Annotated in this window: 52 protein-coding genes (2 of these 52 cut by a window edge); 26 read left to right on the top strand and 26 right to left on the bottom strand. The window is 48.2% G+C overall.

Going from position 1 to position 57,671, the window contains the following annotated elements; all coding sequences use genetic code 11:
* The 3 genes in view from B160_RS0123115 to B160_RS30865 are tightly spaced (at most 27 nt apart) and all read right to left on the bottom strand, a layout consistent with a single transcriptional unit that may run on beyond the window.
* Nucleotides 1-361, bottom strand: partial view of a hypothetical protein gene (locus B160_RS0123115; protein ID WP_018630327.1) — the 5' end (the start) only. Its footprint begins 656 nt before the window's first position; 361 of the gene's 1,017 nt are visible here — the first part of the coding sequence; the start codon lies at nt 359-361; its stop codon lies beyond the left edge, outside the window.
* Nucleotides 362-388: 27 nt separating this feature from the next.
* Nucleotides 389-1,498 carry a hypothetical protein gene (locus B160_RS0123120; protein ID WP_018630328.1) on the bottom strand — a complete coding sequence of 370 codons (1,110 nt, stop codon included), beginning with the start codon at nt 1,496-1,498 and terminating at the stop codon, nt 389-391.
* 9 nt (nt 1,499-1,507) lie between these two features.
* On the bottom strand, nt 1,508-2,215 hold the full coding sequence (locus B160_RS30865) for a hypothetical protein (protein ID WP_018630329.1): 708 nt from the start codon (nt 2,213-2,215) through the stop codon (nt 1,508-1,510).
* 213 nt (nt 2,216-2,428) lie between these two features.
* Here B160_RS30865 and B160_RS0123130 point away from each other — a divergent pair, with 213 nt between their 5' ends.
* The 4 genes from B160_RS0123130 (at nt 2,429) to B160_RS0123145 (ending at nt 7,625) form a co-directional block, all read left to right on the top strand.
* A complete protein-coding gene (locus B160_RS0123130) occupies nt 2,429-2,947 on the top strand; it encodes a DUF2975 domain-containing protein (RefSeq protein ID WP_018630330.1) in 519 nt (172 codons plus the stop codon).
* Nucleotides 2,948-2,977: 30 nt separating this feature from the next.
* Complete coding sequence (locus tag B160_RS0123135; protein ID WP_245562268.1) at nt 2,978-3,163, top strand: helix-turn-helix domain-containing protein; 186 nt, start codon at nt 2,978-2,980, stop codon at nt 3,161-3,163.
* A gap of 80 nt (nt 3,164-3,243) precedes the next feature.
* Nucleotides 3,244-4,125: an ABC transporter ATP-binding protein gene (locus tag B160_RS0123140; RefSeq protein ID WP_018630332.1), complete on the top strand. Its 882-nt coding sequence runs from the start codon at nt 3,244-3,246 to the stop codon at nt 4,123-4,125.
* A complete protein-coding gene (locus tag B160_RS0123145; RefSeq protein WP_018630333.1) occupies nt 4,110-7,625 on the top strand; it encodes an ABC transporter permease/M1 family aminopeptidase in 3,516 nt (1,171 codons plus the stop codon). The genes B160_RS0123140 and B160_RS0123145 overlap by 16 nt, the downstream gene beginning before the upstream one ends.
* A 125-nt stretch (nt 7,626-7,750) precedes the next feature.
* Here B160_RS0123145 and tsf read toward each other — a convergent pair whose 3' ends face one another.
* From tsf to B160_RS0123175, 5 genes are all read right to left on the bottom strand, one after another.
* On the bottom strand, nt 7,751-8,587 hold the full coding sequence (gene tsf, locus B160_RS0123150) for a translation elongation factor Ts (RefSeq protein WP_018630334.1): 837 nt from the start codon (nt 8,585-8,587) through the stop codon (nt 7,751-7,753).
* A 232-nt stretch (nt 8,588-8,819) separates the two neighbouring features.
* Nucleotides 8,820-9,629, bottom strand: a complete 810-nt coding sequence (gene rpsB / locus B160_RS0123155) for a 30S ribosomal protein S2 (protein ID WP_245562269.1) — start codon at nt 9,627-9,629, stop codon at nt 8,820-8,822.
* A 135-nt stretch (nt 9,630-9,764) separates the two neighbouring features.
* The gene (gene rpsI / locus B160_RS0123160; protein ID WP_018630336.1) at nt 9,765-10,154 is read right to left on the bottom strand and encodes a 30S ribosomal protein S9; all 390 of its coding nucleotides are present in this window, start codon (nt 10,152-10,154) and stop codon (nt 9,765-9,767) included.
* A 72-nt stretch (nt 10,155-10,226) separates the two neighbouring features.
* Entirely contained in the window at nt 10,227-10,670 is a 444-nt protein-coding gene (gene rplM / locus B160_RS0123165) for a 50S ribosomal protein L13 (RefSeq protein WP_026309967.1), read from the bottom strand.
* A 288-nt stretch (nt 10,671-10,958) separates the two neighbouring features.
* Entirely contained in the window at nt 10,959-11,744 is a 786-nt protein-coding gene (locus B160_RS0123175; protein WP_026309968.1) for a DUF3575 domain-containing protein, read from the bottom strand.
* A 1,023-nt stretch (nt 11,745-12,767) separates the two neighbouring features.
* Here B160_RS0123175 and B160_RS32430 point away from each other — a divergent pair.
* Nucleotides 12,768-12,893 carry a hypothetical protein gene (locus B160_RS32430; RefSeq protein ID WP_281163384.1) on the top strand — a complete coding sequence of 42 codons (126 nt, stop codon included), beginning with the start codon at nt 12,768-12,770 and terminating at the stop codon, nt 12,891-12,893.
* 141 nt (nt 12,894-13,034) lie between these two features.
* On the opposite strand, the gene B160_RS0123185 is transcribed toward B160_RS32430, so the two are convergent.
* The 5 genes from B160_RS0123185 to B160_RS0123215 all read right to left on the bottom strand — a co-directional run bounded on the left by B160_RS0123185 (nt 13,035) and on the right by B160_RS0123215 (nt 17,148).
* Nucleotides 13,035-13,337, bottom strand: coding sequence for a protease inhibitor I42 family protein (locus B160_RS0123185; RefSeq protein ID WP_018630341.1), 303 nt, complete (start codon nt 13,335-13,337; stop codon nt 13,035-13,037).
* Nucleotides 13,338-13,639: 302 nt separating this feature from the next.
* Nucleotides 13,640-14,008 carry a hypothetical protein gene (locus tag B160_RS0123200; protein WP_018630344.1) on the bottom strand — a complete coding sequence of 123 codons (369 nt, stop codon included), beginning with the start codon at nt 14,006-14,008 and terminating at the stop codon, nt 13,640-13,642.
* Between the two features lie 27 nt (nt 14,009-14,035).
* On the bottom strand, nt 14,036-15,151 hold the full coding sequence (locus tag B160_RS0123205) for a C1 family peptidase (RefSeq protein ID WP_018630345.1): 1,116 nt from the start codon (nt 15,149-15,151) through the stop codon (nt 14,036-14,038).
* A gap of 145 nt (nt 15,152-15,296) precedes the next feature.
* Complete coding sequence (locus B160_RS0123210; protein WP_018630346.1) at nt 15,297-16,076, bottom strand: C1 family peptidase; 780 nt, start codon at nt 16,074-16,076, stop codon at nt 15,297-15,299.
* A 109-nt stretch (nt 16,077-16,185) separates the two neighbouring features.
* Nucleotides 16,186-17,148, bottom strand: coding sequence for an AraC family transcriptional regulator (locus B160_RS0123215; protein WP_040680358.1), 963 nt, complete (start codon nt 17,146-17,148; stop codon nt 16,186-16,188).
* A gap of 14 nt (nt 17,149-17,162) precedes the next feature.
* Between B160_RS0123215 and B160_RS0123220 the strand changes: the two genes are divergently transcribed.
* On the top strand, nt 17,163-17,993 hold the full coding sequence (locus tag B160_RS0123220) for a phytanoyl-CoA dioxygenase family protein (protein WP_018630349.1): 831 nt from the start codon (nt 17,163-17,165) through the stop codon (nt 17,991-17,993).
* Nucleotides 17,994-18,184: 191 nt separating this feature from the next.
* On the opposite strand, the gene B160_RS0123230 is transcribed toward B160_RS0123220, so the two are convergent.
* The 4 genes from B160_RS0123230 to B160_RS0123245 all read right to left on the bottom strand — a co-directional run bounded on the left by B160_RS0123230 (nt 18,185) and on the right by B160_RS0123245 (nt 24,449).
* Nucleotides 18,185-18,988, bottom strand: a complete 804-nt coding sequence (locus B160_RS0123230) for a SusE domain-containing protein (RefSeq protein WP_083927749.1) — start codon at nt 18,986-18,988, stop codon at nt 18,185-18,187.
* 17 nt (nt 18,989-19,005) lie between these two features.
* The gene (locus B160_RS0123235; protein WP_018630353.1) at nt 19,006-20,589 is read right to left on the bottom strand and encodes a RagB/SusD family nutrient uptake outer membrane protein; all 1,584 of its coding nucleotides are present in this window, start codon (nt 20,587-20,589) and stop codon (nt 19,006-19,008) included.
* A gap of 40 nt (nt 20,590-20,629) precedes the next feature.
* A complete protein-coding gene (locus B160_RS0123240; protein WP_245562270.1) occupies nt 20,630-23,617 on the bottom strand; it encodes a SusC/RagA family TonB-linked outer membrane protein in 2,988 nt (995 codons plus the stop codon).
* Nucleotides 23,618-23,744: 127 nt separating this feature from the next.
* Nucleotides 23,745-24,449, bottom strand: a complete 705-nt coding sequence (locus B160_RS0123245) for an NUDIX hydrolase (RefSeq protein WP_018630355.1) — start codon at nt 24,447-24,449, stop codon at nt 23,745-23,747.
* A gap of 189 nt (nt 24,450-24,638) precedes the next feature.
* Between B160_RS0123245 and B160_RS0123250 the strand changes: the two genes are divergently transcribed.
* From B160_RS0123250 to B160_RS0123300, 11 genes are all read left to right on the top strand, one after another.
* On the top strand, nt 24,639-25,889 hold the full coding sequence (locus B160_RS0123250; protein WP_018630356.1) for a 6-bladed beta-propeller: 1,251 nt from the start codon (nt 24,639-24,641) through the stop codon (nt 25,887-25,889).
* Nucleotides 25,886-28,759 (top strand): outer membrane beta-barrel protein, encoded by a 2,874-nt coding sequence (locus B160_RS29970; protein WP_018630357.1) that lies wholly within the window; start codon nt 25,886-25,888, stop codon nt 28,757-28,759. Before B160_RS0123250 ends, B160_RS29970 begins: the two co-directional genes overlap by 4 nt.
* A gap of 224 nt (nt 28,760-28,983) precedes the next feature.
* Nucleotides 28,984-31,080, top strand: coding sequence for an NAD-dependent DNA ligase LigA (ligA, locus tag B160_RS0123260; RefSeq protein WP_018630358.1), 2,097 nt, complete (start codon nt 28,984-28,986; stop codon nt 31,078-31,080).
* A gap of 512 nt (nt 31,081-31,592) precedes the next feature.
* Complete coding sequence (locus B160_RS29975; protein WP_211218105.1) at nt 31,593-31,892, top strand: transposase; 300 nt, start codon at nt 31,593-31,595, stop codon at nt 31,890-31,892.
* Entirely contained in the window at nt 31,843-32,037 is a 195-nt protein-coding gene (locus tag B160_RS32155; RefSeq protein ID WP_211218106.1) for a hypothetical protein, read from the top strand. The genes B160_RS29975 and B160_RS32155 overlap by 50 nt, the downstream gene beginning before the upstream one ends.
* 185 nt (nt 32,038-32,222) lie before the next feature.
* A complete protein-coding gene (locus tag B160_RS0123275; protein WP_018630360.1) occupies nt 32,223-33,068 on the top strand; it encodes an ABC transporter ATP-binding protein in 846 nt (281 codons plus the stop codon).
* On the top strand, nt 33,065-33,859 hold the full coding sequence (locus B160_RS0123280) for a hypothetical protein (protein ID WP_018630361.1): 795 nt from the start codon (nt 33,065-33,067) through the stop codon (nt 33,857-33,859). The genes B160_RS0123275 and B160_RS0123280 overlap by 4 nt, the downstream gene beginning before the upstream one ends.
* 5 nt (nt 33,860-33,864) lie before the next feature.
* The gene (locus tag B160_RS0123285) at nt 33,865-34,242 is read left to right on the top strand and encodes a GntR family transcriptional regulator (protein ID WP_018630362.1); all 378 of its coding nucleotides are present in this window, start codon (nt 33,865-33,867) and stop codon (nt 34,240-34,242) included.
* On the top strand, nt 34,232-34,405 hold the full coding sequence (locus tag B160_RS31845; protein WP_018630363.1) for a hypothetical protein: 174 nt from the start codon (nt 34,232-34,234) through the stop codon (nt 34,403-34,405). The genes B160_RS0123285 and B160_RS31845 overlap by 11 nt, the downstream gene beginning before the upstream one ends.
* 57 nt (nt 34,406-34,462) lie before the next feature.
* Nucleotides 34,463-35,131 carry a DUF2461 domain-containing protein gene (locus B160_RS0123295; RefSeq protein WP_018630364.1) on the top strand — a complete coding sequence of 223 codons (669 nt, stop codon included), beginning with the start codon at nt 34,463-34,465 and terminating at the stop codon, nt 35,129-35,131.
* 268 nt (nt 35,132-35,399) lie between these two features.
* A complete protein-coding gene (locus B160_RS0123300) occupies nt 35,400-37,247 on the top strand; it encodes an amidophosphoribosyltransferase (RefSeq protein ID WP_018630365.1) in 1,848 nt (615 codons plus the stop codon).
* A 501-nt stretch (nt 37,248-37,748) separates the two neighbouring features.
* Here B160_RS0123300 and B160_RS0123305 read toward each other — a convergent pair.
* From B160_RS0123305 to B160_RS0123315, 3 genes are all read right to left on the bottom strand, one after another.
* On the bottom strand, nt 37,749-38,690 hold the full coding sequence (locus B160_RS0123305; protein WP_245562271.1) for a hypothetical protein: 942 nt from the start codon (nt 38,688-38,690) through the stop codon (nt 37,749-37,751).
* Between the two features lie 383 nt (nt 38,691-39,073).
* Entirely contained in the window at nt 39,074-40,801 is a 1,728-nt protein-coding gene (locus B160_RS0123310; RefSeq protein WP_026309973.1) for a RagB/SusD family nutrient uptake outer membrane protein, read from the bottom strand.
* A 25-nt stretch (nt 40,802-40,826) separates the two neighbouring features.
* Nucleotides 40,827-44,042, bottom strand: coding sequence for a SusC/RagA family TonB-linked outer membrane protein (locus B160_RS0123315; RefSeq protein ID WP_040680362.1), 3,216 nt, complete (start codon nt 44,040-44,042; stop codon nt 40,827-40,829).
* Nucleotides 44,043-44,342: 300 nt separating this feature from the next.
* On the opposite strand from B160_RS0123315, the gene B160_RS29980 reads away from it, so the two are divergent.
* On the top strand, nt 44,343-44,843 hold the full coding sequence (locus tag B160_RS29980; protein ID WP_018630370.1) for a SixA phosphatase family protein: 501 nt from the start codon (nt 44,343-44,345) through the stop codon (nt 44,841-44,843).
* Here the strand turns inward: B160_RS29980 and B160_RS0123330 are convergent.
* Nucleotides 44,840-45,877, bottom strand: coding sequence for a glycosyltransferase (locus B160_RS0123330; protein WP_245562272.1), 1,038 nt, complete (start codon nt 45,875-45,877; stop codon nt 44,840-44,842). The genes B160_RS29980 and B160_RS0123330 overlap by 4 nt on opposite strands.
* 207 nt (nt 45,878-46,084) lie before the next feature.
* Here B160_RS0123330 and B160_RS0123340 point away from each other — a divergent pair, with 207 nt between their 5' ends.
* Complete coding sequence (locus tag B160_RS0123340; RefSeq protein ID WP_018630373.1) at nt 46,085-46,327, top strand: hypothetical protein; 243 nt, start codon at nt 46,085-46,087, stop codon at nt 46,325-46,327.
* Nucleotides 46,328-46,397: 70 nt separating this feature from the next.
* Nucleotides 46,398-46,907 (top strand): YqgE/AlgH family protein, encoded by a 510-nt coding sequence (locus B160_RS29985; RefSeq protein ID WP_018630374.1) that lies wholly within the window; start codon nt 46,398-46,400, stop codon nt 46,905-46,907.
* Nucleotides 46,908-46,978: 71 nt separating this feature from the next.
* Here B160_RS29985 and B160_RS0123350 read toward each other — a convergent pair whose 3' ends face one another.
* The 3 genes from B160_RS0123350 to B160_RS0123360 form a co-directional block, all read right to left on the bottom strand.
* Nucleotides 46,979-48,532 (bottom strand): Rne/Rng family ribonuclease, encoded by a 1,554-nt coding sequence (locus B160_RS0123350; RefSeq protein WP_018630375.1) that lies wholly within the window; start codon nt 48,530-48,532, stop codon nt 46,979-46,981.
* Nucleotides 48,533-48,875: 343 nt separating this feature from the next.
* The gene (locus B160_RS0123355; protein WP_245562273.1) at nt 48,876-49,745 is read right to left on the bottom strand and encodes a tetratricopeptide repeat protein; all 870 of its coding nucleotides are present in this window, start codon (nt 49,743-49,745) and stop codon (nt 48,876-48,878) included.
* 65 nt (nt 49,746-49,810) lie between these two features.
* Complete coding sequence (locus tag B160_RS0123360) at nt 49,811-50,152, bottom strand: HU family DNA-binding protein (RefSeq protein ID WP_483814910.1); 342 nt, start codon at nt 50,150-50,152, stop codon at nt 49,811-49,813.
* Nucleotides 50,153-50,312: 160 nt separating this feature from the next.
* On the opposite strand from B160_RS0123360, the gene mutY reads away from it, so the two are divergent.
* The 6 genes from mutY to B160_RS0123395 all read left to right on the top strand — a co-directional run bounded on the left by mutY (nt 50,313) and on the right by B160_RS0123395 (nt 55,404).
* Complete coding sequence (mutY, locus tag B160_RS29990; RefSeq protein ID WP_018630378.1) at nt 50,313-51,362, top strand: A/G-specific adenine glycosylase; 1,050 nt, start codon at nt 50,313-50,315, stop codon at nt 51,360-51,362.
* 407 nt (nt 51,363-51,769) lie between these two features.
* Nucleotides 51,770-52,174, top strand: a complete 405-nt coding sequence (locus tag B160_RS0123375; protein ID WP_018630380.1) for a single-stranded DNA-binding protein — start codon at nt 51,770-51,772, stop codon at nt 52,172-52,174.
* 60 nt (nt 52,175-52,234) lie between these two features.
* A complete protein-coding gene (gene gldE, locus B160_RS0123380) occupies nt 52,235-53,590 on the top strand; it encodes a gliding motility-associated protein GldE (RefSeq protein ID WP_018630381.1) in 1,356 nt (451 codons plus the stop codon).
* Nucleotides 53,591-53,655: 65 nt separating this feature from the next.
* Nucleotides 53,656-54,252 (top strand): DUF3109 family protein, encoded by a 597-nt coding sequence (locus B160_RS0123385; protein WP_018630382.1) that lies wholly within the window; start codon nt 53,656-53,658, stop codon nt 54,250-54,252.
* 11 nt (nt 54,253-54,263) lie between these two features.
* Nucleotides 54,264-55,013: an ABC transporter ATP-binding protein gene (locus B160_RS0123390; RefSeq protein ID WP_018630383.1), complete on the top strand. Its 750-nt coding sequence runs from the start codon at nt 54,264-54,266 to the stop codon at nt 55,011-55,013.
* A 163-nt stretch (nt 55,014-55,176) separates the two neighbouring features.
* Nucleotides 55,177-55,404, top strand: coding sequence for a YtxH domain-containing protein (locus tag B160_RS0123395; protein ID WP_018630384.1), 228 nt, complete (start codon nt 55,177-55,179; stop codon nt 55,402-55,404).
* A 167-nt stretch (nt 55,405-55,571) separates the two neighbouring features.
* Here the strand turns inward: B160_RS0123395 and B160_RS0123400 are convergent, their stop codons facing one another.
* Both B160_RS0123400 and B160_RS0123405 read right to left on the bottom strand, forming a co-directional pair.
* Nucleotides 55,572-56,825, bottom strand: coding sequence for a DUF1501 domain-containing protein (locus B160_RS0123400; RefSeq protein WP_018630385.1), 1,254 nt, complete (start codon nt 56,823-56,825; stop codon nt 55,572-55,574).
* Nucleotides 56,826-56,835: 10 nt separating this feature from the next.
* Nucleotides 56,836-57,671 carry the 3' portion of a DUF1800 domain-containing protein gene (locus tag B160_RS0123405; RefSeq protein WP_018630386.1) on the bottom strand. Its footprint extends 637 nt past the window's final position, so only the last 836 of its 1,473 coding nucleotides appear in the window; its start codon lies beyond the right edge, outside the window — the gene reads right to left on this strand; the stop codon is at nt 56,836-56,838.

Genomic DNA, 57,671 nt, shown 5'->3' on the forward strand with positions numbered 1-57,671 from the left:
CAAAGGACTGGCCAAAATCTTTCGATACGATCTCCCAGCGTTTTTCAGCATCCATATTTATGATGAAAGAATTAAAGCCGGAAGCTCCTACCTCTACCACACCCTTCAGTTCGCCATTCACTGGCTTTTCCGGCTCATAGTTAAACGTTCGCCCGGAGGCAGAAGACGTTGTTGATTCCGAGGGACGAACATCCTCACCGCCTTCCCCGGCTGTAGTGGCAGTTGTTTGGGCCGCTGCGTCATCGTGGCTGTTAAATACCCCGCTTTTATACCCCCAATAGCCGATCAGGAAAATGGGAATGGCAATAATAAACGCTTTAATAGGCCAGCGCAAACGCGACCAGGTTGATCTTTGTTCCATAGTATGTGTCTGTGTTTTGTTGTTTGATTAATCCAGCAGCGAAAAGCCTCTGTCCACCTTTTCTTCGGACTTCAGCTCGTAACCGGCATCGGCCATTTCCGTCACGTTCAGCACTTTCAGATTGCGTTCATCTACTTTTTTGATAAACGCTTCCAGCTCGCTTTGGGAAGGCGTTCCGCCTACGGTAATGTTGTTGTTCTGATCCAGGAAATCCAGGTTGGACCGGATGGAAGCAATGTTCTGGCTAATGGCTCCCGTAGCCGCGTTCATAGCTTCCTGGAAGGCCCATCCGTCTTTAATGTTAAACACATCCGCAAGTCCTTCGGTGGCACTTTTCATTTTCTGGGTAGCTTCCAGCTTCTTTGCTATGATGGAGATACTGCTGTTCAACGTGCTGACGTAGATCCGGGCGGCACTCTCGTTGTCCTTTAACACTTCCAGCACTTTGCTGAACTGGTTGGCATATTGGGCATAGCTGCGGGCATTTTGCTCCTCGGACTCGCCCTCTTTACCCAGCAGGAACGCTTTGGTCCGGGTTTCTTTCGCATCCCGGTTCAACGCGTTGGCTTTTTCGTTGCTGCCGCCGGCCGCTGCCTGTTTTGCTTTCTCTTCAAGGTCAGCGGCTTCTGCAGTAAAACGTCTTGCATACTGATACTTTTCTTCCGCCGTTTTTTGCGCATTCTCACCGCTGGCGATCATGTCGATGCGCACACCATCCACATTGGCAATTTTGTTCTTTACCCTTTTCAGTGTGTCTTTTGCATCACGCTCCAGCAATTGAAGCGTTTCGATCGGGTTCTTCCGTATAATTTCCTTCTCCCCCTTAAACAGCAATACGGTTCCCAGCCGGTGCAACAGGGAAACGATCTTTGGTGCCAGCAACAACAGGGTGATCAGCAGGATACCAAAGATCACCAGCAATACGCTTTTCTGCGCATAGTCCAGCAATACCGGCAGGTACTTGAAAAATGCAAACGCACCGCCGATCACCAGTGCCCAGAAAAAAATGGAGGAGATCGTCTTCTTTCCTTCGGGTGTCATTACCTGGGCCGGTAATTTATCGCCCAGCACCTGAAAAATAGGCAGCTGACTTTTGATCTCTGCCGGGATGTTTATTACCTGTGCTTTTTCTGCCATATGTCAATTTTAGTTTATGTTCTGTTCAATAATCGCGATCGCTTTTTGAATATCATTGACCACTTCATGCACGGCGGCCCTACCAACGGATATTTTCTGATCGATATCCTGCAACTGATCTTCATATTTTCCATCCAGTTTTTTGTAGGACTGTTGTTTTGAGGATAATTGGGTCTGCAATTCCCTGATCTTTGCTTCCAACCCGCCCATTTCTTTTTCAAGCAGCTGTTTTTCGCTCACCAGGCTATTCTGAACCGTTTGTTTCTGATATTGTTTTTGCGTCACATCCTGGTCAATAACCTCCTGTATTTTCACAGCATAGTTCCGTGCACTGCTTAACAGTTTCTCTTTGGTGAGTGATTTGTCCACATATTTCAGCGAAGTAAATGCGGCCTTGATCGAAACGGCATCTATCGCTCCCATAGCTGCAGCCGCATTCCAGACCTCGAAAAAATCCAACCCTTCTTCATTTAATTTTTCAAGCAGGTCCAGCACCTTTCCCTTCATTTCCTTAAGATCGGAACCAGGGACCGACGATGCAGTAACCGGTTTTGTATAAACGGGAACGGGGGTTACCGCCGCAGACTCCGGTGTTTTTTCGGGTGCGGCCGGTGGCGTGGGAGCGGGTTCCGGAGTTCCGGGGTGCTCATCTTCAAAAATCAGTCTTTTAATATTCCGGAGGATTCCGAAGCTACTCTTGCCAGGCTTTGTATCCATATTCAATAAATCTAAGCTAAAATACAAAAACTACACAGAAAAAGCGGTACCCCGGCGGCGAATGGAATGCCGTCGCCGGTAAGTTGCTAAAAAGAGGGCGCCGGCTCCGGGATCCGGCCGGTTTTAACAGGTGTAAGGTAAAAAATTAAATAAAATAGAAACTAATTATTGTTTTGCGATAATTAATTATATCTTTACAGAAATAATTAGTCAATGCAAAAAGTTCGTATCCTTGCCACGGGCCTGCTATACTTATCAAGACTGCTGGCCATTCCTTATCTGGCCACTGCTTTGTATATTATTATTTGCTTCCTGTTCCCGCATCAGCTGGTGCATCCGGTAGATGGCGGGCAGCATTTTGAGTTGCACTATCCGTTTACGGCCATAGCTTTTTTAAGGGGTGATGAATACCGGTTTATCTATATTTTCGAAATGTTTGCCTTTATCGGTTTATATGGCGTTTTTTTCTGGATGCTTGGCAATATTTTTAAAACATTCCGGGAACAGAAATTTTTTACCACAAAAGGTGTGCGACGGCTGAAAGTGTTTTACCTGCTCAATTTCCTGGCTCCGATCCCTTTCCTGGTACGGCATCTGGCCGATAATTACGAAGTGGCCATTATTGTCATTCTTGCCGTACTGCATTGGGTATTGGGCATCTTTGCTTATTTTATGGCCGTTATCTTCAGCCGGGGTGTACAATTGCAAAACGAACAAGACTTAATTTTTTAGACCATGCCAATTATCATAAACCTTGATGTAATGCTTGCAAAACGTAAGATGCAATCAAAGGAATTGGCCGAAATTTTAAACGTTACACCAGCCAATTTATCCATATTAAAAACAGGCAAGGCCAAGGGCATTCGCTTCGACTCGCTGGAGGCCATCTGTAAAGCACTGAAATGCCAGCCTGGGGATATACTGGAATATATAGAAGAAGAAAGCTAAATCCATCATAGCAGCACTGGATAAAAAAAATGCGGCCGTAAGGCTGCGAGGGATTTTATTGTCTTTTAAAACCTGATCATATGAACTGTCTTACTATTGAACAGCTTAGTAAAACCTATCCCGGCGGGGTAAAGGCCCTTAACGATATTTCCCTGAAACTCTCCAACGGAATGTTTGGCCTGCTGGGGCCCAACGGTGCAGGAAAATCTTCGCTGATGCGTACCATTGCCGGATTGCAGTCACCGGACTCCGGCCGTATCCTTTTTAACGGCAGCACCGTTGCACCGGGTTCCGTGCTCATCAAAAAACAACTGGGTTACCTGCCCCAGGACTTTGGTGTATACCCCCGGTTGTCTGCCTTCAAATTGCTGGATCATCTGGCGACCCTGAAAGGTATAACGCACAAAGCGGAACGCAAAGAACAGATCGGTGCATTGCTGCAACGAACCAATCTTTATACGCATAAAGACAAAGCGGTAAGCAGCTTCTCCGGGGGAATGCGGCAGCGTTTTGGCATTGCGCAGGCCCTGCTGGGCAACCCGCAACTGATCATTGTGGATGAACCTACCGCAGGGCTGGATCCGGAAGAACGCAACCGCTTTAATAACCTGCTTAGCGAGATCGGGGAACAGGTGATCGTGATCCTCTCCACCCACCTGGTAGAAGACGTGCGCAATCTCTGCACAAAAATGGCCATCATTAACAATGGCAGTCTGGTTGCAACAGGCCGTCCTGACGATTTTATAAGCGTGCTCAATGGTAAAATATGGTCAAAGCGGATCCTCAAAGAGGCGCTCCTGCAACAGTCGTACCGGGCTATTTCGTCGCATTTTATGGCAGGAAAGCTGCACATCAATATTTACGCGGAACACGATCCCGGAGACGGGTTTATGCCCAAACAAGCTGACCTGGAAGACGTTTACTTTACTCAACTCAATCCTGAATTATGTTCCTGCGGTTAATCCGATTTGAATGGCTGCTCATCAGCAGGAAACGATCGTTTTATGTGCTGCTGCTCTTTTTTGTATTGCTGGGGTTGCTTGCCGGCACCGTAGCACGCTTCCCGTTTCCCAATACCTTTAAAAACGGCACTTATGTATTGAACTATATTATAGGGATCCTGTCCTTATTGTGCATCTTTTCCACCACGATACTGGCCGCACAGACTCTGTTCCGCGAAAAAGACAGTCGTTTTGAAACCATTCTTTACGCCACACCGGTCCGCAAAGGCCCGTATGTATGGAGCCGGTTCGGCATTATTTTCCTGGTAAACATCATTTGTTACATGCTTTTAATAACCGGTATGATGATGGGGCATCTATTAACCGGGCGGCATTCCGGCGATGTTGATGCGATATATCCCCTGCGTTATCTTCATCCCTTTTTTATTCTGTTGCTCCCTAATATCCTTTTTTGTACTGCAGTGGCGGCAAGCATCGGGTTATTTGCCAGGAACAAGATGCTGGTGTATGCCTCCGGTATACTGATCTATTTTCTCTATTGGGGCATCTCCTTTTATGCCAACTCGCCCATTATTGCCAACAGTACCCCCATGCCGGCTTCCGCCATGCGTATGGCGGCATTGGCAGATCCGTTCGGCATATCAGCCTTCCTGGAGCAAACCCGCTACTGGAGTGCGCTTCAGCGCAATATCGAGCTGTTGCAACTGAATGGCAGCCTGCTGATCAACCGGCTGCTTTACCTTGCGATATCGGGCCTGCTCCTTTTGGTGGCTTATAAAAAATTCGTACTGCAACCGCAGCAGGAGGCCGGAAACCGACGACAACGCCGGTCGCCCGCTGTTTCCCATGCAAGCTACCATCCCGTAGCTACCCATACTGCTTCCTGGCGTTATTATCTGCAATGCGTGTGCAGCCTGGTATCCATCGGGTGGAACAACATTATCAAAAGCATTCCCATCTGGCTGATCCTTGCCGGTTGGGTGGGTTTTATGAGCATTGAAACATTTAGTGATATCAATGGCAATAGCCGCATACCGGAGCACCTGGCCACTACCGCGGTCCTCATAAAAGGCATTCTTTCGGAACTGCCGCTGGTAGCCCTGATGGTGCTGGTGTTCTATGGGAATGAGCTTTTCTGGCGTAGCCGCAATACCCGTTTTGATGCATTGGAAAATACGACCGCCGTTCCCCCGGTTGTACTGCTCGTTTCGAAATGGCTGTCGCTGTTGCCTGTAATCCTCCTGCTGTTACTGGCAGGTATGGGTATGGGAGTGTTGATACAGTTCATAAAAAGTAATGCTCCTGTTGACTGGGCACTGTATGGATCGCTTTTTTACCTTATCGGACTGCCCCTGTTCCTGAATGCCGGACTGATCATTTGTATACAAGCGCTGCTCAGGAATAAATATGCCGGTATCATAGTTGCAGGTATGGTAGTGCTGCTGACGAACACCAGTATGGGTAACCTGTTTGGCATCAGGCATCCGCTGCTGCGCTTTGCCAATACGTTCCAGGGCGCCTACAGCGAAATGAATGGTTTTGGTAACGGTCTTTCTGCCTTTCACGTTAAAATGGTATACGGGTCTTCCGTTACGCTGCTACTTTTTATGATTACGGCTGCTTTCAGGCAGGGAACCGCTACCACCGGCCAGAGACCGTGGTTATGGAAGGCTGGTATATACGGAATGCTTACCATTACCGCTTTTTACGCAGGCACCCTTATTTTCATCAACACGCCGTCATTTAGCAGGCAGTCCCTTACAGACTGGAAAATCTCCTACGAAAAGAAATATGCATTTATTGCAAACAGACCCCAGCCTTTGATCACCGATGTTTCCGCGGAGATCGATCTTTATCCCGAGAAAGCCGGTTACAGGGTCCGGGGAAATTACCGGATGGTGAATCAGACAAAAGCTCCCATCGACACGCTCTATATGTATGGCGACAAGGAAATGAGCTGGCGCCGGTGGCAGCTGGACAATGGAGAACTTATCACAGCAGATTCCTTATACGGTTATTATGTATTTAAGCTTGTGCGCCCGTTAATGCCAGACGACAGTATGAGCCTGCAATTCGCTTTTGAATATGAGGGCTCGCCTTTTAAACCAGCAGCGGGATTCAATACAATTGTCCGGAACGGGAGCTTTATCCGCATCAGCCGGTATTTTCCGGTGCCAGGGTACAATAACAGTAATGAGATCGAAGAAAAACGGGAGCGTAAAAAATATGGCCTGGATACCACCGACTGGCTGCCGGCCTTATCATCTCCCCGGAAAAAGGATGCAGGTTTTGTGCACTTTGAAGCCGTGGTATCCGTTGATGATCACCAGACCGCCGTCAGCATAGGCGAGCTGGTAAAACAATGGAAAAAAGGGTCCCGCAACTATTATCATTATAAAACACCTGTACCGGTGCCGTTCCGGTTTGCGGTGGCATCGGCCCATTATGCTGTTAAAAAACAAAAGCAGGGCAACACCGTTATTGAAGTATATTATGATCCGGAGCATTCCCGGAACATCGATCACCTGATGAATACTGCGCGCCGGAGTATCGCCTATTGCACAGCTAACATTGGCCCCTACCCGTTTTCAACTGCCCGGTTTATAGAAATTTCAGCGCTTACCAGGGGCTTTGCCGGGACCGCATACCCCGGAAGTCTATTCATCAACGAAGCATTCGGGTACCGCAATGTGATCGGTAAAGATCCTGCCAGGGACATCGTCAATGAAATGGTGAGCCATGAAACAGCGCACGCATGGTGGGGCAACAGCGGCATTGCGCCGGATGAACGGCAGGGCAGCACGCTGATGACGGAAACACTCGCCATGTACACGGAACTGATGTGCTATAAACAAATGTATGGAGCAGACGTGCTTGCCAACCGGGTGCATGTGCACAAGGATCTGTACCTCAGCAGCCGCAACCAATCCGACGAACCGCCCCTGTTCCTGCTGAACCCCGCCCAGCCTTATCTCTCCTACGACAAGGGAATGGTAGTTATGTACCAGCTTTACCTGCTCCTGGGTGAAGCGCGGGTCAACCGGGCCTTAAGGAACTTTTATCAGCAACATGCTTTTCCACATCCGGTACCGGTTTCCACCGACCTGCTGGAGGCGCTGTATGCCGTTGCATTGCCCTCCGACACGGCAAAACTGGATGAATGGTTCCGGCAGATCGTTACCTACGACCTCGTACTGGAAACCGCTACGGCAAGCAGGCAGGCAAACAACACTTACGCCCTGAACCTCGATGCAGCAGTCACGAAATACAAAGAAGATGGAACCGGAAATGAAGCCGTAATTCCTTTTAACGAACCCGTTACAGCGCTGATCGCTTTTCCCGGGGGCAGCACCCAAAAACGAGTGCTGCAGCCGGTCCACAACCGTATCCAGACCACTTTATCTTTTACAGAAAAACCCCTGCGGGTAGTGCTGGACCCGGACCTCAGATTCCTGAACCGTTCAGACGAAACAAAAGAGAAAGCTGTAACAATCCTTTAAGAGTATTTGCGCAGCCAGTCCTTTATATGTAAAACAGATACCTGACAGCAATAAAAAAAGCACCCCTTCCGGAGTGCTTTTTTGAAAGACCCGTCAGGTCCCAAAGATCTGACAGGTTTAATTATTTATCCCAGCGCTACCCTTTTGAATTCGGTAACGGTTACGTCGCCGTTCTCTTTCAGATAGTCTGCAACGGATTTACCGGCATCCTTTACAAAAGCCTGGGCGGTTAAGGTTTGCTCTTTGAAGAATGCACCCAGTTTACCTTCGGCAATCTTAACCAGCATTTCTTCCGGCTTACCGGCCATCTTCGGATCTTCTTTCATGATGTCGAGGATCACTGTTTTTTCGCGTGCCACCACATCAGCAGGAACACTGGCAGCATCTACCGCTACCGGGCTCAGGGCCGCTACCTGCATGGCGATATCTTTACCGACTTCGGCAGCTTCTTTATTCAGTCCTACCAGCACTCCAATACGGTAAGCTCCGTGGATATAGGAAGCAACATAGGGAGCGTCTACTCTTTCAAATTTGGTGATGCCGATCTTTTCGCCGATCGATGCCAGTTTATCACTTACCAGGTCCGCGATCTTCGCGCCATTGATCTCCGCAGTATTCAGTTCATCAATGCTTTTAATATCATTGGCAACAGCAGCATCTGCGATGCTTTTTACAAAAGCCACAAAATCTTCGTTCTTGGAAACAAAGTCTGTTTCACAGCTCACACATACAACGATCCCCGACTTGTTGTCTGCAGTTGTCTGCGCAACCACCACGCCTTCTTTTGCTTCACGGTCGCTTCTTTTGGCAGCCACTTTCTGGCCCTGCTTGCGCAGCCAGTCGATCGCGGCTTCAAAATCGCCGTTTGTTTCTGTTAATGCCTTACGGCAGTCCATCATACCGGCGCCGGTTGCCTGGCGCAGCTTATTAATATCCTGTGCGGTTATAGTTACTGTACTCATTGTTTTTGTTTAAAGTTTGACATTTAAGGTTTGATGTTTAGCTCCTCAAATCTTAAACCGGCCTTATTTGTGAAAACTAATTTTCATCAGACCGGCTACCTGGCTATGAAGCCAGTTGAAAGAGATTAAGGTTTAAGACTCAATATCTGATTTTCAAGGCCGCAGCCTTAACGTCAAATATTGAACCTTAAACCCCGTCCGACCGGGTCATCCGGGCGGGCTTAAACGAAGATTATCTTCTGGGCGCTCCACCTCTGGATCCGCCGCCGGTAGTTGTTCTGCGGCGCTGACCCTGGCCAGCCCCTGCACCTGTTCCGGTACTGCGTCCGCGACCACCACGGCCGGCTTCAGCTTCAGCTTCTGCCTGCATTTTCGCCGCTTGCTTTTCTTTTTCGTCTGCAAAATTATCTTCAACATCCTCGTCTTTTGCAGCCTGTCTTTCGCTCAATCCTTCTGCAATGGCAGCGGTGATGTAGTTTACAACGATCGCAATGGATTTGGTAGCGTCATCATTTGCCGGAATTGCAAAGTCTACTTTATTCGGATCGCCGTTTGTATCTACCACACCAAACGTACCGATGCCCAGGCGTTTTGCTTCAGCCAGCGCAATGTGCTCATGACCGATGTCCACAATGAACAACGCAGCAGGAACACGGCCCAGCTGGGCAATACCGCCCAATACTTTTTCCATTTTTTCCTTATCGCGGGTTAAGGTCAGGCGTTCTTTCTTTGTAATGCTGTCGAAAGAACCGTCGCCCAGCATTTTTTCAATGCTCTGCATTTTCTTAACCGATTTACGTACCGTGTTGAAGTTGGTAAGCATACCACCCAGCCAACGCTCGGTTACGTAGGGCATTCCCACTCTTTGTGCGCACTCGGTCACAATATCTTTCGCTTGTTTCTTGGTACCTACAAAAAGAATTTTTTTACCGCTGCGTGCAATCTGTTTCATTGCTGCTGCAGTTTCCTGCAGGCACTCCACGGTTTTGTTCAGGTCGATGATGTGAATGCCTTTTTTCTCAGCAAAAATGTAGGGTAACATTTTAGGATTCCATTTCTTTTTCAAGTGACCGAAATGTACCCCTGCTTCCAAAAGTTGCTGTTGTAAGGATGTATTATTATTTTCCATCTGACTAATTTGAAAATTTGAAAATGTGATAATTTGAAAATACCAGGATTAACGTTTGCTGAACTGGTAGCTCTTTCTGGCTTTTTTGTGACCAAATTTCTTACGCTCAACAGAACGCGGATCCCTTCTCAGCAGGCCGGCTGCTTTTAACGCAGGACGGAACTCAGCGTTTACGTCTACCAACGCACGGGCGATGCCCAGCATGGCGGCTTCCGCCTGACCTTTTACGCCACCGCCGGTAGCAGTGATCTTTACGTCAAATTTATCAGCCGCTTCAACGGTTTTCAGCGGGCGTTCTACCTGGTTTTGCAGGTACACCAGGGAAAAATAGTTTTTATAGTCTTTATCGTTAACGGTAATGGAGCCAGCACCCTTGGATAAGAAAACACGGGTAACGGCTTCTTTACGGCGTCCTACAGCATTTTTTTGCTTTTCCATTTATTTAATTTGAAAATTTGAAAATTTGAAAATGAAGCATGTCTTTCGCATTCTGCATTTTATATTCCCTTTTTAGAACTTCAGTTCTTTCGGTTGTTGTGCAATATGCGGGTGCGTACCGCCGGCATATACAAATAATTTTTTGTACATCTTCCGTCCCAAACGGTTTTTGGGAAGCATGCCTTTTACCGCTCTTTCTATGATCACTTCCGGACGGCGTTTTTGCAGGTCGGATGCTGCTTCTTCCTTACGTCCGCCGGGATAGCCGCTATAGGTGTCATATACTTTCTGATCCATTTTATTACCGGAAAGTTTCACTTTCTCACAGTTGATCACGATGATGTAATCGCCGGTATCCACGTGCGGCGTGTAGATGGCTTTGTTTTTACCGCGCAAAATAGCAGCGATACGGGAACACATACGTCCTACGGTTTGATTAGTACCATCTACAACGTACCAGTTACGCTGCACGGTAGCCTCGTTCGCATGTTTAGTGGTGAAATGTTGTTTGCTCATTGTTTATTTAAATTTTTAAAGTGATTCCGGGCTAACCCCCGGCCTTTTTCTAAAGGACTGCAAAGGTAGCTGAGTATTGCATAAAAAACAACGAAAAAAGGAGCTATTTTTTACAGCTCCTTTACAAGATGTTGATTTTCAGTAAAAATTTTGACTGCAATTTTAACTCATGGGGCTATCCGACCACCCTGCCACGCGCGAGCGCCTGTTTTTTTTCAAAAACGGTGGTACACCTCCGGTCCTGCTTGCCTTTACAGACCATCCTGCCTTTTCAATCGAAAGCCCCTTTTAAAACCGAAAGGTCAGCAAAAGACCCGTCCGGATGCCTGCCCAGGGGCCGGTCAGTTCCATTCTTCCCCCGTTTTCGTTTACATCAATGGCTTCCCTTGCATAAGGAATGTCTATTTTTTTTAGCTGATCCTTCAGCTCCGCCTGGTCATCCGGGGTAAGCGGCCGGTCAGCGATGCCGGACAAGCTTCCTTTTCCACTTCCAAGGTTGAGGCCGGCAATCCACAGATCCAGGCCCAGGCTCCTTCCCAAATGCCATTGGGCTCCCAACAGCACCCCTCCGGTATGCGCCGTAACAGCGCCCGACAGGTCGACGGCGTAGTGCGTTCCATTTTCATCATAGGCAATCGTATTGCGCAGCATTTTGTATTTCGCAAACCGGTAGTAGGGGGCTATATAAAAACCATGTCCATAACCCTTACGTCCTAAATAAAATCGTACTTCGGGTGTAAAAGCATAATTGGTAAACTTTATTTTATCGATGGCCTCATCTACAAACCGGATCTCTTCTTTAGTGATCCGGTTCTTTATTTGGTTCCTGAAAGGCAGGGTTGACGCGGGCATGATCCTGCCGGCTATTGCCACTGAGAGGAATTTGTTCAGAACCCGTTCGTATTGCACCGAATAATTTTTCAGTACCGGCGATGTCAGGTTCAGCTTTACAATAGAGCGCCCGGGCCGCTGCAGAAATGGGCCGGAGGATGCGGCGGGCTGTGATAAAACCCGCTGGCCGGCACACAAAGCGATCAGCAATATGGACAAAAACTTCATAAGCGTAGTTTGCATACTAAGATAATCTAAATTCCGATTGTCATTGCAGGCGATAGGCAAAAGCCCCCGGTACTGATAAAAACAAGCGATCAGAAAAGCATATCTCTGCCACCCTGAGCAGTGCCTGGAAAACGTGAGATCCGGCAGCGGAGGCAACACTCCATATTACAGACCAGAACAACTGAACCGGATAGAAATACGAAGGAAGATGGGAACGCCTTAACCATGTGCCGCTTAGAAGCTGTTTAAAAATAATATTTGGTCCCCCTTATAAGCGCCATCCGGCGCGTCGCTATCGTTAAAGCCGCGCTTTAGCACGGCCTTAACGAAGCCGTAATTTCATAAGTGCCGTCGGCACGGATCATTATGCCCCGAGCCCATGGCTCTCTGTTGCTCTTTTGGACGTATAAACGGGTTGAAACCCGTTCTTGCCGGATCTTCCGAGGCCACGCCTCTTTTGCTAAAATGATCGTTGAACCCCGCTTTTTACAGATGACGGCTACAGCGAAGCCCCAAGTAGAGACGATAAAAAGCTGGTACCTTTTAATGGTTATACGGATGCTCCCGGATCGTTTTTAAACAGCCGCTTAGAAAAGCAAAGAATATTTATACCGGAACCGTCAAAACAGATACGGCTGCCAACCTGCTGGTATTGAGCTTTAACCTGGATGGGAACTGGGGGTAACAATTCCAACAACGGATTCTTAATTCCCCTCTATGATAATGAAAAGGTCAAACGGCAAGCCAATATCAATGCTGCACATTTTTTAGTTTTTATGGCTCACGCTGATTAGGTCTGGAAAAGAATGAGGACAGGGCTCTTCATTATCTTGAAAAAGAATTTGCACGGTACCCGGATAGCCGGTACTCCAAATTTTCCTTTTTTCTGCGCCTGCTTAACAAAACCGACAGTTCAAGAGCCAAAAGACTGGCGTTGGAAGAAGCGGATGCAATGATCAGAAAAGGGTTTCATACAAAAGAAGATTACCAAAGAATACAGTATATATATACATCGGTAAAGTTGCCGGCGCGTATGATGTGACGGGACTACCTACCAAGATCATTATCGGCAGGGATGGCAACGTGAAATTCCGGAGTATTGGTTTTGGTGGTGATGAAATACTAAAAAAACACCTGCCGGTGATGATCCGTCTTGCCAACTGACGGTATCCGCTTCTTAACATTGACCAACACCGGGGCCACTAACGATATGAGCTACGTGGCCCTGACCTTTAAGAGGCCCGTCAACTCCGACTTTTCGGGATGATTCCGGCATTTTAAGGCTTCCTCAGATTTCGGGACTCCCTAATCCGTAACGGTCACCCGGCAATCCAGGGTTTTCAACGGCGCCTCTTCAGTTTCCCAGATGCGCTTCTGCACCAGCCGTATATGGGAGGTTCCCGGTTTCAATCCTTTGATCGCAACATCCGTTTTGTGGCTGCCACCTACAGGAGCTCCTTTAGGGCGTGTCTGCCCGGCTCCCTTGATTACTACCCTGGTTATGTCCTCATTGTTCTGCTCCAGCACCCAGCTATAGCCTGCGCCACCCATACTCTCCAGCTGCAGCTGAAACGTTTCATTGACCTTTACTGTAATTTTCTTTTTCATGGCTGTTCGTAAAACTAAGACAAACTTTTTTGTTCCGCAGCTCTTCAATAAAAAAGGTGCATACTCTTTTATTCATAAGATGGCGCTTGATCCACAAGCCACGGCTGTCCGTGCCGGTCGCTGTTACTGCAAATCAGAAAAATACTACGCCCAATAAAAAGAAGCTGTATCGGGAGCAAACAGATCGTGCAGGATGATCTGCAAAGATCTGCGCGCGCTGTTTGAGCAGGACATCCCTCCTGTCATTTCAAAGAACCTGGTCCCGTTGATACAGCTTCTTTCTTTAGTTCCGGTATTGCCGCTTACCAGGCGTATAATTCATACACCTTGTTATCGGCCTCAGTGCGTACATTCACAACGCTGTTTTTGTCGCGTGCATGTGCCCCGATCATTAAAATGGCCAGCAATGCCTGGGTATTGCTTTCTTTGATCCTCCGGAACCCCATCCCGCTGATGTTCAGCCATGCATTGTTGTTTTCCGCAATGCCCCAGGTGCCCACGATCTTCACACTATTGTTCCAGACGGCAAATCCGTCGGCGCCCGGGGGCTGAAGTGTTGGTTCGTTCGGCTTTGCCGCCAGGGCGGTTGTAATGGTGGCTACCGGCGCTACCGGCGCCGTGCTGCTTTTCTTTGTCGTTTTTTTGGCAGATGCCTTTTTAACTGCATTCATTGTATGATTATTTAATCCGGTTAAACATTAATTATAGATCTGGTCGATCACGCCGTTGGTCAGGTGAATGCTCACTGCCGCACCCCGGTTCTTTGCGGAGATGCATTGCGTCAGCAGGTTCAGATGAATGTTGTCGCTGGCCGGCGAGATCTTGCGCCATCCGAAATTGGCAATATAGGCCCAGGCATTGTTAGGCGCATCGTTGGACCACAGGCCAATGATCTTTTGAGCACCGGTCCATAATGTTTCCACAATGCTGTTCACCCCATACATTTCCGAGTCGATACCACACTGGCCATAGCCGATGCGGAAAAAGCCGGACTCCCCGAAGCCGGTGCCCCAGCTATTTTTACAGATCCAGCACTGGTTCACATCATCGTAACCGACCACACATACGCAATGTCCGCCCTCCACATGATTATTGGCCCTGCGGTACACTCCGGACCGGTAGCTGAAAAAATCGGTATATACGGTAAAGCAGGCTACCAGAGCGCCGCGGGTGCTGATCCAATCCTTCATCGCCGTGGTGGTGGTCAGCTTTGTGAACCCGCTGATCTTCAGCAGGCGGTCGGCTGCATTGCTGCAGGTATTGCAGGCCTGGTCACCCGGTGTATAAGGAAAACAGGCTTCATCAACCAGCCCTTTATCCCGGAAAGCGATCAGGGCCTTATCGGGCCACCAGCCGTTAGCGCAATTGCGACCTTCGCTTTTCGCATAACAATAAAATAATTGCGCTTCCGAAAAGTCGATGGCCAGGGAGGCATTGCCCCTTTGGATCCGGTAGGCGGTTTCTGCCGTGGCAACCGTACCAAACGCCACACAGGAGCCGCAGGAGCTTTGGTTCTTAACAGGCGTTACAAAATTCTGTCCGCTCCGGTTCCGCCAGTCAAAAAGCGTCGGATATCCGAATGCCTTTTTCTTTTTAATACCCTTTCCGGCAGCAGAAAGCTGAAAGGATCGCAGGGCCTTCTCCGAAGCGTCTTCCCGGGCGGTCAGTGACCGTTCTTTGGGGCCCGGGGTAAACCCCAGGAAATACTTGCGCTCCGCCTCCGTCATGGCGGTAAATTCGTTGTTCGCAGCCTGCCAGGTTAAGCCCGATTCAGTGATGGACGACTGAATGGCCGCAACGTTGATCTTTGACATTTGTTTCTTTTTGTTTATTAAAAAAATGGATTTGAATGATTGCATAAAATGATCCCTGCTTCCGGCGGGCGCCGGCAGATACAGATCTCCCGTTCCGGTTCCGTACTATAGAACCGGTGTTGCAGCTGCAGACCTTAAAGATCCGCTACTCCACGTTCCGGATCGTCCAGAAGTCCTGACAAAATGCAGTATTGGAAATAAATGTATAGGGCATCCAGAAGTAGCCGCTGATGCCCCAGGTTTTGCCCCATGAGTTTCTTACCAGCACCATTTGTTTATCATCGTTATAGCCAACCGCCAGCACCGCGTGCCCGCCCATAAGCGATTCTTTTGAGATATCCGGCAGGGGCATCACGCCGGTATCAGCAACCTTTTTGGTAAGAAAACTTTCATAAACACTAAAACCAAACGAGAACGGATAACCTTCCGCCAGGCACCCTTTAATGGATGTAAGGCTTACCGGAACCCGCCAGTAGGAAAGCACCTGGTTTTTCAGAGCCGTCTTATAACAGGCCGCCGGTGGTTTTTGGGCAAATGCAGCTTCACGATAAGGCCAGTCCTTTTCGGGGCAGATCCCCTGCTTGTTCAATGACTTAATACCATCCCGCAGATAGGCCCCGCTGTCGGACTGCACCGTATGCATCATTTCCCGCTCGTTGTAATAAAGAAATAACCGGGATGGGCGGAACGTTTTCTTGCGCAGTTTCTTTTTCCCGAATTCAAAAGCAGCGCCCAGGGCGTTGGCGGTACAGCTTCCCAGACTTCCCTGGTCATAAATGGGTGGGCAGGTCTTTCGCAGATCGGATTTTGCAGGAAGCCTGCGCATTATTTTCAGGGGCGCCGCATAAATAAAATCGCGGGCGTCCGGAAGATCCGGTATCCATCCCAATGTCCGTTTGGGCGGTCGTGAAGAAGGCTTTGCCATTGTATTTTCTTTTGGTGTTGGTGCATTTTTGACGATACAATATTACCGCGCAAAACAGGCGGTAACAATACCTGAAATAGGCTAAGCAAGGGTTTGCGCACCCACCGGATCACAAATGGGCCTTTAGCTGATGCCGGAATGCACCCGGTGTTATTTCCTTTTTCTTTAAGAAAACGCGGTTAAAATAAGTGATGCTTTCGAATCCTACGTCGTAGGCGATCCGGGCAATGTTGCGGTCGGTTTCCAGCAATAAGTTGCAGGCCTTTGCCACACGCACATCGTTTACATAATCAGAGAAGGTCTTACCGGTGGTTTTCTTAAAGAACTTACAAAATGCACCGGGAGAGAGATGGATCAACCGGCACAGCTGGTCAACCCGGAAGGGCTTTTTATAGTTCCGGTAAACATGCTGCAATATCTTATTGATCCGCTCTTCCGCCCGGTCCGTTGGTGCCTGGGCCATCGCCAACCTGCTGACCGGTTCCGCGCTTATTTTGCCCAGGTGGTGCAATATGTCTACCAACCCTAAAAGCCGGGCCATTCCCGTTGCGGCCAATAATGTTTTGATCTTCTTAATAACCGCAGCGGCTGTACGTTTGTTGAAAAACAACCCCTTCTCCGACCTTCGCAGCAGTGCGGCGATACCCCGGCATTCGGGGTACTGCAAAAAGGGGGTGATGAACGCCGCCGAAAACTGGATCACCACGGCAGCCGCCGGCTGGGGCTCCGGTTCGCTGGCCCAGGTATGCGGAAGATTGCTTCCCAGCAGCACCAGGTCGCCCGGAATAAAGCCGGCGTAATTATCACCTACAAGCCGTTTACCGGATCCGGACAGGATCAGGGTCAGCTCATACTCGGGGTGGTAATGCCACTTAAACGGGAAATAAGCAGCCGTATAGTGATATACCACAAAACTGTCGCCCTCCCGTACCTGTTGTATATTTTCAAAACTAGGCTTCATCAATACAATATTGTTCCATAGATCGTATAAATTTACATAAAAGGAAAATATAGTGTAGGCTTTGTCAATATAGTGATGAACCCGCTGGTAAATAGCGGCTAATTTTATCATTCAAAAAAACAACGATGGCAATACCTGCAACAATCTCCAACGAATTAGCACAGCCTTATACGCTGACAACGGAACAGATCGATTTTTACAACGCCAACCGCTTCATCAAGCTCAAACAGGTGTTGTCTGCTGAAGCCCTGGATTGCTTCCGCACCGTTATCGCTGACCAGGTGGCAAAAATGAACACTGTCAAAACTTCGCTTGACGAGCGCGATACCTATGGAAAAGCTTTTCTGCAATTGTTCAACCTGTGGCGTTTAAATGACGACGTGCGCACCCTGGTCTTTAGCAAACGCCTGGGTAAAATTGCCGCCGATCTGATGCAGGTGGAGGGGGTACGTATATACCACGACCAGGCGCTGTTTAAGGAAGGCGGCGGCGGCATTACACCCTGGCATGCCGACCAGTATTACTGGCCGCTGGAAACCGACAAAACGATCACAGCCTGGATCCCGCTGCAGGAAACCCCTTTGGAGATGGGGCCGCTTGAATTCAGCGCGGGAAGTCACCAGATCATTGAAGGAAGAGAGCTTGCCATTGGCGATGAAAGCGAAACACTGATCCAACAACGGCTGCGGGTAACGGATTTTGAACACGTTATCGAAGCCTTTGACCTGGGAGAGATCAGTTTCCATTCCGGATGGATCTTTCACCGGGCCGGCGCCAATGCCACGCCCGATGCGCGCCGTGTGATGACCATCATTTATATGGACCGCGATATGCGGCTGAAAGCCCCGGAAAATAAGAACCAGCAAAACGACTGGGACACCTGGTGCCCCGGCGCAACGGTCGGAGCGGTTATTGATACGCCCCTCAACCCTGTGCTGTATGAGCCGGGGCTTTAGTACAAACAGCAGTGCCCTGTCCGGGCTCCGGATCTTTTTCTTTAAACATAGAGCTGACTAAAAGCCCGGCAGAGCGGTAAAACGGCAGGTCTTAAACAATTGTACAGGCAAGACCTTTTCGTTTTTCCCGGATCCCGGCTGATCTTCGTTCACGGCTTTTTGATCAGCCCCGTCCACTTTAACGGAAACCCTTACTGCTTCGTTAAGCTGAATTTGCCTGTTTTAAAATCAACGATGATCTTATAGAGGCCTCCTTCAGCCGGGGACTTAATATCGCCGCCATTTTCTTTAAACGTATCTCCCGTCACATTATTTTCATTGCTCTTTCCGGTAAAGCCATATTTAGCAGCCCAACTGCTGTAAACCGGTATGAAGAGATAGGAATTATTTCCCGCCAACTGCACCGTCAATTCATAAGTAGTAGCGCTGGTCTTTGTAAACTTCTGGGAAGCAGGCTCCGGTTCCTGCCCGTTCCCTGCCTGCCAGCCCAGGGGCGTTGCGCCTCCGGTTATGTATAAATTACCCGAGGTGGGAAGCGGAACAGCCACGTCCAGATAAGGCGTAGCGGTGATGGCCAGGATGTTGGAAATGACATTGCCTTCGCTCGTTTTAATGCGGAGCTCCATTTCTGAAGCCACATTCTCCGGTACGATCTTGATCAGCATGGTATTGAGCTCTTTGACTGTAAAAGATCTTGAAAGCGCCTCCCGGTCGAGGTCCACTTCTACCAGCGAGCCGGCCTCAAAGCCGCTTCCGGCGGGTGCTACCTGCAGTTTGTATGCCAGCGCATCTTCAAACCCCAGGTTCACATCATCATACGTAATGGTCAGCGCCGGCTTGTCTGCATTTTCCTGGAGCAGCACGATCGGCGCATGCAGGTCACTGCTTAAGCTGGGTTTATGATCATTCATGACCACCTTTGTTTCATCCTTCCTGCAGGAATGCAACACGCACATTATCAAAGCAGGAATAAAAAATATTGATAAGAATCTCATATTGCCAATTTTTTAAATTAATAGTTGGGGTTTTGCTGCAGGTTCGGATTGGCATTCTTATCTGCTACAGGAATAGGGTACACATTCCGCCAGTCCTCCACAGCTTTACCATTTGCCGTGCCGCCTTTCCAGGGCCACAGGTAGCTGCCGGCGGTAAACCGTTTATAGCGGATCAGATCTGTACGCCGGAACCCTTCCCAATACAACTCCCGCCCCCGTTCATCCAAAATAAAATCCGTGGTCAGCTGCCCTGCGGTGATGACGCCGGCGCCGGCCCTTGTTCGCAGCGCATTGATATAACCCAGGGCTGTGGTGGCATCACCCCCCGTTCCGCCACGCAATACCGCTTCGGTATAGATCAGGTATTGTTCCGCAAGCCGGAAAATGGGAAAGTCGATATCCGGGAAGGTGAGGCTGGTGCCGGGTTTGCCCGATCCTATTTCTATATTTCTGAATTTTGTGATCGCATACCCTTGTTCAAATTTTGTTTGATCGGCGATGTCCAATGATTGTCCGGAGGTCCAGAACTGGGCGCGCTTATCGGTATTGCCGCTCGGGTCGGGAAAAAGATCCACCAGGGCCCGGGTAGTGCGGGTGCCGCCCCAGCCACCGTCGATACCAAACTGTGCTGCGGGCATATTGCCGCCCACAGCAGCGTGGGTCAGGAAGGTGGTACCCCCATAATTCTGGGTGCGGGTACCGTCGTAATTGATGGTAAGGATAAATTCATCCGTATGTTTTTGATTGTTGGCCCGCATCAGGTCCTGGTAGTTGCCGGTAAGGCTGTAGCCGGCATCGATCACTTTCTTTGCATATGCCACGGCATCACTATAACGGGCGGTACCGGTATAGGCTTCGGCGTTTAGGTACAGCCGTGCCAGCAGTGCCCATACAGCGCCTTTACCGGCCCTTCCATAATCATTTGCGCGCGCGTCGGGCAACAGGGTTTCCAGTGCTTTCAATTCCGACTCTATATATTGAAACAATGCCTCTTTTCCAATTTGTTTTGGTAAGGCATTGGAGCCGATCACATCCTTTTCGGTTACAAAGGGCGGGTTTCCAAAAAGATCCAGCAACGCCCAATACTGGTACGCTCTTAAGAACCGGGCTTCATTCCTGAAGCTGACGATGTCGGCCACATCCGCAGCTCCAAACCCTTTCGCGTTCAATACCTCATCCGCAGCATTTTTGATAAAATCATTCGCAAGCGTGATCTGGTAAAGGCTCCGGTAATACAGGCCCGTCAGAAAGGGATTGCTGGAGGACCAGTTCATATTATGAAAATCCTGGATGCCGGCATCGCCCCATGCAATCACCGCTTCATCCGTGCTCAGTTCCTGGGCGCCCCAGAATAACCGGAGAAAATCAGAGAAGCCTTCATCAATGCCCTTGATATCGCCACCACCGGGGGGGCTGGCCGGTCCTATATTACTGGTGAGCGCATAAGCGCCATATACCTTTGCAGCCGCCTGAAAATAGCCCGCCGGAGTGCTGTATACCTGTTCTGCTGTAATATCATTCTTGGGGAGCCGGTCCAGCTTTTTACTGCACGACAGCGTCCATACAGACAGGCTCAGTATTATGATCATTATTTTTTTCATCTGTGTTCTTTATTTATTGGTTGTTTACAGATCGCATCGTTTAAAAGTCGAGATTCAGGCCCAGTGCAAACACCCGGGGCCGGGGATAGAAGTTATTATCAACGCCCCCCGGCACCTCCGGGTCCAGCCCTTTATACCGGGTGATCACAAACACGTTCTGCGCGCTCAGGTTTACCCGGAGATTACCGGTATTGGCAAATATTTTTCCAAAGTCGTACCCCAGGTATATATTGTCCATTCTCAGGAACGAGGCATTTTCTATATAGTAGTCCGAAAAGATCAGCTTATCACCGCCACCGGAAAAATCGGTGAACAAGATATCACCCGACCCGTTGTTAAGGTACCCGAGCGGATTGAGGATATTTGTTCCCAGTGCGGTTGCAGAGATTACATTATTGTAAGCATAGTTGCCGATGTTGGCCCGGGCACTGAAGCCTGCTGAAAACTTCCTGTAGTTAACGGAAGAGCCCAGGCCCAGGAAATAGCGGGGATCCGGGTTCTTATACCGGTAATAATCATTCTCATTGATCAGGCCATCGTTGTTCCGGTCTACAAAAACCCCTTCAACCGGTTTTCCGGCGGCATCATAAACCTGTTGCAAAACATAGAAGGATGAACGGGGATATTGTACCGAATGGATCTGTATCAGGTTTCCCACACCACCGGTAATGCTTCCTGTTGGTGCCCCGGCATAAGCAGGATCATCCACTACCGTCAGCCTGGTTATTTTATTCCGGTTGTACGTGGCGTTAAAATTCACCGTCCAGGAAAGATCCTGGTTTTGTACCGGTACAAAATTCAGCAGGAACTCCACGCCTTTATTTTCCATACTGCCGATATTGGCCACGATCCTGTTGGTAAAATTGGTCCCCGCCGGCTGGTTGATCTCGTTTAAAAGGTCGGTGGTCTTTTTATAATACACATCAATGCTCCCATAGATGCGGTTGTTGATAAAACCATAATCCAGCCCGGCATTATAAGTCGTTGTCTGCTCCCATTTACGTTCGTAGTAATAGCCGCCCGGGCGGTACATCTGGTAATACTGGTCGCCCAGCTGGTAAGTAGCTGTACCGGAGCTCAGGTTATAATAAGAGATATAGTCAAAATTTCCGATACCGTCCTGCTGACCGGTAACCCCATATCCTAAACGCAGCTTCAGGTCGCTTACCGTTGACGATGTTTTCAAAAAGGGTTCCTCCTTTATTTTCCAGGCAAATGCCGCAGAAGGAAATAATCCCCAGCGATTGTCCGGGTTAAATTTCGAGGAGCCATCGGTACGTAAGGCTGCTGTCAGCAGGTAGCGGTCGTTAAAACTGTAATTCAGACGCCCGTAATATGAAATCATGGTGTACCGCGGTTTGTCCAGCGGAAAGTTGGGGGTGGTCTTCGGGATGAGGTCCCCGCCGGCATCATAGCTCGCAAAATTGATGTTCCGGGTTACAAAATCATAGTACCCATATCCGGCAGTCAGATCAACCTTATGCCTGCTGAACAGTTTGGTATAATTCAGATAAAATTCCACCAGGCCGTTATCCCGCCAGGAAGCATATTTGTCGGACTGGCCGTTGTGCTGCTTTTCTTCCACCACGTTCCCATATTTCTGGGCGGCGCTGTCGTTCACAAAGATCGTTCCGTACCCATGTGCCACATCATACCCCAGGTTCAGGTTGGCCCGGAGCTCGGGGAGGAAATGGAATTTGTAATCAAACTGAATGTTCCCGATGCTTCTTAAGTTAACGCCTTTGTTCTGATAATCCATCAGCAAACCGAGCGGGTTGCGGGGAGCCAGCGATCTTAAGCCACTTACAGAAGCGGGATCCAGCCACTCATAATACCCGTTGTACCGGTTGCTGCCGGAATACACCGGCTGTGTAGGATCGAAATTCACGGCGGCGGCAATAGCGTCGGTATTGGCAAAGCGCGAATCGGTACGGGCGGCTTTTACATTGATATCGATCTTTAGGTGATCGTCCAGCAGGGAGGGACTTAAGTTGATCCCCGCAGATTTCCGCTCAAGATCACTTGTCTTTAGAACCCCCTGTTGTTTCAGGTAGCCTGCAGAAATGCGATAGGGCAGTTTACCGTTGGCCGCTGCACCGGATATGCTCAGGTTATTATCGGATCCGATGCCCGTGCGGTATATTTCCTTTTGCCAGTTGGTGGTGGCATTGCCCATCAGGGCGATCTGGCCGGCATCCCCATGCGTTTGTACATAGTTCCTGAATTCGCCCGGCGACAGCACATCGGCATAACCTGGCAGTTTTGAAACCGAAAACTGTGTATTGAAATTGATCACCGGCTTGCCCCGTTTGCCCTTTTTTGTTACGATCAGAATGACGCCGTTGGAAGCCCTTGAACCATAAATGGCGGCTGCAGACGCATCTTTCAGGATACTGAACGACTCGATGTCATTTGGGTTGATGAGCGACAGCGGGTTGGGAGAACCCGAAAGCCCGTCGTTACTCAACGGTACCCCGTCGATAACGATCAACGGATCATTGCTGGCGTTCAGCGACGCACCGCCACGGATGCGGATCGTGCTTCCGCTGCCGGGGGCCCCGCTGTTGGAAGTGATCTGCACACCGGCTACTTTTCCGGCGATCAGCTGCTCGGGTGTGGTTGCCTGTCCTTTATTAAAATCTTTGGAGGTAAGGAGCGCTACCGATCCGGTGAGATCCTTCTTCTTAGCCGTTCCATACCCGATCACCACTACATTTTCAAGATTGGCGATCTCCGGTACCAGGGCTACATCCAGCACGCCGCCGGTAACTTTTACCGTTTGCATGGCATACCCGATAGAGGAAAACTCAAGGGCGTTAACGGTATTCCCTATAAAAATACGGTACGCCCCGGCTGTATCGGTCAGGGTGGCCACCGACCGGCCCGTAATGGAAACGGTTACCCCTGCAAGCGGCTGCCCGGTCTTTGAATCGGTGACCGTTCCGCTGACGGCCCTTGTCTGGGCAGCAGCAAATCCTGGTAACAGCAGCAAAAACAGAACAGCTGATGCTGCGAACAATCTTCTCATGTACATAGACAAACAATTATTGTTTTAATATCAATTGTGTACTTGATACACATTAATTAAAAATACAATTACAAAATTAAATACATTATGTGTACAAAGTACACATTGCCTGTAAAAAAATTAGAATTTACGCTAACTTGTTGTTTTTGATCACCTTGGGTTTGAACCGGTACAGTTTTCCGGGGCGGTGGGACACATTATCCTCCATTTCATTGAGGTCAACCAGCCAGTTTTTGAGGGTGATCTTCTTGCGGAAGTTTCTCCGGTCCAGCGGCGTATTGAGAACGGCTTCGTACACTTCCTGCAGCTCTCTGAGGGAAAACTTTTCATTCAGCAGGTTGTGCACCACGGGGTGCTCTTCTATTTGCCCGCGCAGGTGTGCGAGGCAGGTGGTCAGGATCTCCTTATGATCAAATGCCAGCTTGTAAACGCTTTTTACGGAATGCCAGCGCAGGTCGTTGTGATTGATCTTTAGTTTATGGTTGTTGATATTGACAAGGGAATAATATGCCGTGGAAACCACCCGCCCGGAGGGGTGCCGGTTTATGGTTCCAAACGTATGCACCTGCTGTAAAAACACATCATCCAGGTCTGTGCGCTCCTTCAGTATCCGGTAGGAGGCTTCATCGAGGTCCTCATCGGGCCGTACCAGGTCGCCCAGCAGCGAGTACATGCCGGCAAATTCCTTCAGATCGGATTTAATGAGCAGCACCTTCAGCTCCTTGTCTTCATATCCGAAAATGACACAGTCTACAGATACAGCGATCTTGAAATATTCCAGATGACTGCTTTTTTCCAGCGCTGCGGTTTTCAGATTTGAACTTTTACCCATTGTTTTCGTGATGGTTACAAAAGTACAATTTGAGTAATAAACTTCCGGGGGTTTGTTCCTTTTTTCACAAAACGAATATCGATCCGGCTTCTAACAACCGATCGTTTGTTCACTCACAATAAAAAGTTAAACCACTACGAAAATATCGTAACAATTTAAAAATCCGGGGTATCTTTCCCAAAACTTTTTATGAGATACTTTTTGATCGCTGCCTGGATCACCCTTTTGAGCAAGCCGGTTATTGCCCAGGACGAGTCCTTATACATGGTGCCTGAAAATGCGCTGGGTATAAAGGCCTCCAACCTGTTTTCAGAGATCCGGCTGATCCCCCTGGAAACCAACAAAACCAGCTATTTCAATAATATGGCCGATTTTGTGGTAACGCCAGACCGGCTGATCTTTATGGACAACGAATCAAATGCCATCCTCATATTCAATAAAGAAGGAAAATTCTTACACAAGTACAAAAAGAAAAAATACAAGCTGGGCCAGCTTCAGTACAGCTACGCCAAAAACGCGGTGTTCTTTATAAGCTCCAATAAGAACTATACGATCCCTCTTCCGAAAGCGCAGCAAATGATGGAACATCCCGGCAACCGGGACTTTTCGAAATACAAGAACATTGAGCTGCTGTATCTTGACGCCGATAAAAATTACCGCATCGAAAAACTGCCGGTACCCCCGTATGCGCTCAGCTCCCCGTATTATATGAATGGCCGGTACCTGTTGCGGAACACCCGCTATAATAAGTATGTAAAGGACACGGTGCTGCACCACCTGGATATCATGAGCGGCAACAAAAAAGTGGGAGCCTATTTTCCTTTCCTGAACGTGGCAAAGCTGCCCACCGATTTTGAGGATGTGCAGATCAATATCGACCGGACCCTGAATGACAGTACGCTTTATATTCAGAAAAACTACGACAACACCCTCTATAAACTGGTAAACGATTCCCTTATGCCGGCTTATAAATTCGTTTTCCCTGCAGCCAACACCATGCCTGCAACGTTTTACACGACTGCGTTCCGGAACAATATTGATTTTACCAGCTACAAGAACAAATACAGTAAGGCGACCCGGTCCTTCTTTAACATCATCGATCTGGAAACCGTTCTGTTCTTTGGCATGAATGACAACGCATGGGGCCACAAACGCTATGTATTCAACAAGACCTCCTCCTCTTTATACGATCTTTCCAAAACCACGCCGGACAGCAGTACCTACTACCTGCCTACGGGCATTTTTTCGAAGATCAGCAATTACGACAACGACTATGTCTATACGTTCATTTCCCCCAGCGATCTGCTGAAAGAAAAGGCCGCCATTCTTTCAAAATACAATAACGCCCCTCCGCCTCCATTGAAGCAGTTATTTGAAAGCATCGGCAAATTCAGTAACCCCATTATTATTCAATTAAAAGTTAACCCCGCTGCAAAATGAGACGTTTTATCTTTTTGATCCTGGTCCTGGCCCCCGTGCTGCTTTTTGCCCAAAAAAGATCAGGCGCGCTGAAGGGGGTGCTGTATGACTCCATCAACGATTATGCATTGCAGTCTGCTTCTGTTACCGTATATAAACAGGCCGATTCCAGCATTGTGGAATTTCAGCTCACCAATACCCAGGGAGAATTCAACATTCCGAACATCCCTTCCAAAACAGCACTTTATTGCATCATTACATACACCGGGTACCGGCCGCTCATAAAAAATTTTCAGCTGGACACCCTGAAGCTGGTAACCGATCTGGGCAAACTGTTCCTTACACGCCAGGATAAGGATGAGCTGGAGGAAGTGGTCATTAAAGCCGTGCAACCCCTGCGGATGAACGGTGATACACTCGAGATCAACCCGGATGCCTTTAAACTGGACTCGAACGCCGTTGTAGAGGACATGCTGCTGCGGGTACCCGGCCTCACGGTATGGGGCGACGGCACGATCACCATGAACGGCCGGAAGCTGGAAAAAGTATATGTAGACGGCAAGCCTTTCTTTGGCGGGGCCACGCAGACAGCTACTCAAAACCTTCCAAAAAATGCCATTGAAAAGATCCAGCTTTACCAGGAGAAAGATGTATCCAAACTGAGCAATACCGAGGAAAAAACCGACTCGCTCTACTCCATGAACATCAAACTGAAAGCAGATAAGAAAAAGGGGATCTTCGGAAAGATCGGTGCCGGCTACGGCACGGATGACCGCTATACCGGCGACGCGGTGCTCCAGGTTTTTGATAAAAAGAACCAGGCGGGCATTGCGGTGGGCATCAACAACATCAATAAAGAAGAAGGCACCGGCGAAAATGCCTTTATGGAAAATACCTTTAAGTCCAATTTCCGGTTCTTTTACGGAGGCAGGGGCAACGCCAATGATGGCATTACGCGAAGGACCTATGGCAATGTCAAATGGCAGCATAGCTTTTCGGAATCGGAAAACTCCCAGTTCTACAACCGCTTTACCAGCGACTACGGCTATCTTAACACTGCCCGGAATTTCATCTCCAACAGCACCAGTATTCAAACCATCGACAATTATAAGCTGGCCAGCATCAGTGCCAACAAGAACAACAATGACAATACCAGCAATACAGTGAAATTCCTTTACGAGAACCGGAAGAAATTCGGAAACTTTGTCAACATCAGCGCCAACTATACAAATCAATACAGCACCAATACATCGGAGGCTACAACCAATGTTTTCAGAAATGATACCACAGCGGTGAGCCGTACTTCGAGCAACAGCTATTCCAGCAACAACAGCAATAATTTTTATATGTTCGGATGGCTGCGTTCCAACGATTTTGAGCTCCGCGATGACCCCCGTAAGAATTTTTCCATCAACTTCGGAGGCGGCTATAACGAAACAGAGAGCAACAGGAGCACGGTCAATACCTTTGAATCATTAACAGACAGTATCTATACCAATACGATCGACCGTAAATACAATAACTACAACAAAAGCTATAATGCCAATATCGGCCTGAACTATGACGGCTTCCGGCAGTTCCTGTTTGGTATCTATAATTTCTTCAACATCAATATGTCGCTGGTCAATAGCCTCAATTTTTCGCGGAACGAGCAGGATGCCATGGCGATGGACCTGGACACATTGACGCAACAATATGTGGTCAACAGGTATCTGACCAACACCAATACCCTTACCAACCTTACCTATAACCCGGCCCTGAACTTCAACAAGTCCTTTAACAAATCCGTTTGGGGAAAATATTATTACTGGCTGTCTTTCGGACTGGATCTAAGGTACCAGTTCCTGAATCAGAAAAATGAATCGAGCATCCTCAACCGGAATATCGACCGGTCGTTCAATTCCTTTGCTCCCTCGCTGAATGCCAATTTCAATTACCAGAAGGAGAACGCGTTCCGGATCTACTCTTACCTATGGGCCAATATGAGCCTGCAGCCGCCTTCCATCGATCAGCTGTATCCCATCGTGGACAGCACGGAGCGGTACTATGTCGTATCGGGCAACCCCTTTCTGAAAGCGTCCAACACCAAGCATATGAATTACAACATTGACATCAGCCGGGCAAAACCCAATAGCAAAAGCAACTACGGAGCAAGGCTGGGCATCAATTTTTCCAATATCAACAGGGCTGTGGGCGATAGCCTGGTGTACCTTCCGGACTCATCCGGACGCAGCATACGCTATCTCATCAATGTAGACCACCAGAGTACACTGAGCAGCAACCTCAATCTTAATTTCTCCACCAAGATCAATAAGATGAGCACCATCGGGGTTACCTATATCCCTTCCCTCAGCTACAACGTCCGTCCCGGTTATATCAATGACCAGTTGTCTACCTCCCGGAACCAGACGTTATCCAACAATATTAATGTGCTCTATAACCTGATCGACAGGTTCAACATCAGTATTGGTGAGATCATTTCTACCAACCGCAATCACCAGTCGAACAGTACCCAGCCCGTTTCAGTGATCCGGAACTATACCACCACCAGCAATATCAATTATTTTATCACCAAATCGTTCACCCTTAATACTTCTGTTCAATACCAGACCAACAAGGCAGCGAACCGGGATGCGGCCAGGGCCACGATCTGGAATGCCAATGCCATTTACCGCTTTATGCAGCAGAAGGCGGAGTTAAAGCTGTCTGCCTTTGACCTCCTGCGGCAAAATAAGAACATCAGCAACTTTTTGGATCGCAATGCTGCAACCACCACGGTCACCAACGGGCTCCAGCAATATTTTATGATCACCTTTTCCTATTATCCCCGGAAATTTGGTGGCGGTAACCGGCGGTCATCGCCATCAGGCATGATGTTCATCCGGCGGTAGCCGCAGGGTGTGCCCATGTCAAGTATACCCTCAGGTGATATTGTCATCTGCCCGCGGATACTATTGGATTACACAGACCATCTGTGAAGATCCGTGTAATCTGTATGCTATATACCCCTGTTTTTGACAACCGGAAGCCATACGCGGCCTCGTTGTCGGTTTGCGTTCATACAATCCCCGGGATTTCGTTGTTTTTGAATACTTTTAGATCCGAAATTGCATATATGTACTCAAAAGAAAAAATACTGACACTCCAGGAACAGACCCGGTCCTTTTTAAAAGAAGGGAAACACCTGCCCGCCACCCCGGAGGAGCTGGAAACCCTGCGGAATGTTTTACGTTTTCATGAACACCGTTATTACGTGCAGGACGCCCCCCTGCTGGCCGATACAGAATACGACCGGCTGTATAAAATGCTGGAAGCCGTAGAAAAAGACCAACCTGACTGGGTTACTCCGGACTCACCAACCCAGCGGGTTGGTAAAAGTCTGAACGGAAATTTTGTAACGGTCCAGCACCTGGTGCCGATGCTTTCACTGGACAACTCCTATAACAGTGATGACCTCAAAGATTTCGACCGGAAAGTGCTTCAGCTGTCGAAAAAAGACAAGGTCCGTTATTGCGTAGAACCAAAGTTTGATGGCGGCAGCATCTCCCTGATCTACGAGGACGACCTGCTGGCAAGAGGAGCTACCCGGGGCAACGGTGTGGAAGGAGACGAGATCACCACCAATGTGCGGCAGATCCGCAGTGTGCCGCTTTCTGCGCCCTTCAGCCGGTACGGGATCCAGCAGATCGAAATAAGAGGCGAAGTGCTGATCAATAAAAATAATTTCAAAAAATACAACGACGAGCTTGTAGAAAAAGGGCTGGCTCCGCTGGCCAACCCACGCAATGCTGCTTCCGGAACCCTCCGGATCAAGGATCCGTCAGAAGTACGCCGCCGTAACCTGGAAGCCTTTGTATATCACATCAGCGATTATACCCTGCTGCCGGGGCATACGCTGCCGGAAGCCCTGCAGACACATGAAGGATCGCTGAAACTGCTGTGGGAACTGGGCTTCCGGAGCCCGGTAAAACAGCTAAGAACTTTTGAGCAGATCGGCGACGTGATCGATTACTGCCTCGAATTTGAAGCCGGAAGAGACCAGCTTCCCTATGAGATCGACGGAATGGTGATCAAAGTGAACACCATCGATATCCAGGAGCAATTGGGCATGACCTCCCACCATCCACGCTGGGCTATTGCCTTTAAATTCAAGGCCCGCCAGGCAACCAGCAAACTGCTGAACGTAAAATTCCAGGTAGGCCGTACGGGCTCCATCACACCGGTTGCCAAGATCGAACCCGTTTTTATCGGCGGCGTTACCGTAAGTTCCATATCGTTGTTTAACGAGGAGGTGATCCGGGAGAAGAACCTGAAAATAGGTGATACGGTGCTGGTGGAGCGGGCCGGCGATGTGATCCCTTATATTGTAAAGTCGCTCGATGAGGTAAGAACCGGAGAAGAAACAGCGATTGTCTTTCCCGGAACCTGCCCTGTTTGCAGCAGCCAGCTGTTTAAAGAAGAAGAGGAAGCCGTTTGGCGCTGTATCAACATCGAATGCCCGGCGCAGGTGGTGGAGCGCATGATCCATTTTGTAAGCAAAGATGCGCTGGACATCCGTGGTTTTGGAGAAGCCAATGTCCGTAAATTTTATGAGCTGGGCTGGTTAAAAGACATCCCGGGCATCTATAAGCTGGATTTTGACCAACTGGGCAACCTGGAAGGCTTTGGAAAAAGATCCATCGACAACCTGCAGCAGGCCATTGAAAAGAGCAAAGAGCAGCCCCTGCACCGCATTCTCTTTGGCCTGGGGATCCGTTTTGTAGGCGAAACGACCGCCAAGGTGCTGGCCAACAGGGTAGGCCACCTGCTGGAACTGCAAAACTTTTCGCAGGAAGAGCTGCAAAGCCTGGAGGACATCGGGCCGAAAGTAGCGGGCAGCATTGTGCATTTTTTCAGCAATACCTCCAATATTGAAATGATCAAAGAACTGGAAACATTGGGAGTACAGCTCACCAACACCCACAAGCAGCTGACCGCTGCCGGAGCGCTCACCGGCCAGACCTTTTTGTTTACGGGTACCCTGCCCACGTTAAAACGCAGCGAGGCCGAAGCAATGGCCGAGGCCCAGGGCGGAAAGATCGTCAGTGGTGTGAGTGCCAAACTGAATTACCTGGTGGTAGGGGAAGACGCCGGCAGCAAACTGGAAAAAGCCAAAAAGATCAACACGGTAAAGATCATTTCAGAAGCAGATTTTTTGAAGATGGTGGAATAATCATGCGCGCCAGCCTTATACGACCCCTTCGGGGTCGGTTTCGTTCTCAACCCGGTTCTATAAATATGCGATCCCTTCGGGATCTGCATTAATGTTGCTCTCGGGTCAAATAATACGAAACAGATATTTGTTTTGGGCCAAAATATTCCCGTATAATGCCGATGTGACCCGCCGTTAGGCCAATGCAACGGGTCTATTACGGATGTCCAATCGGTATAAGCAGTACCTGCGCCTCCTTAAGATAATCTCCCAGCTGGTTCAAAACTATCATATCAGAAAGCCCATACCTGACCCCGAAGGGGTCAAATATCTATAACGATATCCACTCGATAGCGGCGGCGACCCCAAGCGGGTCGTATCACCGGTAAACACGCATCTCCCTACGAAAACACGACCGATGATAAGATACAAGAACAAAACCACCGGAATATCATCCGGTTAAATTAAATTGCAGATAACAAAGCACTGCTGACCAAAAGATCAGGAAACATACACAACAAAACCTTTGAAACATGCCCGGAACATTCTCGCAGATCTATATACAGGTGGTCTTTGCCGTAAAAGGAAGACGAAGCCTCATCCTTCCATCCTGGGAAGCGGAACTTTATAAGTACATAGCCGGTATTATTAAAAATAAAGGGCAAAAGCCATTGGCCATTAATGGCATGCCCGATCATTTGCACCTCCTGATGGGGCTTAAACCGGATTGTTGCCTGTCCGATCTGGTCAGGGAAATCAAGAAATCCTCAAATGGGTTTATCAATGAAAAAAGGCTCACCCATACAGCCTTCCAATGGCAGGAAGGCTTATAACCACTCGGCCCTGGATAATGTAATCCGCTATATTCACAATCAAAAAGAGCATCATCAAAACAAGCGGTTCAAAGAAGAATACCTGGAATTGCCGGAGCAGTTCTACGTTGAATATAAACAGGAATACCTGTTTGAATGGTTATGAGTGCTCAATTTCCGTCCGGAAAATCATTTGAGCGTTCCCCCGGAAATCGCCAGAACGCCTCATATAAAATTTCCGGAAATAAAAAAATCCATTTACCGATCTCCGATAAAAATAAATTTGGATGATCCAGGTTCAATATTTTATATTTGCTGTGTACTATTTAATTAATACACTAAAACAGTAGTATGATTGCTTTAAAAAATATTTCTTTCGCTTATAAGAAAACGTTTGTTCTTAAAGAGCTTACCACCACCTTTAACACCGGGCAGATCTATGGCCTGCTGGGAGACAATGGAGCAGGAAAGACCACACTGCTCAAATTGATGAGCGGGCTCCTGTTTCCGGGAACAGGGAAAATAACGGTACAAGGATCCGAACCACAGCAACGGCGCCCTTCTTTTCTTCAATCCGTTTTCTTCGTTGCGGACAATATATTTTTTCCAGGTATCAGCATCCCGCAATACATCGAAGGATATGCCCCCTTTTACCCGCAGTTCAGTAAAAAACAATTTATCCATTGTCTTACAGCCTTCAATATCGGGTACGACAATGATATAGAGGCCCTGAGTTTCGGGCAAAAGAAAAAACTGCTGCTGTGCTTTGCCCTGGCGGCCAATACCCCTTACCTCTTCCTGGATGAACCCACCAATGGGTTGGATATCCCGTCCAGGGCCGCGTTTAAAGAGCTCCTTTCCGGCCATATCGATGATAGAAAATGTGTCATCGTCAGCACGCACCAGGTAAATGATCTCGGCAACCTGCTGGACCATGTTTCGATCCTCCAAAATGGAAAGCTTGCCTTTTCACAATCCATGGAGCAGATCTCTCGGCAGCTTTTGTTCGACAACGCGACTTCTCCCGATGCAGAGATCCTGTTTGCGGAAGAATCCCTGAGGGGGCGCACCATGCTTACAAAAAATGACAGCGGATATCCTTCAGGAGTAGATCTTGAGCTGCTGTATAAAGCAGTAACAATCAACGGAGAAAGGATCAACCAGCTTTTTGCGTACACCGAAAATATCGCTATATGAACGAAACATTCAGCACCCACCGATTTCTTTTACTGTTAAAAAAAGAATGGATCGAAAACAAGCGGCAATACCTGCTCAGTATCGTTGCTCTGTTCCTGTTGTTCAACATCATTCTGTTGCTGCAGCTCTACTTAAGCAGCAACCGGAGTTATAGTCCCGGCAATTTTTTACAGCTTTCCCTGTTTGTGCTCTTTGCCCTTGGCACCGCGTACTCCATCTCTTCTTTCCAAAAATTCAGGACCCGGGAAAGTGCCGTTTTCCAGCTGGGGCTCCCCGCTTCCGCCGCTGAAAAGCTCGCCCTGGAGCTGATGAAGAACGTATTGGTGTTTAACCTCACTTTTATCCTCCTGTTTAAGACCACCGATGCCCTTTATACCTGGATAGGTACCCATAATCTTTTACAGATAGGCTATACTTCATCCAACCCGGATAACTACCGGGAAACACAGTTAGGAATTTTCGCCGTTTTTTTAGCCATACAAGGGTTATTCATCTACTGCTCGCTGTATTTTAGAAAGTATGCCTACCTGGCGGCCATTATTATTACCGCTCTTATCCTTTGGGCGCTGATAAGACATGCGAACTCAATCAGCAGTTTCTGGGGCATCAGGACCTGGTCCTTTTCCAATCCCGATTTTAAAAGGACATACATTTCGCTACCCGGCGACAAAGATTCATATATAGAAAATAACTTTCTTATAAATTTATTAAGAGCATTCTATATGTTTGGCTGGGGGCCCCTGTTCTATTGGGCCACTTATTTTAAACTAAAAGAAACGCAGGTCAAATAACAATAATGGACTTTAACAATAACCAGCCGATATACCTGCAAATTGTGGATTTTATCTGTGAAAAGATCCTGCTTTCTGTATGGAAACAGGAGGAAAAGATCCCAAGTGTAAGGGAACTGGCCGTACAGTTATCGGTAAACCCCAACACTGTGGCCCGCAGCTATGATTTTTTAAGAAGCCAGGAGATCATCACCGATAAAAGGGGGATCGGATATTTCATAAGCTCCAACAGTATGCAACAGGCAAAGCAATACCGGAAAAACCTGTTCATTGAACAGGAACTGCCGCTTTTATTCAGAACCCTGAACATGCTGGATATTACCCCTGATGAGCTGGACAAATTACTGATCAAATACAAACGAAAATTGCAACATGAAAAATAGTTCTAAAATTTTATTGCTGATCCTCGTCCTGCTGTTTACCGTACCGCTGTTATTTTATAAAGCGGTCCTGGATAAAGTAAAGGCAGACCGTCCGGAGATCTATAAGACCCTGACCGAAAATAAACGGGTCATCATCGATGCCATAGATTCCGGTACCCCCTAAGGCTTCAGTACTCCTGTGCTTCAGCGCTTATTTAAGAAATCGCTTACCTTTACGGGCATGATCCAGAAAGCAACGTTGACATTTTTAGAAGCACTCAAATACAATAATAACAAGCCCTGGTTTGATGCACACCGGAAAGAATATGAAGCCGCCCGCGAAGATTTTGCCGGGTTCGTCAATAACCTGATCGCTGCATTCGGTAACACAGAACCGGCTATTTTGCACCTGAAGGCAAAGGACTGTATGTTCCGCATCAACCGGGACGTACGCTTTTCTAAAAATAAAGAACCTTATAAAACCAATTTTGGCGCTTATATCAATGCCCAAGGAAAAAAATCGATAACGGCGGGGTATTATTTCCACCTCGAACCAGGGGCGAGTTTTACAGGGGGTGGTCTTTGGCAGCCTATGCCCCCCGAACTGGCCAAAGTACGGCAGGAAATTGATTACAGTCTACCGGAATTTGAAAAGATCCTGCGAACAAAAAAATTTAACGATACATACGGCGGTCTTTCCGTAGAAGACGGCCAGATCCTGTCCCGGGTACCCAAAGGGTATGAGGCAGATAATCCGGCAGCAACATACCTGAAGTATAAAAGCTTTACCGCCCTGGCCAGTCTTCCGGATACGGAGCTGACAACCAGATCATTACTGACCACTACCACAAAGGCATTTCAAACGCTTTTACCGCTGATCACCTTCCTCAACAGGAGCATCAGCGAATAACAGGTGTTTTTTGCCGGACTTCCCCCCGGACGGGTATTCTGGCGGCCAAAGAGGGTTGATCATCAAATCATTGGATCCGCTTCATCTGAAAATCGCCAAAAGGCCCGTCGGCTCATGGGTCCTGCAACACAAAAAACTCAGAACAACCATCTCCTTAAGCAGACTCTTTAGTCACCCCTTACAGTAAAAAAGTTTTATGATCCTTAATCCATATTAAGCAATCTTTAAATTTCAAAATCGTAACTTTGCATTTCTTTTTTGTATTGTTATGAGTGATCCCATAAAGCACGAATGCGGTTTGGCTTTTATACGGCTCCGCAAACCTTTCTCGCACTATTTAAAACAGCACGGAACCGTAATGTGGGGGCTGAATAAGCTCTACCTCTTAATGGAAAAACAGCATAACCGCGGACAGGACGGTGCGGGCATAGCCAGTATAAAATTAAATGTAGAGCCCGGCTATCCCTTTATGCACCGGATGCGCAGCGCCGAACCACAGGCCATTTCCGGTTTGTTTAAAAATATCGCCGACGAGATAGACGAGCTGTGCCGCTACAACCCGGACGCCCTGAAGCATCCCGGCCTGATGAAGGGGCATATCAAATTTTTGGGAGAATTGTTGCTGGGGCACCTGCGCTACGGCACCCAGGGAAAAAACAACGCCGATTTCTGTCATCCCTTCGTCAAAAGAAATACGGTACCCGGACGGAACCTGGCCCTGGCGGGAAACTTTAACCTGGTGAATACCAATGAGCTCTTCGAAAAATTAAATATTATTCCCGGAACCTTTCAAAAGCAAAGCGATCTGGCAGCCCTGATGGAGATCGTACATCACTACCTGATCGAAGCCGATAAAAAAAGCCCGGGTAATGTGGATATCAAAAGCGTACTGCAGGAAGTGATCCCGATGTTTGACGGAGGTTTTGCCGTGGGCGGACTGACCGGGGAAGGCATCGGCTTTGTGTTCAGGGACCGGCATGGCATACGCCCCTGTTATTACTATATTGATGATGAAGTGATTGTAGCCGCCTCCGAGCGTTCCGCCATCCGTACCACCTTTGATGTGGGTGAAAACGAAGTGAAGGAGCTGATGCCGGGCAACGCGCTGATGGTGCAGGCAAATGGTACGTACGAAATAGCAGAAGTGGTAACCCCGGGCGAACGCAAGGCCTGCAGCTTTGAACGTATTTACTTCTCCCGCGGCAGCGATGAAAAAATTTACAAGGAGCGGAAAGCACTCGGCCTGAATCTGAGCGAACAGGTTTTAAATGCGATAGACTTTGATTTAAAAAACACTATCTTCTCTTATATCCCCAATACCGCGGAAGTAGCCTTCCTTGGTCTGCACAAGGGAATGAACCTGTACCTGAACAAAATAAAAACAGAGCGCATCCTCAGCTGGGGGAAGGATTTTGATGAAGAGAAACTGAGCGAAATGGTCAACCGCCGCATCCGGATCGACAAGATTGCGATCAAGGATGTAAAGATGCGCACGTTTATTACAGAAGATGCCAGCCGCAATGAAATGGTGCAGCACGTTTATGATATCACCTACGGAACCGTGCGGCCTGGTATCGATACCATCGTGGTCATCGACGATTCGATCGTAAGAGGCACTACCTTAAAAGAGAGCATTATCAAAATGCTTTCGCGGTTAAAGCCCAAAAAGATCATTGTGGTTTCCTCCTGCCCGCAGATCCGCTACCCGGACTGCTACGGCATCGACATGAGCAAAATGGGTGATTTTATTGCCTTTAATGCCGCCGTGAACGTACTAAAAGATAAAGGAAAAGAAGCGCTTCTGGATGAGCTCCTGCAAAAATGCAGGGAGCTAAAGGAGCAAAACCTGTTGCATACCGAAAACCTGGTAAAACAACTGTACAAAAGCAGCTCTATCGACGAGATCACCAATAAGATCGCCGAAATGATCACCCCCGCAGGACTGAACATACCAGTACAGGTGATCTTCCAGAGTATAGAAGACCTGCATAAAGCCTGCCCCGGCAACCTGGGCGACTGGTATTTTACCGGCGACTATCCCACACCGGGTGGTAACCGTGTCGTAAACCAGGCTTTTATGAACTATATGGAAGGGAAGAATGAACGGGGCTATTGATCCGATTTTATGCGATCTGTAACAGGGGCTATTCTTTCTTTTACATTTTCTGCATTTTGAGGTGTATCCTGCCGGATATAATTTATAATGAACCGGCCTCAAAATTATTTTTATCAATTTATGGGCCGGGTAATGAGGACACTGCCCCTTGGCGCGGGCCAAGGTTTGTGTCTCCTCAAACCATTTAACAGGACAGCCATTTTAATAAAATAGATACCGGTCTATTATTATTCGCTGTATTAGTTGGCGGACCGCTCGTTTAGTCCAGGTTATTTCCCATTTTTCCATTACCAGCTTTGAGCCATTTTTACCACCACTTCATGACCATAAACATCCCTCCTCTTTACTTCTTCCATAGTCGTCTTCTTTTCTGTGCCAATACGCTCCGGAGTGGTTTGACAGCCTTTTAGTGAAAGTGTTTTTGAGGACCACGTCCCATCCGGAAATCGAAATCCCGGCCTGTATCCCCATCCAATATTCGGCTTACAGCAGTAAGTTCTGCTACTTCCCTTCCGGTGCCGGGTATATAGCGATCCGGTGCGTTCTGAGACGATAGGAAACACCGCTGTGCTCCGCGCTGTTATTAAAATCCAAACTTTTGGATGCCTCCAACGGCATGTGACAATTGATACAATCGTTTTTTGCCCCGGCCATCGTAACCGCGTGATCCGACTTTAAATGGCAGGACATACAACGCTGGACAAATACTTCCCTTTTATTGCTTTCCTTTATATGTGTGTCATGACAGCTGGTGCAGGTAAGATCGCTCTGCAGGAAACACTGGCTCTGCATCAGCGACTGCATCTGCATACCATGGGCATCCGGGTTGGCTGCGGCCCCCGGATAGTACATATAATAATTAGACAAAGAATCTCCCGGCACAAAGGCAAAGATCGATTTAAGGGTTACCGGGTCGCCGGAATGGCAGGTGCCGCAAAGATCCAGTTGCTGCTGCCGGCTCAATGAGCCGATGGCGGTCATAAACCTGGCGGATTTTACCCCGGGGTTGTCTTTGTGAAATGCCACATGTTGTGCGGCCGGCCCGTGGCAGCGCTCACAATCGATACCATAAATGATCGAACTGGCTGCTATCTTTTCCGTATAGTTCATTCCCTGCTCCAGGCTGTTTTGAACGGTGGCATACGAACTGTGGCATTCCATGCACCTGCCGACAATAAGGCGCCCGTAATTGGGATGATCCGCCGGAAAGCCGGGGCTGTTCGTCCAACGCTTTAATTCCGACAGATAGGTAAGCGGCAGCTGGTACAATTGCTCATCTTTCCAATAGCCAAACGTCCATGCTTTTTCACCGGAGCCAAATGCAAGATCCATCTGCCGGCTGGCTGCCCACTCTCCGTTCAGCATATAGGTTTGCGCGATCTTTTTACCCGCAGCTTCCAGTACCACCAGCTGGCCACCCGGAAAACGGACGGTATCATTCAAGGATGTGATTATTTTTCTGACCGATTCAAAATCCGTTTCTGAGGATGTTTTAAAATGATTCGAATGTGCATAGCTGCCGGCAATTTCCCCGTGGCATTGTACACAACTTGCCGCACCTGCGTATGCTGCCCCCCGGGGATCATCACCCCCCTTGTACCGGCTTGTACATGTAAACAGGCAAATCGAAAAGCCCGCCAGGAAAAGGAATGCTATAATGATTTTCAAACAGTGAATTTTATTGTTTTAAGCAAACGAATGTACTTTATTTCCCGTGCATGATCGCCGGGTTCTGCCATTCAGCAGCGCGGGTTATTTTACCAGATAAAAGAGGGTGTTCCGGACTTTTGAAACACCCTCTTTATAGTTTAACCGGTCATCCGCTGTTATTGATTCTGTTTCAGTATCCCCTGTCCCCGGTCGATCTGCTCCTGGGGAATGCGCATTCCCTTCTCCCAATCGGGGTATGAGAAAGCCGAAGGTTCCGACGAAGCCACATATTGTTTTTCAAAAGTCATATATGATTTCAGTACATCCTCAACCACGCCCCAGCGCGCCAGGTCGTAGTAACGGTGCCCCTCCAGGGCCAGCTCGAGCCTTCGTTCAAACCGCACCGCCTTCCGCGCATAGTCCTGGCTGGCAAAGGGCGGGTAAGTCCCTATTTTATAAACGGCCGCAGGCTGTCCCGAGCCGGTTAGCACAGGCGGTAAAGCCTTCGCACGGGTCCGGACGAGGTTCACCCAGGTTCTCGCTGCATCAAGATCATTGGTTTCCACGGCGCATTCCGCCGCCATCAGGTACACATCGGATAGCCGGATGATATTGATGTTCTGCGCATTCAGGTAATTAGCCCCGTTGGCCACATTACCACTAAAATCGGCCTGGTTGATCGACTGTTTTACCGCTACAAAAGGCCCTGCAAATGCCTGGTCACGTATCCAGCCGGGAACCAGTACGCCCCAGTCGCGGTATCGTACCTGTCTCCGGCCCACCGTATAATCCAGCCGGGGGTCAAAGACCAGGGTAACATCCAGCTGATAATTATCCGCCGCCGCACCGCTCAGCCCCTGGTCCGATTTGTAAGGATTGTTCCTGTAAGTACCGTCCAAAAAAGGCAGCCCGCTCGCATTAACTTTAAATGCATTTACCAGGTCAATCGATGGCTGAAAAAAGCCACAACAGCCGCCCGGCGAGTTCCCATACAGTCCGGCCAGCATATCGCCTACATTCGCATTATCCCCGCTCCCGTCTGCATTAATTTTGCTTTGAGACACGAAGATCCCTTCGGGTCCGTTCTTCCCTTTGATGTTAAAGTTTGCATTAAAATCCAGGCTGGTCAAAGCGGCTTTTTTAGTAATTACATCCTCAAACAGCGGCAATGCATCCGTGTATTTTTTCTGGTATAGATAGAGCTTGCCCAGGTACGCTTCGGCTGCATACTTATCTACGCGGCCTACTTCTCCCAAAGGTTTTGAGTAATCTGCCGGCAGACCGGCTATGGCCGCTTTAAAATCGGCTTCGATCATCGGGTACACATCCTTGTCATTGGGCACCTGGGTAGCTTCCTGGGTGGTCATGTTTTCATCGATATAAGGAATGTTTTTAAACAGCCTTGCCAGGAAAAAATAATAATGGCCCCGCAGCATCTTTGCTTCTGCGGCTATCTCTGTGGCACGCTCATCGGAGAATTTGTCACTACCGCCGCTTTGCACAGCAGCAAGGAGCCTGAGCGTGGTATTACAGCGGGTTACTCCTTCGTAGTATACCCGCCACATAACAGGCAGGTTATCGTTGGAGGGGTTTACATTATGCAGTTCGATATCGCTCATGGGCGACTGGTCCGAACTGTTACTTCCCTTGTGCGCATTGTCGGCAGCCACTTCTCCAAACAGCCATTGACTGGGGCCGCTGGAGTAGTTGCCCCAGGTGCCGCTGATGTTCCCGTTCATAATGCCATAAGCACCGATCAGTGCAGCCTCCACTCCCTCGGTATTCATCAACTGGGCTTCCGAAAGGGCTCCCTGGGGCTTGGTATCCAGGAAGGCCTTTCCACAGGAACAGAACATTGCTATAACCGAAAGGAGGAATATCGATTTATATAGTTTCTTTATCATACAATACTGTTTTTAAAGTCAATGTTTAGAATGTAACGTTTAAACCAACCAGGTATTGACGGGATATTGGATACATTCCCAGGTCCACCCCCGGCGCGGCATAGGTTCCCGGAGAAGACGTCACTTCAGGATCCAGGCCGCTGTATTTGGTTACGGTAAACAGGTTGGTGCCGCTTATATATAACCGAAGGTTCCTGATTTTATCCTGCAATGCCCCCTTTAGTTTAAAGTTATAGCCGAGCTGCGCCAGTTTTAATTTCAGGTAGCTGCCATCCTGCACAAAATAACTATTGGACAACATTTCAATGGAAGGCCGGCTCCGGTAGGGTGCCGGTATATCACTATTCGGGTTTTCCGGGCTCCAGGCATTCAACATCCGGTCGCTGACAGCGCCGTCAAACAGGCTGAGATCTGTGTACAGTCTTGTAAAATCAAAGATCTTATTTCCCTGGGATCCGTTAAAAGAGAGGGAAATATCAAAATTGCTATAGGTCGCATTCAGGTTCACTCCATAAATAAATTTCGGATGCGGGCTGCCGATCATGGTCAGGTCCTTATCGTCGATAGTACCGCTTCCGTCAACATCTGCATAGCGAAAACCACCCAGGTGCGCCCCGGTTTGTTTTGCGGCGCCGGCAATTTCTTCGGCCGATTTAAAGAGGCCTTCAACCTTGTATCCGTAAAATGCTCCAAAGGGAAGCCCCGCCATGATCACCGAAGGAATTACCGAACGGTTGCTCAGCATGTTCACTTTTTTAATTCCGGGCGCTAATGACACCAGCTCATTTATATTCCTTGAAAAGTTTACGCCCGCATCAAATGTAACGGGCCTATAGGCGGAAGGGCTGGTATAGTGGTAATTCAACACCAGCTCAAAGCCTTTATTATTCATCTCGCCGATGTTTACAAAGGGCGACGACCCGCCGCCAATGGCCTGTGCCGGCAGCGCCAGCGGATAAAGCAAGTCTACTGTTTTTTTGTTGTACACGTCAAACGAGCCATCTAATTTATGCTTCAGCACCGTAAAGTCGATCCCTACATTCAAGGACTGTGCCTGCTCCCATTTCACGTCCGGGTTAGCATAGCCGGAGATCCATACCCCGCTGGAAAGACTGCTTCCATTGATGGGATAATAGGAGTTGTTGATGGCTGCCTGAAATAGTTGCAGATACTGGAAGTCGGGAATGCTCTGGTTACCGGTAACACCCCAGCCAACGCGCAACTTCAGGTCATCCACCCAGTTTACGCTTTCCATAAATGTTTCATTGGATACCCTCCAGGCAAAACTGGCCGCCGGGAAATTTCCATATTTATTATCGGGGTTAAACCTTGAAGAGCCGTCCCGGCGCAGGGTTCCGGAGATCAGGTATTTATCCATAAATCCATAATCGATCCTTCCGAAAACTGAGTACAACGAACTTGGCTGAATAATCGTATTGCTGGCAACAGGGGTGGAGGTTGCAGTATTCATGTAATAGTAATCCATATCTCCCATCAGGAAATAACCATTTGCAGCTCCGTTTAATATCCTTGCCGAAGCTTTCACTGCCTCGGTACCCACCATGGCCGTCAGATCGTGCTTTTCATTAAACCGCTTTTTGTAGGTGAGGGTATTTGACCAGGTCCATTCCGTACCCCAGCCCATATTTTCATTAAAGGTATGGTTGTTGTAACTGCCCTCGGCGCGCTCGGGATTCGGATAGCCAACCGATACGCCGTTCCAGGTTTCGTACCGGACCCCGTAAGTAGTTCTCAGGTGCAGGGCCTCAAGGATCTTAAGATCGCCGTACACGCTTCCGAAGAACTGGTTGGAGGTGCCCACATTGTCCTTGGCGCGATAGAGTGCAGCCATGGGGTTCTCCGCATTTCCCAGCAGGTTTCCGCGGCTGCCGCCAAAATTACCCATGATATCATACACCGGGATGATGGTCTGGATCCGGTAGGCCCAACCCATCGGCGACCCTTCGCCCATATAACTTCCCGCTGTATTTACGTTGGTCGAAAAACCCTGGTTCTGCGTCCGGGAATACTGGATGTTTTCACCCATTTGTAACCGGTCGCCCAATACTGTAAAATTGCTGTTCGCACGGATCGTGTACCGCTTAAATCCGGTATATCTCACTACGCCCTCCTGGTTCATATAGCCTCCGCTCACCGCGTAATTTGCGTTCTCCCCGCCGCCGCTTACCGTAAGCTGGTAGTTCTGGATGGGGGCATTCCGGGTGATGGTCCGGTACCAGTCTGTACCCGTTTGGTTGGCCTTGGTGATCTGGTAAAATGTACCTCCGTCCATGGAGTAATTATAGAGATCAGGATCTACCATCGGTGAAGTGACCTTCTGACCATAGGTACCCCCGGCCAGCAAATATTCCGGAAGGGTTGGGTTATTGGGGTCCGTTCCGTAATAGTCAGTCTTGGTCGGATCCAGTCCCGCATTTTTATAGCCTGCAAACAAGAAGTCTGCAAACTGCTGGGGATTCAGATACTTTGGAAACCGGCCCCGGTTGGGACGCTGGCTGCCATAGTACATATCCAGGTTCACCCTGGGCGGGCCCGATTTTCCTTTTTTGGTAGTAACGATCACCACCCCGTTATTGGCACGGGAGCCGTAGATGGAAGCAGCCGACGCATCTTTTAACACCTGCATGCTTTCGATATCATTGGAGTTCAGCCAGCTCAGTTTTCCCTGGTAAGGCATTCCATCTATAATATACAGGGGATCGTTGTTATTGATCGTACTAAAGCCCCGGATCCGGACCTGAGGCGTAGCGCCCGGCGATCCGTCGTTCACAATCTGCACCCCGGCAGCTTTACCCTGTAAGGCTTCAAGGGGGCTGGCAGCGGGCTGCTGCTTCAAATCTTTCATATCCACAACCGCTACGGAACCGGTAAGATCTTTTTTACGCGCGGTACCATAACCAATAACTACTACATCGGTCAGGCTCGAAACGTCTGCAGTTAATTGAACCGACATGACCGTGGCCGCGTTGGCCCTGACGGTAGTCGTCGTAAACCCGACGCTCGAAAATTCCAGTTCATCACCGGTCTTCGCAGCAATCGAAAACTTTCCTTCCGCATCCGTAGCGGTTCCGGTGGTTGCTCCTTTTAATACAACTGAAACATTGGGAAGCGGGTTGCCCTTGTCGTCTGTAACAGTTCCTGTAATGGTTTTTGTCTGGCTAAAACCATTTTGCATAAAACCCGGACAAAAGAGCATGAGTAACAAGCAAAAGACTTTCATTCTTTTCATACAGCTTTTGAGTTTAGAATTAAAAAAGAGGGATGTGTCTTACTGAAGGTAACATTTCCTTAACAAAAAAAATTTTTTTATTATGTACTAAAAACACGATATTTCTTATCTGCTCTGTCCTTGCCTCTTACCAACCCGCCGCAGGATCGTTTTTCAGCCGGGGCCCCGCAGTTCCAACCGGTCTCATCCCTGCAGCGTACAGATACACTGTCTTGAAAAAGAAGATGGTCTTCACCATTTATTTACTTAAACTTGTAGAGAATTTTTAATTTTACTCATGAAAACAGGTGCATGAAAACATTGATCATCATCCGGCATGCCAAGGCCGAACAGAGCTTTGGAAAAGACATTGAAAGGAAATTGACCGGCAGGGGTCACCGCAATGCTGAAAAGATGGCGGAATGCCTTAAAAACAAAGGGTACAGGATCGATAAGATCTTTTCCAGCAGCTCGGAACGGACCACGCAAACAACCCGGGTCTTTGCCCAGGTGCTGGGCATACCGGGCAGCCATATCCGCTATTTTGAGAGTCTGTACCTGGCCGATGTACTGGGTATCACGGAAACGATTGAATGGATGCGGGAAAATGAGAATATCCGTACACTGGCGATCGTGGGACATAACCCGGGTGTAACCAATTTTGTAAACGACCTTACCCACGCCGGGATCGACAGTTTGCCCACTTGCGGCATTGCCGTTATGGAGGTTGCCATGGATGACTGGAGCCATTTTGACACTGCACCCAAAAAGCTGGTGGAAACCTTTTCCCCGAAAGATGAACACACTGCTTAAACGGCACCGTCTTTAACGACTGGCGCTGCAACACTGCAGTCTGTTAAAAAACCGGCCACCGCCTGTGCCAATGCGCCGTTCCCATGGTAAACAGGTGCTGCACCCTTGATTTCTTTTGCTTTGTTAAGTAATGCTTCCAGATCAAATGCTGCCTGGGAGCTGATCACAGCCCGGCGCTGATGTCCGAGCAATGCTGCAAGATACTCCTGTTCGGTTTGGCCGGGGGTAGGCACCAGTATAGGTTTTGCACCTGTTGCCTGAAGATCCATTAACGAGCTGTAGCCGCTCCTGCACACAATGTAAGCCGCACGGCACATCAACCGGTTCAGCGCTTCCGCCGGCAGATGATCGTAAACAGGTACCGGGCCCAGATCCGGAAGCGGCGGCCCTCCTCCGCCCGGCAACCCCCTTACCAGTATGACCCGCTCTTTCAATGAACGCAACTGATCACAGACGATCTTTTCAAAAAGAGAACGTTGTGGCTCGGGACCGGATAGCAGGATCAGGACACCCTCCCTTACCGTATTTTCGTTGAGGAGGTGCATTCTCGAAAGCGGCCCGAGATACGCGCAGGGAATTGCAGGCAACACCTCCGGATGGGAAAGATCGCCGGCAAGACCCGGCGCCTGCGGATGATCCGGGATCCAGCAACGGGAAAATTTATTGATCCAGCGGTAATTGATGCGTTGCAGCAGGCGCTCCATCCTTCCTCCCAAAGAAGTCCTGAGGCGTAGCTGATGCGTAATAAAAACAGTTGGGATGCCTGCATGATACAGGCCAAAACGGTTATCGCTGATCACCCCCTGCACGCCGTGCTGCTTTACCATATCCTTCAGCCAGTCATTCTCCTGCCGGATGATTTTTAAAATGCCGGGTGCCTGTTTCATCAGGTTGATCATAAAGCGGTTTTTCTTTACCGCATAATGCACATTATAACCCCCGAGATGCTGATAGGCAATCTGCGGGAATTCCTTTTCCAGTAAACGGACCTGGACGGAATTGCCGGCTGCCACGACCTCAGCCCCCTGCTTCAAAAGTTCATAAATTATTGGTACGCATCTCGTTGTATGGCCCAATCCCCAATCAAGCGGCGCTACCAAGACCTTCTTTTTATTCGGTTCCGCATTCATGAAATACCTGTGCTTTATCAATCTCTTTGAAGTAAAAATATTCTTGTACCGGATCGGAAAAAATCTTATTTTTATGAGTGTGAATGTCTCATTTTTTTTGAAGATGACAAAATGAACGATTATAGCCGCGATATTATCTTTTTGCTGAAAGAGAACGAGTGCACTCCTGAGTATATTGACCAGGAAGTACAGTTTGTGCACAAGGTTATTGCCTGTGTTGATACAGACGAAAGTTTTTGCGCTGCCCACGAGCTGGCTACCCGCAGCCGGATCACCAATAAAAAAAGAAAGATTCTGAACGCCATCAACAGGCCCCAGTTAAAGGCCTTTTATTTTTTGATCAACAAAAATTAAACGGCGCCTCTTCATCCTTATTGCAGAAGTAGAACCGGTAAGAAGACCGGGTTCTCCTATTTTAAAGAAAATGAATTTACATCCCGGCACCGTATTGATAAGCACCCCGGCAATGGATGATCCGAAATTCCTGCAGGCCGTGCTGCTGATCACCGAATACAATACAGATGGGGCCATGGGATTTGTGGTGAACAAACCATTCCCAAGAGTATTGAACGAACTGATAGAATTCCGCGATTGTGTTCCGTTTGCATTGTACGAGGGTGGACCGGTCGACCAGGAACATCTTTTCTTCATACACCGCCGCCCGGACCTCATAAAAGAAGGCACGCCGGTAAGTGCCTCTGTTTACTCCGGCGGAGATTTTAAACAGGCTGTCGCTCATATCAACCAGGATCCTCATTCCTCTAAAGATCTCAAATTATTTATCGGCTATTGCGGATGGGATAAAGGCGAGCTCGAAGCAGAAATAGAAGATGGATTCTGGCGCATTATACCCGGTACTCCGGACCTTTTTTTTAGCCCGACGGAAGGGCTTTGGGAAAGATTACATTCGGGCAATGCGCAGTCATCATCATGAAGACAATAGGTCAGCGAGTTTCATCACAGAACCAATCACATTTCTGCATTTCACATTTCATATTCAATATCTTACATCTTGATTTCTTCTTCCTCGCTGTTAAAAAACCGGTACTCCACCAGCTGGTAAGTGCTGTTTTGCTCCAGCTTTATTTTCTGTCCGAATTTTTTGTTCCATTTTGCGAGCTTGCTGTTGAACCAGAACCCTTTTGTCAGGTATGCATAGACTATCGGGTTCACCACCAGCTTCAGGTCTTTATGTTTGTGTGTGATGAGGTAGCTGAGATTTTTTTCGATCTCATCCTCCAGGATCAGCGATGAAGCTATTTTACCGGTACCGTTACAGGTGGGGCAAATTTCCTGGGTATTGATGTTCACTTCCGGGCGCATCCGCTGGCGGGTGATCTGCATCAATCCGAACTTTGAAATGGGAAGCACCGAATGCCGCGCGCGGTCTGCCTTCATAAACTCCTCCATTTTTTCATAGAGGGTCCGCTTGTTATCGGCCTGCTTCATGTCGATGAAGTCCACCACGATGATTCCGCCAATATCCCGCAGCCGCAGCTGCCGCGATATTTCTTCCGCAGCCTCCAGGTTTGTGGCCAATGCATTCTGCTCCTGGTTATTGCTCACATTCTTATAGCCGCTGTTCACATCGATCACGTGCAGTGCTTCGGTATGTTCAATGATCAGGTAGGCGCCGCTGTTCAGGTTCACCGTTTTCCCAAAAGAAGCTTTTACCTGCTTGGTAATGCCAAAGGAGTCAAAGATGCCGCCGGGGCTCTGATAGAACGAAACGATCTCCGCTTTTTCCGGTGCAATTTTCTGAATGTATTGCTTCGTCTCTGTGTAGATGCTTTTCGAGTTCACCATAATGCGGTTAAAATCCGCATTCAGCAGGTCCCTTAAGATACTGTTGGTCTTGTTCTGCTCGCTCAGGATCTTAGCCGGGGCCACAGCGCCTTTGAGGTTCTGCTCGATGGTTTTCCAGGAGTTCACCAGGTTGGTCAGGTCCTCATACAGCTCTGCCGTATTTTTACCCTCCGCAGCAGTACGCACGATCACACCAAAATTCTTTGGCTTTACCGCTTCCACAATCTTTTGCAGGCGCTTCCGCTCTTCGGAAGAATGGATCTTTTTGGAAACTGCTACAATATTATTGAACGGGGTAATGACAATATACCGGCCGGGCAGCGAAAGCTCGCAGCTCAGGCGTGGTCCTTTAGCAGCAATGGGCTCTTTCAGGATCTGAACAAGGATATGCGGCTTTCCGCTCAATACCTCTGTGATCTTACCGGTCTTTATGATCTCCGGTTCGATCGCAAATTTCGAAAAATCCATTACCTGCTCCCCGCTTTGGTTCATCGCCAGCTGGGTAAATTTCAGCAGGGATTTTACATAAGGGCTCAGGTCCGTATAATGCAGGAATGCATCTTTTTCGTATCCCAGATCAATAAATGCTGCGTTCAACCCGGGCATCAGTTTTTTTACCTTGCCCAGGTAAAGGTCGCCAACTGCAAAACGGGAGTCCGTTTTTTCACTATGCAGCTCTACCAGCTTATTGTTCTCAAGTAGCGCTATATCCACCCCCCCAGGGGTGGCGTTAATAATAAGGTCTTTATTCATGAGAAACCACCATGAGTACTCATCTTGAAGTATTATAAAGAAACGGTTAGCAGAATAATGAGGGGCAAATATTATTTTATGGCAGCAAACGGGATGGGTATGCTCACATCATTATTTTAAAACCGGTCAATAACAAAAGCAATAACAGGTAATTTCCATCATCAACAGAATATTACCTGTTATTTTAACTGTCTTAAAAGAAACCTGATCTTATTTTCTCTTTTTATGACGATTTTTTCTCAGTCGTTTTTTACGTTTGTGTGTTGCGATTTTATGACGTTTTCTTTTTTTACCACAAGGCATACTCAATAAATTTTTTAAATTGAACTTTTGTTAAATATTTTTAATTTTTTAATGCTTCTATCCGCTTCTCCAGCTCTGCTTTTATATCCGGTCTTGGCACCAGTTTTACAGCTTTTGAATACCACTGTATCGCCTGGTCTTTATTACCACCCTTTTCATATAAGTCTCCAAGCATTAAGATCGCCTGGATATTCTGAGGCTGCAGTTTTAAGACGGTTTCCAGCCGTTCCTGCGCTTTCTGTTGCTGGCCACTCATAAGGGAAGCTGCGGCCAGGGTCATTTGCGCATAAACATTGGTACTGTCTTTTTCAACAACAGCCCGGATCTTTCCAATACCCTCCATCGGAGTGCCAATGCCCCCGTAAAGGTATGTTGCCCCCAAACCCACTTTTGCGGAATCATTCGCCGGGTTCACAGACAGCACCTTCTCAAAAAGGTCCTTTGCCTGCTCAGCCATCCAATGACGCGTTTGCGCATTTTCAACCTGGGGTAACTGATTCAGGAAGATTTGGGCTGCAAAGTTGAGGCTTTTTTCGGAATTTTCCAACCGCGCAGATTCGGCGGTGAACCAGGCATAGGGAATGAATGCCTTTGCGGTGTCTTTCCAGAAATGCGCCAGCTGGTGATATACATCCAGCCTTTGCTTTTTTACATCCCCCCGGGTAATGCTTTCTTCCAGCAACTCAAGCCGTAACGCCTGGTTGGGAGCAAGCTCTTTTTTGGACATGGCAAGCACGGTATCAATGGAGAAGCCGCCCGTTGCATCTGCTTCATCTGCATGGTCCTGATGCTGCGCGGCTTCGCTTTCTGCAGGCTTCGATCCCGCCCTTGGAGCGGTACGCCCAAAAGCCAGCAACAGCACTACTGCCGCCGCCGCCACAACGATTGTTATTACCTGAGGTTTCTTCAACTGTCCTTAATTGGACGGCAAAGGTAACTGCAATCCGCTACAAAACGAAGTTTTTTTCAAGAATTCTAATCGTCCGTGTCTTCCCCGGGGCCGTTATCTGGTTTGGGCTCAACCAGTTTTTTCACCTCGGCGGTAAACTCTTTCGCGGGCTTAAAAGCAGGAATATAATGCTCCGGAATATGAACCGCCACATTCTTTTTGATATTACGGCCTATCTTCGCCGCTCTCTTTTTGGTTATAAAGCTACCGAAACCCCTGATGTAGATATTCTCTCCGGAGGCAAGGGTATCCTTAACTTCTTTAAACATGGTTTCCAAAGTAACAAGTACATCAACCTTTGGAATACCCGTTTTGTCTGAGATCTTATTTACTAAGTCTGCTTTTCGCATAGTTCCTGATATTAAGATAGTTTAATGATTACTGTTACGTAAAGTTACTGCAATAAGTGTGCAAAACTTTAATAAATAGTTTACAATCAATTATTAATCCAAATTTTATAAAATTGAAAAATTTTAAGGTAATTTACTAAATTTAATTGACAATATCCACTATTTAATACATAAAAAATTGATCCATAATCTTTTTTCACGTGAACTGATCCTATGGAACCGTACTGAAAATAAAAGAAAAATGCCCTGGAAAGGCATAAAAGACCCTTATAAAATCTGGCTGAGTGAGATCATTTTGCAACAAACACGTGTTGATCAGGGTCTAAAATATTACGAAAATTTCATCCATTCCTTCCCCTCAGTCCATGATCTGGCAGCAGCCGACGAAAAAAGGGTCTTTAAACTTTGGGAGGGCCTGGGCTATTACTCCCGCTGTAAAAACCTGATACACACGGCCCGGACCATAAGTTCGGAACTAAACGGCTGTTTCCCTGAAACTTACGACGCAATTCTGAAACTAAGAGGCATCGGTCCCTATACCGCGGCAGCGATCGCTTCCTTTGCCTTTGATCTTCCCTATGCGGTTATCGACGGCAATGTGTTCCGGGTACTGGCACGGGTCTTCGGGATCCGGGAACCGGTGGATACCAGCGCCGGGAAAAAAACAATTACCGCGCTGGCGGAACAGCTGCTGTATAAAAAAAATCCCGGAGCATACAACCAGGCCATTATGGATTTTGGGGCCACTGTTTGCAAACCTGCCAACCCTCTTTGCACGGAGTGCCCGTTTAAAAATAATTGTGTCGCCTTCAAAGAAGACCTGATTGCCTTATTACCGGCAAAAGTAAAAAAGACAGCAGTACGCACCCGTTACTTCCACTTCTTCCTGCCGGTTTACCGCAATACCCTGCCGGTAAGAGAGCGGACGGAAAAAGACATCTGGCAGCATCTCTTTGAATTTCCTATGATCGAAACAGCGGAAGAAACCGGCTCTAAAGCGGTCATCGCCGCTGCCGTCAAAAAAGGCTGGGTCCTCAAAGACAGTGCTGTTACCATAAGCCCGGTATATTCCCAAAAACTCAGCCACCAGCTTATAAAAGCGGTCTTTATTTCATACCGGCTCGATGGAAAGAGCCCCTGTTTTGAAGGCTACAGCTGGGTAAAAACCACTGCCTTAAAAACCCTTCCCTTTCCCAAAACCATTACCCGGTACCTGGCTGTTTCATAATATCCGGGTATCAATTTTATTAAAATGGATCTCCTTTTAAATGGTTTGGGAAACACAAACCCATGCGTTCGTATCCAAAGCCTCTGTTCCGCTTTTTGCCAGGAAAAGCGGAAGAAGAAAGGAACGAATATTATTGATTTTCAATACATAACACCATCTTTCGTACCGCTAACCCGGAATCATCCGAATAGAAAACATAGTGGACCCCCGGCCAGCCCGGTCTCTATGATTTATGCGCCGGCTCCAGGCTTCCTTCTGATTTCTGAATTCTCCTTCTTAATTTTGTTTATCCGTTCAAAAAAATTAATTTTAGTTAGATTTTATAAGAGCGGGACAGTTATTTCAGACAATATCGGATCCTGGGGTATTGTGTTAACCTTCGTAAACAAAAAAGGAAAATCTATATTATGAGAGGCGTTAATAGAGTTATGCTGATTGGAAATTTAGGAAAAGACCCGGATGTTCAGTTATTGGAAGGCAATATTGCCGTGGCAAAATTTCCGCTGGCTACCACGGAAACATTTAAGGACCGTACCGGCAAACTGATTTCACAAACCGAATGGCACACCGTAGTATTATGGCGCGGATTAGCGGAGCTGGCACAAAAATTCCTGCGAAAAGCAAGCCTGGTCTATATTGAAGGACGGCTGCGCACCCGCAGCTGGGAAGACAAGGATGGCACTAAGAAGTACGTTACGGAAGTGGTGGGTGAAAACCTGATCATGCTGGACAAAAAAACGGAAGGTGTTCCTTCATCCGACGAACATACCGGCAATACAGGCCCTGAAGGGTTTGACGTACAATCCTTCTAAAATATGGAACAAGCGGACGGGTCTGCCGTTTGAAAGATCTGCTTCACGAAAACTGGAACTTTGGAAACCCTATCTGATGTATTTGTTTTTTTAGATGTTATACAGGGGCAATTACCTGTGGGCATACAGAATGCGACACTGTTGGTGGCCGCATTGATCGTATTGGTCATCATCTCATTTTCTATTTCGGGCTCACAGGCCGCCATTTTTTCACTCGACGAAAAAGATATTGATGTGTTGAAGACCAAGCAGCAGCCTTCTGCAAAAAGGATCCTGAACCTGCTGGAAGAGCCCAAGGAAGTGTTCACTTCCATGCTGATCGCCAAAACCCTGGTGAATATCTGCACCATCGTGCTGGCCAATTATCTCATCAATTACTATGTGCCGGCAGAATACCTCGATACGCTTTGGGGCATCTTCCTGAAATTTGTCATCATCGCATTTGCCATTCTTTTTCTTGTTGAGATCTTCCCGCGTGTATGGGCTACACAGAACAACCTGCGTTTTGCCTTTGAGTGGCCCGTGCTCATCATGATCGTTGAGGCCATCTACCTGCTGCTGCGAAGGATCAGCCGGTGGACGGTGGCGCTGGCGGACAGCTTTGGCCGCACCGTGGGCGCCAATAAGGTGGAAGAAACAAATATCCAGCAGATCGATGAAACCATCGATATCCAGACGGACGAGGTTACACCCGAGGAAAAGAACATCATGAAGGGCATCGTAAAGTTTGGAAAGATCTCTGTGAAAAAAGTGATGCGCAACCGGCTTTACGTGAGCGGTGTGGAATACAACACGCCCTTTGAAGAACTGATCCTGCAGGTGGGTGAACTGCATTACTCGCGGCTGCCGGTTTTCAAAGGCAGCCTGGACGAAATTGCCGGCGTGCTGAACATCAAGGACCTGGTACCTTACCTGGATGACGGTACCACCATCAAAGACTGGCACACCAAGATACGTGCCCCTTATTTTGTACCGGAAACCAAACTGATCGAGGACCTGTTGCTGGACTTTCAGAAAAAGCGCATTCATTTTGCAGTGGTGGTGGATGAATTCGGCGGCACCAGCGGCATCGTGACCATGGAAGATATCATTGAAGAAGTGGTGGGGGAAGTGAAGGACGAATTTGATGACGAAGACCTGCTGATCAATAAGATCGACGACAACAACTATATCTTTGAAGGCCGTACCATGCTTCACGATATGTGCAAGGCGCTAAAACTACCGATCGAAACATTTGATGAAGTAAGAGGCGACAGCGAATCGCTGGGCGGGCTGATCAATGAGCTTTCCGGCGAGCTGACCCGCGCTGGTGATGTGGTAAAGACCGGCGACTTTGAATTTACGGTAATGGAAACAGAAAAAAACCGGGTAAAGACCGCCAAAGTAACGATCAATCCAGGTTTTACCCCCCGTTAGCCCCCGTTTTATAAATTAATAATGCCTACCCGGATCAGGGTGCTTAATTTTGCAAAAAAATTGACGTGATCGTTATCGACAATAAACTCATCAGCGATGATGTGATTGAAAAGCAATTTGTATGTGACCTGTCTAAATGTAAGGGAGGCTGCTGCGAAGACGGGGATGCCGGTGCTCCGCTGGAGGAGGCAGAGCTGAAACGGGTAGATGAATTCTATGAGGTGGTCAGGCCCTACCTGACCCAGCCGGCCATCAGGGAAATTGAGAAAAAAGGGAAATACGAATACCATGAAGAGTTTGGCTGGGTAACCCCTACCCTGCCCAGCGACAACGAGATCTGTGTATATGCCTACCGCGAACCGGATGGCCTGATCAAGTGTGCTTTTGAACAAGCGTATAATGAAGGAAAGATCTCCTGGAAAAAGCCTATCAGCTGTCACCTGTACCCCATCATCGCCTATAAGGGAAAACATGGCGACTATGAACGGCTGAACTATGAGCCCCGGAAAAAAATGTGCAGCCCGGCCTGCAAACTGGGAAAATCATTACAGGTGCCCGTTTATAAATTCTTAAAAGAGCCGCTCTCCCGGAAATACGGGCAGGAGTTTTACGAGGTGCTGGATCAGATCGCAACAAGAAACGAAGATAACAACGCAGTGTAAACAGCAAACGTATGCAGAACGAGGATGCTTTACAGGTAAATGCACTGAGCTATGGTTACAAGGGTGCTTCCCGCCAAATCATACAGGGGCTGCACCTCACCGTACGGCAGGGCAGCCGGTTTGGCCTGTTTGGTCCAAACGGCGCCGGTAAAACAACCCTGATGAGTTTAATGACGGGACTCCTGCCTTACACCAACGGGTCAATACAGCTGTTTGGCAAAGAAGTAAAAGCCAACAACGGCTTTGTTAAAAATACCATTGGTTTTGTACCACAGGATTTTTCCTTTTATGAAGAGCTAAGCCCTGCGGAAAATATGGAGTTCTTTGGAGCCTGGTATGGTTTAAACGGCCGGCAGGTAAAAGAGGCTACAGCAAAACTGTTGAAAGTAATGGGCCTCAGCCAGGTGGCGGATAAGCCCCTGAAAGAATTTTCCGGAGGCATGAAACGGCGGGTAAACCTTGCGATCGGGGTCATGAACCAGCCCCGCGTCCTGTTCCTGGATGAGCCAACTGTTGGGGTAGACGTACAGTCGCGCAACGCCATTGTCGAATTCCTGAAAGCGATCAATGAAAATGGAACAACACTGGTTTATACTTCCCACCAGCTTCTGGAGGCGGAAGATCTTTGTACGGAAGTGGCTCTTATCGACGGCGGCACCATCATCAGCCAGGGAACACTAAACGAGTTAAAAGCACAACACGGGCAGGATGGTCTTGAAGGCCTGTTTCTGCAGCTGACGGGAAGGGCCTACCGGGATTGATTTCGGGGTATCCAAAACCGTATCCATACCAGGCACCCGGCAGCTTTATACTTCCAGGATCCATTTATAATTTGTTACTTATTACGCCAATAGTTTTTTTGGCATAGTTATTTGTGTACCTTTATATTATAACCGGATTTTAAACCATAAAAGTTAAAATATTATGAATAAGCTCGTTACAGGTTTCGCCCTTGGCCTCATCGTTGGTATTTTATATGCCCCGGATAAAGGGACCACTACCCGCAGACGCATTGCAGATAAGGGAAATGATCTGAAAGATCAGTTTGCCGATTTTATTGACAGCGTCGCCAGCCGTTTTGAAGACCGGGCCGATGATCTGGAAGAATATGTTCATGAGGAAACTGAGAATCTGAAAGCTGAAAGTATTTAGTCTGCAATATTTTTTTGCAGGAGGCTGTCTGAAAACGGGCAGTCTCTTTTTATTTTAGAGCCATTGAGGGCACCAACAAGCCACCAAGAGCCCAGGATTTACGCAGAAGCCCGTGATGAGTTTAGCTCAGTCCTTGTTCTTTGTGTCATTATGGCGAAGGGCCTTTCTTAAATAAAATCCATCGTATCATACCGGGCTTTCAGGATCCGGGAAGAATCTGCCGACAGCCATTTTTCAAGTATGGTGGCATAAACGTTTTTGAAATCAACGCTATATTTCAGATCACCCTGGTTCAGATCCTCCAGGTTGGGCATCGCATTTAAGACGCCTTTCTTTTTTAATCCTCCGCTGATCAGGAACATATTGTTTGCGGTGCCGTGGTCCGTTCCATTGCTGGCGTTTTGCGCCACGCGTCTTCCAAATTCAGAAAAGGTGAACAGCAGCACATCCTCCATCCGGCCATTCTTTTTCAGATCATCGGTAAAGGCTTTTATTGCCTCGCTCATCTGGGTAAACAGGCGCCCCTGCTGCGCCTCCTGGCCCACATGGGTATCAAAGCTGCCCAGTGAAATGTAATAGACCTTGGTGTTGATATCGGAAAAAATAAGGGAGGCGATCGTCTTCAGCCCGCCGCCCAGCTCCGTGTTGGGATAGGATGCCGAAGACGGATGGAGGCGGCTTTGCTTGAAAATATAATCAGCAGAAGACAGGGTCTCCGCCAGTGTTTTATACAGGTAGTCCACCGGCTTTTCGTCGTGATGATCTCCGCCATGACTCTTATTGATCTCCCGGAAATATCTCTCATTCGAAGTACCAAAAAGACGGCGGGGATCCTTTACGGCCAGCGCATTGTTTTGCTCCCCTTTCAGTGCCAGGCTCAATACATCATCCACCTCAAGCGCCTGCGTTGGCTTATCGCAGCCATGGCATTGCGCGTCCAGGTAGCGGCCCAGCCAGCCGTTGTTCCAGTACTCATTGCTCTGGCTGGCAGAATGCCAGATATCCATGCTTCTGAAATGTGACCGGTCCGGATTGGGGTACCCCACATTGTTCAGGATCGCCATATTGCCTTCGTCATACAAGGCTTTCAGCGCAGAAAGCGAAGGATTCAGAGCCACTTCATCTGTCAGCGACAGCGCTTTATTCTTTTGTATGCCCAAACCGGGCCGCAGCTTATAATAAATATCATTGCGAACAGGGATCACCGTATTTAACCCGTCGTTACCCCCGCTCAGCTGCAGCACCACTACCACTTTGTTACCGGCCGGCACGGCTGCAGGGTTCTCCAGTGCCTTCAGGAATTTGGGCATCATCAGGGAAGCGGTTGCCAGTGAGCCCAGCTGTATGAACTCTTTACGTTTGATCAGGAGGCCGGGGCCCGCGTATTTTTTGCTGAGGAAAGAAGCGCTTTTTTTGTTCATGGCATGGAGTTTAACACATTTGATAATCCGGAGTACTCATTAACTGGATGGTAACCGACCGGATGTACGAATCCCGGGCGGTGCTGTCTATAAATTTTGTTGCAACCCGGTCCACACCAACAGGGTTCACCTGGAACAGGTAACCGGATATAGCCGGAAAAATAGCTTCCCGTTTCACGTTCCCAAATTTGCCCACATACTGTGGCCAGTCGATGGATGCATTGATCAGACCGGCGCCGGCAACGCGTTTTGCAGGTTTTTTTGCGGCTGGCTTTGCGGGCACATTGGCCATCCCGTCTGCCTTCCGGCCCATCATCACATCATCATCCTGCTTGGGCTTCACGTTCAGCAGGTCCTTGTCATTAAAAAGCTGCGGAATCCTCAGCCGCATCATCAGGGTACTGCTGTCGATCCAGGATCTTCCACCGGGCCATCCGGCCACATTGGGCGGATACAGCAATTGCTGGCCCAGGATGCGTTGCAGGTTCATCAATGCGTTGTCGTTGTCCAGGCGCATGGGCACCATCCGCTGTATGCCTGCCAGCAATTCGATGGGCGACTTGATGCGCGTACCGATGTTTTTATCGTCATAAAACCAATCGGCCGTAAAGATCTGTTCCATCAGTTTGCCGATATCATAGTCCTTGTAAAAAGCTTCGGAAAGCGCCTGTACCCGGTCTTTATCGACAACATCGTTCACAAAGAACCGGTAGATCTTTTCTGTAATAAATGTTGCGGTCTGCCGCTTTTCCAGGATGATATCCAGTACCTCGTTCCCGTCAAAGTTGCCCTTCTTTCCCAAAAAGGTCTTCCCCCCTTCATCGTGCTGTCTTTTATTAAACACAA

This window comes from Niabella aurantiaca DSM 17617 (genome assembly GCF_000374125.1).
In the GTDB taxonomy this organism is placed as follows: Bacteria; Bacteroidota; Bacteroidia; order Chitinophagales; family Chitinophagaceae; genus Niabella; species Niabella aurantiaca.

Coding starts and splice junctions, on each gene's coding strand:
- B160_RS0123120 (WP_018630328.1), bottom strand. CDS start 1,498: ATGGCAGAAAAAGCACAGGTAATAAACATCCCGGCAGAGATCAAAAGT.
- B160_RS30865 (WP_018630329.1), bottom strand. CDS start 2,215: ATGGATACAAAGCCTGGCAAGAGTAGCTTCGGAATCCTCCGGAATATT.
- B160_RS0123130 (WP_018630330.1), top strand. CDS start 2,429: ATGCAAAAAGTTCGTATCCTTGCCACGGGCCTGCTATACTTATCAAGA.
- B160_RS0123135 (WP_245562268.1), top strand. CDS start 2,978: ATGCTTGCAAAACGTAAGATGCAATCAAAGGAATTGGCCGAAATTTTA.
- B160_RS0123140 (WP_018630332.1), top strand. CDS start 3,244: ATGAACTGTCTTACTATTGAACAGCTTAGTAAAACCTATCCCGGCGGG.
- B160_RS0123145 (WP_018630333.1), top strand. CDS start 4,110: ATGTTCCTGCGGTTAATCCGATTTGAATGGCTGCTCATCAGCAGGAAA.
- tsf (WP_018630334.1), bottom strand. CDS start 8,587: ATGAGTACAGTAACTATAACCGCACAGGATATTAATAAGCTGCGCCAG.
- rpsB (WP_245562269.1), bottom strand. CDS start 9,629: ATGTTACCCTACATTTTTGCTGAGAAAAAAGGCATTCACATCATCGAC.
- rpsI (WP_018630336.1), bottom strand. CDS start 10,154: ATGGAAAAGCAAAAAAATGCTGTAGGACGCCGTAAAGAAGCCGTTACC.
- rplM (WP_026309967.1), bottom strand. CDS start 10,670: ATGAGCAAACAACATTTCACCACTAAACATGCGAACGAGGCTACCGTG.
- B160_RS0123175 (WP_026309968.1), bottom strand. CDS start 11,744: ATGCAAACTACGCTTATGAAGTTTTTGTCCATATTGCTGATCGCTTTG.
- B160_RS0123185 (WP_018630341.1), bottom strand. CDS start 13,337: ATGAAAAAGAAAATTACAGTAAAGGTCAATGAAACGTTTCAGCTGCAG.
- B160_RS0123200 (WP_018630344.1), bottom strand. CDS start 14,008: ATGAATGCAGTTAAAAAGGCATCTGCCAAAAAAACGACAAAGAAAAGC.
- B160_RS0123205 (WP_018630345.1), bottom strand. CDS start 15,151: ATGTCAAAGATCAACGTTGCGGCCATTCAGTCGTCCATCACTGAATCG.
- B160_RS0123210 (WP_018630346.1), bottom strand. CDS start 16,076: ATGGCAAAGCCTTCTTCACGACCGCCCAAACGGACATTGGGATGGATA.
- B160_RS0123215 (WP_040680358.1), bottom strand. CDS start 17,148: ATGATAAAATTAGCCGCTATTTACCAGCGGGTTCATCACTATATTGAC.
- B160_RS0123220 (WP_018630349.1), top strand. CDS start 17,163: ATGGCAATACCTGCAACAATCTCCAACGAATTAGCACAGCCTTATACG.
- B160_RS0123230 (WP_083927749.1), bottom strand. CDS start 18,988: ATGAGATTCTTATCAATATTTTTTATTCCTGCTTTGATAATGTGCGTG.
- B160_RS0123235 (WP_018630353.1), bottom strand. CDS start 20,589: ATGAAAAAAATAATGATCATAATACTGAGCCTGTCTGTATGGACGCTG.
- B160_RS0123240 (WP_245562270.1), bottom strand. CDS start 23,617: ATGAGAAGATTGTTCGCAGCATCAGCTGTTCTGTTTTTGCTGCTGTTA.
- B160_RS0123245 (WP_018630355.1), bottom strand. CDS start 24,449: ATGGGTAAAAGTTCAAATCTGAAAACCGCAGCGCTGGAAAAAAGCAGT.
- B160_RS0123250 (WP_018630356.1), top strand. CDS start 24,639: ATGAGATACTTTTTGATCGCTGCCTGGATCACCCTTTTGAGCAAGCCG.
- B160_RS29970 (WP_018630357.1), top strand. CDS start 25,886: ATGAGACGTTTTATCTTTTTGATCCTGGTCCTGGCCCCCGTGCTGCTT.
- ligA (WP_018630358.1), top strand. CDS start 28,984: ATGTACTCAAAAGAAAAAATACTGACACTCCAGGAACAGACCCGGTCC.
- B160_RS29975 (WP_211218105.1), top strand. CDS start 31,593: ATGCCCGGAACATTCTCGCAGATCTATATACAGGTGGTCTTTGCCGTA.
- B160_RS32155 (WP_211218106.1), top strand. CDS start 31,843: ATGAAAAAAGGCTCACCCATACAGCCTTCCAATGGCAGGAAGGCTTAT.
- B160_RS0123275 (WP_018630360.1), top strand. CDS start 32,223: ATGATTGCTTTAAAAAATATTTCTTTCGCTTATAAGAAAACGTTTGTT.
- B160_RS0123280 (WP_018630361.1), top strand. CDS start 33,065: ATGAACGAAACATTCAGCACCCACCGATTTCTTTTACTGTTAAAAAAA.
- B160_RS0123285 (WP_018630362.1), top strand. CDS start 33,865: ATGGACTTTAACAATAACCAGCCGATATACCTGCAAATTGTGGATTTT.
- B160_RS31845 (WP_018630363.1), top strand. CDS start 34,232: ATGAAAAATAGTTCTAAAATTTTATTGCTGATCCTCGTCCTGCTGTTT.
- B160_RS0123295 (WP_018630364.1), top strand. CDS start 34,463: ATGATCCAGAAAGCAACGTTGACATTTTTAGAAGCACTCAAATACAAT.
- B160_RS0123300 (WP_018630365.1), top strand. CDS start 35,400: ATGAGTGATCCCATAAAGCACGAATGCGGTTTGGCTTTTATACGGCTC.
- B160_RS0123310 (WP_026309973.1), bottom strand. CDS start 40,801: ATGATAAAGAAACTATATAAATCGATATTCCTCCTTTCGGTTATAGCA.
- B160_RS0123315 (WP_040680362.1), bottom strand. CDS start 44,042: ATGAAAGTCTTTTGCTTGTTACTCATGCTCTTTTGTCCGGGTTTTATG.
- B160_RS29980 (WP_018630370.1), top strand. CDS start 44,343: ATGAAAACATTGATCATCATCCGGCATGCCAAGGCCGAACAGAGCTTT.
- B160_RS0123340 (WP_018630373.1), top strand. CDS start 46,085: ATGAACGATTATAGCCGCGATATTATCTTTTTGCTGAAAGAGAACGAG.
- B160_RS29985 (WP_018630374.1), top strand. CDS start 46,398: ATGAATTTACATCCCGGCACCGTATTGATAAGCACCCCGGCAATGGAT.
- B160_RS0123350 (WP_018630375.1), bottom strand. CDS start 48,532: ATGAATAAAGACCTTATTATTAACGCCACCCCTGGGGGGGTGGATATA.
- B160_RS0123375 (WP_018630380.1), top strand. CDS start 51,770: ATGAGAGGCGTTAATAGAGTTATGCTGATTGGAAATTTAGGAAAAGAC.
- B160_RS0123390 (WP_018630383.1), top strand. CDS start 54,264: ATGCAGAACGAGGATGCTTTACAGGTAAATGCACTGAGCTATGGTTAC.
- B160_RS0123395 (WP_018630384.1), top strand. CDS start 55,177: ATGAATAAGCTCGTTACAGGTTTCGCCCTTGGCCTCATCGTTGGTATT.
- B160_RS0123400 (WP_018630385.1), bottom strand. CDS start 56,825: ATGAACAAAAAAAGCGCTTCTTTCCTCAGCAAAAAATACGCGGGCCCC.